At 64.7% G+C, this 55717-nt stretch carries 54 protein-coding genes, 1 tRNA gene, 2 pseudogenes and 1 riboswitch (2 of these 58 cut by a window edge); of the genes and pseudogenes, 34 read left to right on the top strand and 23 right to left on the bottom strand.

Features of this window, described 5'->3' with window-relative positions:
* From ACVIGB_RS11430 to ACVIGB_RS11385, 10 genes and pseudogenes are all read left to right on the top strand, one after another.
* Window positions 1-835, top strand: the end of a protein-coding gene (locus ACVIGB_RS11430) for an indolepyruvate ferredoxin oxidoreductase family protein (protein ID WP_456722599.1). 2660 nt of this gene lie to the left of the window's left edge; 835 of the gene's 3495 nt are visible here — the last part of the coding sequence; its start codon lies off the left edge, out of view; the stop codon is at window positions 833-835.
* 274 nt (window positions 836-1109) lie between these two features.
* Window positions 1110-2267, top strand: a complete 1158-nt coding sequence (locus ACVIGB_RS11425; RefSeq protein WP_456722600.1) for a thiolase domain-containing protein — start codon at window positions 1110-1112, stop codon at window positions 2265-2267.
* A complete protein-coding gene (locus ACVIGB_RS11420) occupies window positions 2267-2656 on the top strand; it encodes a Zn-ribbon domain-containing OB-fold protein (RefSeq protein ID WP_456722601.1) in 390 nt (129 codons plus the stop codon). The genes ACVIGB_RS11425 and ACVIGB_RS11420 overlap by 1 nt, the downstream gene beginning before the upstream one ends.
* A gap of 209 nt (window positions 2657-2865) precedes the next feature.
* Entirely contained in the window at window positions 2866-3726 is an 861-nt protein-coding gene (locus tag ACVIGB_RS11415; protein ID WP_456722602.1) for a MaoC/PaaZ C-terminal domain-containing protein, read from the top strand.
* A 192-nt stretch (window positions 3727-3918) separates the two neighbouring features.
* Window positions 3919-4800, top strand: coding sequence for an SDR family oxidoreductase (locus ACVIGB_RS11410; protein ID WP_456722603.1), 882 nt, complete (start codon window positions 3919-3921; stop codon window positions 4798-4800).
* A 135-nt stretch (window positions 4801-4935) separates the two neighbouring features.
* Window positions 4936-5895 (top strand): dihydrodipicolinate synthase family protein, encoded by a 960-nt coding sequence (locus tag ACVIGB_RS11405; RefSeq protein WP_456722604.1) that lies wholly within the window; start codon window positions 4936-4938, stop codon window positions 5893-5895.
* Window positions 5895-6693 (top strand): annotated as a pseudogene (locus tag ACVIGB_RS11400) (NUDIX hydrolase). Before ACVIGB_RS11405 ends, ACVIGB_RS11400 begins: the two are co-directional and overlap by 1 nt.
* Window positions 6694-6810: 117 nt before the next feature.
* Window positions 6811-7755 carry an alpha/beta hydrolase gene (locus tag ACVIGB_RS11395; RefSeq protein WP_456722606.1) on the top strand — a complete coding sequence of 315 codons (945 nt, stop codon included), beginning with the start codon at window positions 6811-6813 and terminating at the stop codon, window positions 7753-7755.
* Between the two features lie 35 nt (window positions 7756-7790).
* Window positions 7791-8672 (top strand): DMT family transporter, encoded by an 882-nt coding sequence (locus tag ACVIGB_RS11390; RefSeq protein ID WP_456749372.1) that lies wholly within the window; start codon window positions 7791-7793, stop codon window positions 8670-8672.
* A 273-nt stretch (window positions 8673-8945) separates the two neighbouring features.
* On the top strand, window positions 8946-11627 hold the full coding sequence (locus tag ACVIGB_RS11385; RefSeq protein ID WP_456722607.1) for a PAS domain S-box protein: 2682 nt from the start codon (window positions 8946-8948) through the stop codon (window positions 11625-11627).
* Window positions 11628-11780: 153 nt separating this feature from the next.
* Here ACVIGB_RS11385 and ACVIGB_RS11380 read toward each other — a convergent pair whose 3' ends face one another.
* Window positions 11781-12713 carry an IS110 family transposase gene (locus ACVIGB_RS11380; protein ID WP_456718658.1) on the bottom strand — a complete coding sequence of 311 codons (933 nt, stop codon included), beginning with the start codon at window positions 12711-12713 and terminating at the stop codon, window positions 11781-11783.
* Window positions 12714-13051: 338 nt separating this feature from the next.
* On the opposite strand from ACVIGB_RS11380, the gene ACVIGB_RS11375 reads away from it, so the two are divergent.
* Window positions 13052-14137 carry an SMP-30/gluconolactonase/LRE family protein gene (locus ACVIGB_RS11375; protein WP_456722608.1) on the top strand — a complete coding sequence of 362 codons (1086 nt, stop codon included), beginning with the start codon at window positions 13052-13054 and terminating at the stop codon, window positions 14135-14137.
* A 183-nt stretch (window positions 14138-14320) separates the two neighbouring features.
* Here the strand turns inward: ACVIGB_RS11375 and ACVIGB_RS11370 are convergent, their stop codons facing one another.
* Window positions 14321-14671: a GrlR family regulatory protein gene (locus ACVIGB_RS11370; protein ID WP_456722609.1), complete on the bottom strand. Its 351-nt coding sequence runs from the start codon at window positions 14669-14671 to the stop codon at window positions 14321-14323.
* Between the two features lie 238 nt (window positions 14672-14909).
* Here ACVIGB_RS11370 and ACVIGB_RS11365 point away from each other — a divergent pair, with 238 nt between their 5' ends.
* A complete protein-coding gene (locus ACVIGB_RS11365) occupies window positions 14910-15341 on the top strand; it encodes a hypothetical protein (protein ID WP_375789532.1) in 432 nt (143 codons plus the stop codon).
* A 15-nt stretch (window positions 15342-15356) separates the two neighbouring features.
* Here the strand turns inward: ACVIGB_RS11365 and ACVIGB_RS11360 are convergent, their stop codons facing one another.
* Entirely contained in the window at window positions 15357-15740 is a 384-nt protein-coding gene (locus tag ACVIGB_RS11360; RefSeq protein ID WP_092114932.1) for a VOC family protein, read from the bottom strand.
* A gap of 268 nt (window positions 15741-16008) precedes the next feature.
* Here ACVIGB_RS11360 and ACVIGB_RS11355 point away from each other — a divergent pair, with 268 nt between their 5' ends.
* The gene (locus ACVIGB_RS11355) at window positions 16009-16647 is read left to right on the top strand and encodes a hypothetical protein (protein ID WP_456722610.1); all 639 of its coding nucleotides are present in this window, start codon (window positions 16009-16011) and stop codon (window positions 16645-16647) included.
* A gap of 216 nt (window positions 16648-16863) precedes the next feature.
* Entirely contained in the window at window positions 16864-17385 is a 522-nt protein-coding gene (locus ACVIGB_RS11350; RefSeq protein WP_143046621.1) for a hypothetical protein, read from the top strand.
* Window positions 17386-17506: 121 nt separating this feature from the next.
* On the opposite strand, the gene ACVIGB_RS11345 is transcribed toward ACVIGB_RS11350, so the two are convergent.
* Window positions 17507-17920: a hypothetical protein gene (locus ACVIGB_RS11345; protein WP_092114929.1), complete on the bottom strand. Its 414-nt coding sequence runs from the start codon at window positions 17918-17920 to the stop codon at window positions 17507-17509.
* A gap of 216 nt (window positions 17921-18136) precedes the next feature.
* A riboswitch (ZMP/ZTP riboswitch) is annotated at window positions 18137-18216 on the top strand.
* 15 nt (window positions 18217-18231) lie between these two features.
* Between ACVIGB_RS11345 and ACVIGB_RS11340 the strand changes: the two genes are divergently transcribed.
* Window positions 18232-19095 (top strand): bifunctional 5,10-methylenetetrahydrofolate dehydrogenase/5,10-methenyltetrahydrofolate cyclohydrolase, encoded by an 864-nt coding sequence (locus ACVIGB_RS11340; protein ID WP_456722611.1) that lies wholly within the window; start codon window positions 18232-18234, stop codon window positions 19093-19095.
* A gap of 151 nt (window positions 19096-19246) precedes the next feature.
* Window positions 19247-19699, top strand: coding sequence for a MaoC/PaaZ C-terminal domain-containing protein (locus ACVIGB_RS11335; protein ID WP_456722612.1), 453 nt, complete (start codon window positions 19247-19249; stop codon window positions 19697-19699).
* Between the two features lie 63 nt (window positions 19700-19762).
* Here the strand turns inward: ACVIGB_RS11335 and ACVIGB_RS11330 are convergent, their stop codons facing one another.
* Window positions 19763-20881: an AbrB family transcriptional regulator gene (locus ACVIGB_RS11330; RefSeq protein ID WP_456722613.1), complete on the bottom strand. Its 1119-nt coding sequence runs from the start codon at window positions 20879-20881 to the stop codon at window positions 19763-19765.
* Entirely contained in the window at window positions 20878-21447 is a 570-nt protein-coding gene (locus tag ACVIGB_RS11325) for a hydrolase (protein ID WP_456722614.1), read from the bottom strand. The genes ACVIGB_RS11330 and ACVIGB_RS11325 overlap by 4 nt, the downstream gene beginning before the upstream one ends.
* Window positions 21448-21619: 172 nt before the next feature.
* Here ACVIGB_RS11325 and ACVIGB_RS11320 point away from each other — a divergent pair, with 172 nt between their 5' ends.
* The 5 genes from ACVIGB_RS11320 to ACVIGB_RS11300 all read left to right on the top strand — a co-directional run bounded on the left by ACVIGB_RS11320 (window position 21620) and on the right by ACVIGB_RS11300 (window position 24671).
* Window positions 21620-22207, top strand: a complete 588-nt coding sequence (locus ACVIGB_RS11320; protein WP_456722615.1) for a helix-turn-helix domain-containing protein — start codon at window positions 21620-21622, stop codon at window positions 22205-22207.
* Between the two features lie 102 nt (window positions 22208-22309).
* Window positions 22310-22732 (top strand): zinc-ribbon domain containing protein, encoded by a 423-nt coding sequence (locus tag ACVIGB_RS11315; protein ID WP_456722616.1) that lies wholly within the window; start codon window positions 22310-22312, stop codon window positions 22730-22732.
* A 204-nt stretch (window positions 22733-22936) separates the two neighbouring features.
* Complete coding sequence (locus tag ACVIGB_RS11310) at window positions 22937-23230, top strand: hypothetical protein (protein ID WP_092125707.1); 294 nt, start codon at window positions 22937-22939, stop codon at window positions 23228-23230.
* Between the two features lie 136 nt (window positions 23231-23366).
* Window positions 23367-23738 carry a hypothetical protein gene (locus ACVIGB_RS11305; RefSeq protein WP_456722617.1) on the top strand — a complete coding sequence of 124 codons (372 nt, stop codon included), beginning with the start codon at window positions 23367-23369 and terminating at the stop codon, window positions 23736-23738.
* 156 nt (window positions 23739-23894) lie between these two features.
* Window positions 23895-24671 carry a hypothetical protein gene (locus tag ACVIGB_RS11300; RefSeq protein ID WP_456722618.1) on the top strand — a complete coding sequence of 259 codons (777 nt, stop codon included), beginning with the start codon at window positions 23895-23897 and terminating at the stop codon, window positions 24669-24671.
* A gap of 9 nt (window positions 24672-24680) precedes the next feature.
* Here ACVIGB_RS11300 and ACVIGB_RS11295 read toward each other — a convergent pair whose 3' ends face one another.
* Window positions 24681-25073 carry a winged helix-turn-helix transcriptional regulator gene (locus tag ACVIGB_RS11295; RefSeq protein ID WP_456722619.1) on the bottom strand — a complete coding sequence of 131 codons (393 nt, stop codon included), beginning with the start codon at window positions 25071-25073 and terminating at the stop codon, window positions 24681-24683.
* A 150-nt stretch (window positions 25074-25223) separates the two neighbouring features.
* Between ACVIGB_RS11295 and ACVIGB_RS11290 the strand changes: the two genes are divergently transcribed.
* A complete protein-coding gene (locus ACVIGB_RS11290) occupies window positions 25224-26342 on the top strand; it encodes an L-dopachrome tautomerase-related protein (RefSeq protein ID WP_456722620.1) in 1119 nt (372 codons plus the stop codon).
* 63 nt (window positions 26343-26405) lie between these two features.
* Here the strand turns inward: ACVIGB_RS11290 and ACVIGB_RS11285 are convergent, their stop codons facing one another.
* A complete protein-coding gene (locus ACVIGB_RS11285) occupies window positions 26406-27551 on the bottom strand; it encodes an alkane 1-monooxygenase (RefSeq protein WP_456722621.1) in 1146 nt (381 codons plus the stop codon).
* A 174-nt stretch (window positions 27552-27725) separates the two neighbouring features.
* Here ACVIGB_RS11285 and ACVIGB_RS11280 point away from each other — a divergent pair, with 174 nt between their 5' ends.
* Window positions 27726-28736 carry a helix-turn-helix domain-containing protein gene (locus tag ACVIGB_RS11280; RefSeq protein WP_456722622.1) on the top strand — a complete coding sequence of 337 codons (1011 nt, stop codon included), beginning with the start codon at window positions 27726-27728 and terminating at the stop codon, window positions 28734-28736.
* Here ACVIGB_RS11280 and ACVIGB_RS11275 read toward each other — a convergent pair.
* Window positions 28733-29587 carry a sterol desaturase family protein gene (locus ACVIGB_RS11275; RefSeq protein WP_456722623.1) on the bottom strand — a complete coding sequence of 285 codons (855 nt, stop codon included), beginning with the start codon at window positions 29585-29587 and terminating at the stop codon, window positions 28733-28735. The genes ACVIGB_RS11280 and ACVIGB_RS11275 overlap by 4 nt on opposite strands.
* 649 nt (window positions 29588-30236) lie before the next feature.
* Here ACVIGB_RS11275 and ACVIGB_RS11270 point away from each other — a divergent pair.
* The gene (locus ACVIGB_RS11270) at window positions 30237-30572 is read left to right on the top strand and encodes a VanZ family protein (RefSeq protein ID WP_456722624.1); all 336 of its coding nucleotides are present in this window, start codon (window positions 30237-30239) and stop codon (window positions 30570-30572) included.
* A gap of 1962 nt (window positions 30573-32534) precedes the next feature.
* Here ACVIGB_RS11270 and ACVIGB_RS11265 read toward each other — a convergent pair.
* A tRNA-Arg gene (locus ACVIGB_RS11265) sits at window positions 32535-32611 on the bottom strand.
* Window positions 32612-32696: 85 nt separating this feature from the next.
* Window positions 32697-32984, bottom strand: coding sequence for a hypothetical protein (locus ACVIGB_RS11260; RefSeq protein WP_456722626.1), 288 nt, complete (start codon window positions 32982-32984; stop codon window positions 32697-32699).
* A gap of 220 nt (window positions 32985-33204) precedes the next feature.
* Here ACVIGB_RS11260 and ACVIGB_RS11255 point away from each other — a divergent pair, with 220 nt between their 5' ends.
* Window positions 33205-33651 carry a hypothetical protein gene (locus ACVIGB_RS11255; RefSeq protein WP_092114913.1) on the top strand — a complete coding sequence of 149 codons (447 nt, stop codon included), beginning with the start codon at window positions 33205-33207 and terminating at the stop codon, window positions 33649-33651.
* A gap of 241 nt (window positions 33652-33892) precedes the next feature.
* Window positions 33893-34015 carry a hypothetical protein gene (locus ACVIGB_RS11250; RefSeq protein WP_256459054.1) on the top strand — a complete coding sequence of 41 codons (123 nt, stop codon included), beginning with the start codon at window positions 33893-33895 and terminating at the stop codon, window positions 34013-34015.
* Between the two features lie 26 nt (window positions 34016-34041).
* Here ACVIGB_RS11250 and ACVIGB_RS11245 read toward each other — a convergent pair whose 3' ends face one another.
* A complete protein-coding gene (locus ACVIGB_RS11245; protein ID WP_456722627.1) occupies window positions 34042-34173 on the bottom strand; it encodes a hypothetical protein in 132 nt (43 codons plus the stop codon).
* 165 nt (window positions 34174-34338) lie between these two features.
* On the bottom strand, window positions 34339-35148 hold the full coding sequence (locus ACVIGB_RS11240; protein ID WP_229166850.1) for an AraC family transcriptional regulator: 810 nt from the start codon (window positions 35146-35148) through the stop codon (window positions 34339-34341).
* Window positions 35149-35264: 116 nt separating this feature from the next.
* Between ACVIGB_RS11240 and ACVIGB_RS11235 the strand changes: the two genes are divergently transcribed.
* Window positions 35265-36449 (top strand): MFS transporter, encoded by a 1185-nt coding sequence (locus ACVIGB_RS11235; protein WP_456722628.1) that lies wholly within the window; start codon window positions 35265-35267, stop codon window positions 36447-36449.
* A 152-nt stretch (window positions 36450-36601) separates the two neighbouring features.
* Entirely contained in the window at window positions 36602-36949 is a 348-nt protein-coding gene (locus ACVIGB_RS11230; protein WP_456722629.1) for a hypothetical protein, read from the top strand.
* A gap of 41 nt (window positions 36950-36990) precedes the next feature.
* Here ACVIGB_RS11230 and ACVIGB_RS11225 read toward each other — a convergent pair whose 3' ends face one another.
* Window positions 36991-37893, bottom strand: a complete 903-nt coding sequence (locus ACVIGB_RS11225; protein ID WP_456722630.1) for a GNAT family N-acetyltransferase — start codon at window positions 37891-37893, stop codon at window positions 36991-36993.
* A gap of 29 nt (window positions 37894-37922) precedes the next feature.
* Complete coding sequence (locus tag ACVIGB_RS11220; protein WP_456722631.1) at window positions 37923-39131, bottom strand: acyl-CoA dehydrogenase family protein; 1209 nt, start codon at window positions 39129-39131, stop codon at window positions 37923-37925.
* Window positions 39132-39234: 103 nt separating this feature from the next.
* On the opposite strand from ACVIGB_RS11220, the gene ACVIGB_RS11215 reads away from it, so the two are divergent.
* Window positions 39235-40800, top strand: a complete 1566-nt coding sequence (locus ACVIGB_RS11215; protein WP_456722632.1) for a winged helix-turn-helix domain-containing tetratricopeptide repeat protein — start codon at window positions 39235-39237, stop codon at window positions 40798-40800.
* A 58-nt stretch (window positions 40801-40858) separates the two neighbouring features.
* Here ACVIGB_RS11215 and ACVIGB_RS11210 read toward each other — a convergent pair.
* Window positions 40859-41685: pseudogene (locus ACVIGB_RS11210) on the bottom strand (YkgJ family cysteine cluster protein).
* Window positions 41686-42187: 502 nt separating this feature from the next.
* Here ACVIGB_RS11210 and ACVIGB_RS11205 point away from each other — a divergent pair.
* A complete protein-coding gene (locus ACVIGB_RS11205) occupies window positions 42188-43228 on the top strand; it encodes an IS110 family RNA-guided transposase (protein WP_456721091.1) in 1041 nt (346 codons plus the stop codon).
* 366 nt (window positions 43229-43594) lie between these two features.
* Window positions 43595-44467, top strand: coding sequence for a DMT family transporter (locus ACVIGB_RS11200; protein WP_456722633.1), 873 nt, complete (start codon window positions 43595-43597; stop codon window positions 44465-44467).
* A gap of 8 nt (window positions 44468-44475) precedes the next feature.
* On the opposite strand, the gene ACVIGB_RS11195 is transcribed toward ACVIGB_RS11200, so the two are convergent.
* Both ACVIGB_RS11195 and ACVIGB_RS11190 read right to left on the bottom strand, forming a co-directional pair.
* Window positions 44476-45939 carry a cryptochrome/photolyase family protein gene (locus ACVIGB_RS11195; protein ID WP_456722634.1) on the bottom strand — a complete coding sequence of 488 codons (1464 nt, stop codon included), beginning with the start codon at window positions 45937-45939 and terminating at the stop codon, window positions 44476-44478.
* A 21-nt stretch (window positions 45940-45960) separates the two neighbouring features.
* Window positions 45961-46620, bottom strand: a complete 660-nt coding sequence (locus ACVIGB_RS11190) for a peroxiredoxin (RefSeq protein ID WP_092114903.1) — start codon at window positions 46618-46620, stop codon at window positions 45961-45963.
* Between the two features lie 388 nt (window positions 46621-47008).
* Between ACVIGB_RS11190 and ACVIGB_RS11185 the strand changes: the two genes are divergently transcribed.
* Window positions 47009-47590, top strand: coding sequence for a hypothetical protein (locus ACVIGB_RS11185; protein ID WP_092114902.1), 582 nt, complete (start codon window positions 47009-47011; stop codon window positions 47588-47590).
* A gap of 62 nt (window positions 47591-47652) precedes the next feature.
* On the opposite strand, the gene ACVIGB_RS11180 is transcribed toward ACVIGB_RS11185, so the two are convergent.
* The 5 genes from ACVIGB_RS11180 to ACVIGB_RS11160 form a co-directional block, all read right to left on the bottom strand.
* Entirely contained in the window at window positions 47653-49494 is a 1842-nt protein-coding gene (locus ACVIGB_RS11180; RefSeq protein ID WP_456722635.1) for an alkaline phosphatase family protein, read from the bottom strand.
* Window positions 49495-49633: 139 nt separating this feature from the next.
* Window positions 49634-52858, bottom strand: coding sequence for an efflux RND transporter permease subunit (locus tag ACVIGB_RS11175; protein WP_456722636.1), 3225 nt, complete (start codon window positions 52856-52858; stop codon window positions 49634-49636).
* Window positions 52851-54074, bottom strand: a complete 1224-nt coding sequence (locus ACVIGB_RS11170) for an efflux RND transporter periplasmic adaptor subunit (RefSeq protein WP_456722637.1) — start codon at window positions 54072-54074, stop codon at window positions 52851-52853. Before ACVIGB_RS11170 ends, ACVIGB_RS11175 begins: the two co-directional genes overlap by 8 nt.
* 113 nt (window positions 54075-54187) lie before the next feature.
* On the bottom strand, window positions 54188-54538 hold the full coding sequence (locus ACVIGB_RS11165) for a hypothetical protein (RefSeq protein WP_456722638.1): 351 nt from the start codon (window positions 54536-54538) through the stop codon (window positions 54188-54190).
* Window positions 54539-54630: 92 nt separating this feature from the next.
* A complete protein-coding gene (locus ACVIGB_RS11160; RefSeq protein ID WP_092114898.1) occupies window positions 54631-54858 on the bottom strand; it encodes a hypothetical protein in 228 nt (75 codons plus the stop codon).
* A gap of 94 nt (window positions 54859-54952) precedes the next feature.
* Here ACVIGB_RS11160 and ACVIGB_RS11155 point away from each other — a divergent pair, with 94 nt between their 5' ends.
* Both ACVIGB_RS11155 and ACVIGB_RS11150 read left to right on the top strand, forming a co-directional pair.
* Window positions 54953-55447 (top strand): ArsI/CadI family heavy metal resistance metalloenzyme, encoded by a 495-nt coding sequence (locus tag ACVIGB_RS11155; RefSeq protein WP_173642412.1) that lies wholly within the window; start codon window positions 54953-54955, stop codon window positions 55445-55447.
* Window positions 55448-55591: 144 nt separating this feature from the next.
* On the top strand, window positions 55592-55717 hold the 5' portion of the coding sequence (locus ACVIGB_RS11150; RefSeq protein ID WP_456722639.1) for a hypothetical protein. The gene runs 393 nt beyond the window's last position; the window shows 126 of its 519 coding nt (coding positions 1-126); the start codon lies at window positions 55592-55594; its stop codon lies off the right edge, out of view.

The following is a 55717-nucleotide window of genomic DNA, read 5'->3' as shown; positions in this document are numbered from 1 at the left end:
GCTGTCGGCGGAATCGATCCAGCAGGCGATCGAGGTCAACGGCGTCTCGATCAAGATGAACACGCAGGCGTTCCAGCTCGGACGTCTGGCCGCGGCCGATCCGGCGCGGCTCGCCGCGATGATGAAGGGGCAGGATGACGACGTCGCGCCGGCAAGGTCGCTGGATGCGATGTCGCTCGACGAGATCATCACCCACCGCATGGCGCTTCTGACCGGCTACCAGAACGCGCGTTTGGCAAAACGCTACCGCAAGCTGGTCGATCAGGTCCGTGACACCGCCACCAAGGGCGGCTATGGCGAGGCGCTGCCGCGCGCGGTCGCGATCAACTACGCCAAGCTGCTCGCCTACAAGGACGAGTATGAGGTGGCGCGGCTGTTCACCGACGGCCGCTTCGAGAAGCAGCTGCGCGACCAGTTCGAGGGCGACTTCAAGTTCAACTTCAATCTCGCTCCGCCGATCCTCGGCGGCGGGCTCGATGCGCAGGGCCGTCCGAAGAAGCGTGCCTTCGGGCCGTGGATGATGTCGGCCTTCAAGGTGATGGCGCGATTCCGCTTCCTGCGCGGCACGCCGCTCGACATCTTCGGCTACAACGCCGACCGCAAGCTCGAGCGCGATCTGATCGCGGGCTACGAGAAGGATGTCGCGACGGTGCTGACCCTGCTGTCGCCGCTCAACCACGACATCGCGGTCGAATTGCTGTCGCTGCCCGACCGCATCCGCGGCTATGGCCCTGTGAAGGACAAGGCGATCAAGGAGGCGAAGGTTCGCTACGCGCAACTCGCCGCCGACCTCGCCAACCCGCCGCCCGCGCCGCGGCAGATGGCGGCGGAGTAGGTGCCACATATTCAACGTCGTCCCGGGCAAGCGGAGCGCGACCCGGGACCCATAACCACTACAGTTCATTGTTGCGCGATGCTGGGGCCACAGCCTTATCTCGCAACGCAGCCCTGTGGCTATGGGTCCCGGCCTTCGCCGGGACGACATCCGTTTTGGGGCGCGCATAGTGTGCGCTCTCGCAGTCTCGCCTGACGGAATATTTCCGCGCTTGCCAAGGTCGCGCCGTCGGTTCAGAAAAACGCTGGAGCGAGAAACGCCAGCGGAGAGCGATTTGACCATCAAGGGCAAGGCCTACATTGCCGGGATCTACGAGCATCCCACCCGGCATGCACCCGATAAATCAACAGCACAGCTGCACGCCGAGGTCGCCAAGGGTGCGATTGAGGATGCCGGGCTCACCAAGGACGACATCGACGGCTATTTCTGCGCCGGCGACGCACCGGGCGGGTTGTGGCCGATGGTCGATTATCTCGGTCTCAACACCAAGAAGCTGCGTCACGTCGATTCCACCGAGACCGGTGGCTGTTCCTATCTGATCCATCTCGGTCACGCCGCCGAGGCGATCGCCGCGGGCAAGTGTTCGGTCGCGCTGGTTACGCTCGCAGGCAAGCCGCGCACCGGCCCGATGCCGCCGCGCGCCTCCGGCGCCGAGGCGGACTTCGAATTGGCTTACGGGGCTACCACGCACAATGCCTATGGCATGTGTGCCATGCGCCATATGCACGACTACGGCACCACCTCCGAGCAGCTCGCCTGGATCAAGGTCGCGGCCTCGCATCACGCGCAATACAATCCGCACGCGATGCTGAAGGAGGTCGTGACCGTCGAGGACGTCTTGAACTCGCCGATGATCTCGGACCCGCTGCACCGGATGGATTGCTGCGTCGTCACCGATGGCGGCGGCGCGATGATCGTGACCACGCCCGAGATCGCGAAGAGCCTGAAGAAGCCGCTGGTGCGCCTGATCGGCCATGGCGAGGCGGCGAAGGGCCCGCGCGGCGGCAAGGATCTCGATCTGACGTATTCCGCCGGCGTGTGGTCCGGCCCGCGCGCCTTCGAAGAAGCGGGCGTGACGCCGAAGGACATCAAATACGCCTCGATCTATGACAGCTTCACCATCACCGTGCTGATGCAGCTCGAGGATCTCGGCTTCTGCAAGAAGGGCGAGGGCGGCAGGTTCGTCGCCGACGGCAATTTGATCTCGGGCGTCGGCAAGCTGCCGTTCAACACCGATGGCGGCGGCCTGTGCAGCAATCATCCCGTCAATCGCGGCGGCATGACGAAGATCCTCGAGGCGGTGCGCCAGTTGCGCGGCGAGGCGCATCCGAAGGTGCAGGTCAAAAACTGCGACCTCGCGATCGCCCACGGCACCGGCGGTCTGCTCGGCGTTCGCCACGCCGCCTCAACCTGCATTCTGGAGCGTGCGTGATGTCTGAAGCCAAGAAGTACAATGCCCCGGTCACCAATCCGGAGACCGCGCCGTTCTGGGAAGCGGCGAAGGCAGGCAAGTTCATGATCAAGCGCTGCACGACCTGCGGCGAAGCGCACTACTTCCCGCGCGCGATCTGCCCGTTCTGCTTCTCCGACAAGACGGTGTGGGAAGAGTCGAGCGGCGAGGCCACGGTCTACACCTACAGCCTGATGCGGAAGGCGCCGACCGGTCCGTATGCGATCGCGTATGTGACGCTGAAGGAAGGTCCGTCGCTGCAGACCAACATCGTCGATTGCGATCTGGAGAAGGTGAAGATCGGCCAGAAGGTGAAGGTGGTGTGGAAGCCGACCGACGGCGCGCCGCTGCCGTTCTTCACGCCGGCCTGATTTTACCCTCTCCCCGTGTGGGAGAGGGTGCCTTCGCTGAAGGCGAAGGCGGGTGAGGGGTCTCTCTCCGCGCAATGAGTCTCTCTGCGGCGCGAACCCCTTACCGAAGCGAGTTTGTGACGACTGCCGGTCCAGCCCTCTCCCATAAGGGGAGAGGGCACATCAATTGGCAGCGCAAAGCGACAAAAGAGTTCGGGGAGAAAACAACAATGCCAATCGTGTACGAACAGCTGATGGCCCTGAAGAACCTCGGCCAGAAATACAGCTACAGCGATCGCGACGTGATGCTCTATGCCTATGGCATCGGGCTCGGCGCCGATCCGATGGACGAGAACGAGCTCGCTTTCGTCAATGAGGGCGTGCTGACGCCGCGTCCGCTCAAGGTGGTGCCGACGTTCGCGTCGGTCGCGGCCTGGGGCGCCGGCCCCGGCGAGATGAATCTCAACCGCGTGATGGTGGTCGACGGCGAGCGCGACATTACCTTCCACAAGCCGTTCGCGACCGCGGCCCACATCACGGCCGACTCGACCGTGCTCGACGTGTTCGACAAGGGCAAGGACAAGGGCGCGGTGATCCGTCACCAGACCGTGCTGAAGGACGAGAAGGGCGACAAGCTTGCCACCCTCGTCGCCTCGCGCTTCGCCCGCGGCGACGGCGGCTTCGGCGGCCCGTCGGACGGGCAGCCCGAACCGCACAAGGTGCCAGAGCGCGCGCCCGACAAGGTGGTCGACATCACGACGCGGCCCGACCAGGCGCTGATCTACCGGCTCTGCGGCGACCGCAACCCGCTGCACTCCGATCCCGCGTTCGCCCAGAAGGCTGGCTTCCCGCGGCCGATCCTGCACGGCATGTGCACCTACGGCATCACCTGCCGCGGCGTGCTGCAGACCTATGCCGATTACGATCCGTCCGCCTTCAAGCAGCACGCGGCGCGGTTCTCCTCGCCGGTGTTTCCCGGCGAGACCGTGACGATGGAGCTGTGGAAGGACGGCAACGTGGTGTCGTTCGAAGCCAAGGTGAAGTCGCGCGGCGTCACCGTGATCAAGAGCGGCAAGACGGTGCTGGCGTAGCAACACGGTGCGGCCGTCGGCTCCCTCGCCCCGCTCTTGCGGGGATAGGGTGGGGTGAGGGGCTTTCTCCGCAACGGTGGTCTGCGGACAGACCTGTACCCGCTCACCCGGATCGCATCTAGCGATGCGATCCGACCTCTCCCCGCAAGCGGGGCGAGGTAAGGAAGAGCAACAAGAAAGGGAGAAACGACCATGGGATTACTCGACGGCAAGGTGGCGCTGATCACGGGCGCCGGCGGCGGACTTGGTGAAGCCTACGCGAAGCTGTTTGCGCGCGAGGGCGCGGCGGTGGTGGTCAACGATCTCGGCGGCCCGCGCGACGGCTCGGGCTCGGACAAGTCGATGGCCGACAGAGTGGTCGATGCGATCAAGGCCGAGGGCGGTCGCGCGGTCGCCAACGGCGCCGACATCTCGACCTTGGCCGGCGGCCAGTCGGTGTTCGACGACGCCATCAAGCATTTCGGCCGCGCCGACATCCTGGTCAACAACGCCGGCATCCTGCTCGACGAGACCTTCCACAAGGCCAAGGAAGCGAACTGGGACAGGGTGATGAAGGTGCATCTGAAGGGCACCTTCTGCTGCACCCAGCCGGTGTTCAAATGGATGCGCGACAATGGCGGCGGCGTCATCGTCAACACGTCCTCGACCTCGGGCCTGATCGGCAATTTCGGCCAGACCAATTACGGCGCCGCCAAGGGCGGCATCTGGGGCCTCTCCAACGTGCTGGCGATCGAGGGCCGCAAGTACAACATCCGGATCTGGACGCTGGCGCCCGGCGCCCTGACCCGCATGACCGCGGACCTGCCGCGCTACAAGGAGAACCCGGGTGCAGCGCTCGGCCCGGACGGCATCGCACCGGCCGTGCTCTACATGGTCAGCGATTTGTCGGGCGACCAGACCGGCAAGGTTCTCGGCGTCTCGGGCCCGCGCGGCGTCCGCGAAATGCGGATGATGGAAATGGAGGGCTGGACGCCGCCGTTCACGGGATGGAAGGCCGAGGATATCGTCACCCACGCCAAGGAGATCTTCTTCTCCGAGGAGGACATCAAGAAGTCGGCGCGGCGGTTCAAGTAGACAAGGTGTCTTTCCGGCCCGACGCGCGGCGTCGGACCGGAATCCATAACCCTCGCCCGGAATGGGGCTTCCGCGGTGCGCAATGGCGCATCGGGGAATGAGGCTGTATAGAGGGCGGAAACAGACGAGGCATCCATGACAAAACTCACCGCCCAGGCCGCAGGAACCTTTGCGATCGCGCCGACCCCGTTCCACGACGACGGCCGCATCGACGAGGCGTCGATCGACCGGCTGACCGATTTCTACACCGAGGTCGGCTGCGACGGCGTCACGGTGCTGGGCATTCTGGGCGAGGCGCCGAAGCTCGATGCCGTCGAGGCGGAGCAGGTCGCGCTGCGCTTCGTCAAGCGCGCCAAGAAGCTTCAGGTGATCGTCGGAGTCTCGGCGCCCGGCTTTGCCACGATGCGCTCGCTGGCGAAGAAATCGATGGACGCGGGCGCCGCCGGCGTCATGATCGCGCCGCCGCCGCATCTGCGTACCGACGACCAGATCATCGGGTACTTCAAGCAGGCGCAGGAGGCGATCGGCGACGATATTCCCTGGGTGCTGCAGGACTATCCGCTGACGCTCACGGTCGTGTTTACGCCCGCGGTGATCCGCAAGATCGTGATGGATTCGCCGTCCTGCGTGATGCTCAAGCACGAGGACTGGCCGGGCCTCGAGAAGATCTCGACCCTGCGCAACTTCCAGAAGGACGGCTCGCTGCGGCCGCTGTCGATCCTGGTCGGCAATGGCGGCCTGTTCCTCGATTTCGAGATGGAGCGCGGCGCCGACGGCGCGATGACCGGCTATGCCTTCCCCGAGCTCCTGATCGATGTCGTCAATTTGTCGAAGGCCGGAAAACGCGATGCCGCGCATGATCTGTTCGACGCGCATCTGCCGCTGATCCGCTACGAGCAGCAGCCCGGCGTTGGGCTGACCGTGCGAAAATACGTGCTGCAGAAGCGCGGCATCATTTCCTCCAGCGCGCAGCGCAAGCCGGGTGCGGTCATCACGCCGCAGGCGAGGGCGGAGGTCGACTATCTGCTCTCCCGCGTGGCGCGCGTCGACCGTCGCGCCAATCTGCAACCGCAATCCAGCGCAGCAGGCCAGTAATGACCGAGATCGTCGCCCCGCGCCTTGCTTCGACCGTGCTGCTGCTGCGTGACGGAACGTCGTCCGAAATTGAAGTCTTCATGATGGTCCGCCATCACCAGATCGAGTTCAACTCGGGTGCGCTGGTGTTTCCGGGCGGCAGCGTCGACAAGAACGACAAGGAGATCGCTGCCGATCCCGCGCTCTATTCGGGCGGGGAAGGGCTCGACGGCGACGCGCTCGGTTTCCGCATCGCCGCGATCCGCGAAACCTTCGAGGAGAGCGGCATCCTGCTGGCGCGGCCGCGGGGGTCGAAGGATCTGGTCGACGCCGGGCGTGCGAACGACATCGCGACCGCGCATCGTGCGGCGTTGAACGAAGGCAAGATCAGCTTCCTCAAGGTGCTGTCAGACAACGGCATGGTGCTCGCGCTCGACGAGCTCGTGCCGTATGCGCACTGGATCACGCCCGAAGGCATGCCGAAGCGCTTCGACACCTGGTTCTTCCCTCGCCGCAGCGCCGCCTGAGCAGCTCGGTGCCCATGACGGCAAGGAATCGACCGACTCGATCTGGGTGTCGACGCGGGAGGCGCTGGAGGGCGGCGTGACCGGCCGCTTCAAGCTGCCGTTCCCGACCACGCGCAACCTGATCAGGCTCGGCAAGCAGCCGAACGTCGGTGCCGCGCTCGCCGACAGCAAGGGCAAGCCGATCGTCGCCGTGATGCCCGTGATGACCAAGACCGCCACCGGCCGCCAGCTCCGGATCCCCAAGGAAGCGGGCTACGACGGCGAGGTGTTCGACGTTGGCGCGCTGGGCTGAGCTCCCGCGGACCAGAGCCGCGATACTTCGGCGAGCATCGAAGTATAGCCTCCAGAAGCTCGCTATAACCACGTCAATCACCGCGCTGGGCCAACAGCCCGGCGCAAAGGAACTGACGTGGCAACATCTCTCGACGCGGCAATATCTCTCGAAGCCCACCTGACGCTGCCCGGCAGCGATGACACGCTGCTGCTGCGGCACTGGCCGGGCGCGGGCGATCCCGTGCTTTACGTTCACGGCGCGACGTTTCCCTCTGCGCTGTCGGTCGGCTATCGCTTTGGCGGGCGGTCCTGGGCGGACGATCTCAATGCCGCGAGCTTCGACGTCTGGGGTTTCGATTTCACAGGCTTCGGCGGCTCGAGCAGGCCGCGGCAGATGTCGATGCCCGCAAGCGGGGTCGCGCCGCTCGGCCGAGCGCCGGAAGCCGCCGTTCAGGTCAATGCGGTCGTCGATCACATCCGCAAGGTGCGCGCGGGTGCGCCGGTTCATATCGTCGCGCATTCATGGGGCACGATGGCGGCCGGCCGTTTTGCAGCCGATCGTCCGGATGCCGTCGGCCGCCTCGTGCTGTTCGGGCCGATCGTCCGGCGGGAGCTGGAGGGGCTGCCACTCCCCGAGAGCGTCGGCGCATGGCGCGAGGTCACCATCGCGGATCAATTGAAGCGATTTGTCGAGGACGTCCCACCGTCGCATTCGCCGGTGCTGATCGAGCCTGACCTCGCCGAGTGGGGGCCGGCCTATCTGGCAAGCGATGCCGGTGCGGCCGAACGCAATCCGCCGGCCGTCCGGATTCCGAACGGGCCCCAGGCCGACATCATCGCCGCGATGTCGGGGCAGCTCCCTTACGACCCGCGCTGCGTCCAGGCTCCCACGCTGATTGTCCGCGGTGAATGGGACAACCTTTGCCAGGATGCCGACGCAGCCTGGCTGACACGTGCGCTGGGCGCCTCGCAGAAGGCCGATGTCGTCGTGCCGAGGGCAACGCATTTGATGCATCTTGAACACGGACGCGAAGGTCTGTTTGCGGCGACCGCCGCTTGGCTCGCAAGGAGCGCGTCGTGAGCGGCCCCGCGACTGGCGACGCGCGCCAGCCCCCTATGGGCTTCGAGCTGGCGCTGCTGCTCGCGCTCGCCACCCTCTGGGGCGGCTCCTACACCTTCATCAAGCTCGGCGTCGCGACCATTCCGCCGATCACGCTGATCGCGGCGCGGACCGCAATCGCGGGGCTCTTGCTGCTCGTCATCATGCGGATGCGCGGCGTGACCATGCCGACGGACGGCGCGACCTGGCGCCGCTTCATCTTCCAGGCCTGCCTCAACAGCGTGATCCCGTGGACACTGATCGCCTGGGGCGAACGCTTCGTCGATGCCGGGCTCGCCACCATCCTGAATTCGGCCTCGCCGATCTTCACCTTCCTGTTCACGGCGGCGATCACCCGCCACGAGGCCGCGAGCCCACGCAAGCTGTTCGGGGTGATTGCCGGCATGGCCGGCATCTGCCTGATCGTCGGCGTCGATGCATTCCGCGATCTCGGGGAGGGCATCGTGGCCGAGGTCGCGATCGTCGCCGCCACCATCTGCTACGCCTGCGCCGCGATCTTCAGCCGCGGCTTCAAGGGGCTCGATCCGATGGCGCCGGCCGCGGGCTCCCTGATCGCGGGCGCGGCGGTGCTGATTCCGCTCAGCCTCGCCGTCGAACGGCCCTGGACGTTGACGCCATCGACCAGCTCGCTGCTCGCCTTGCTGGCGCTTGCGGTGTTCTCGACCGCGATCGCCTTCGTGATCTACTTCCGCCTGATCCAGACCTTGGGCTCGGTCGGCACCACCGCGCAGGCCTATCTGCGGGTGCCGATCGGAGTTGGGCTCAGCGTCGTTTTTCTGGGCGAACGGCTGAGCCCGACGACGTGGCTCGGGCTCGCCTGCGTCGTGATCGGCGTCGCCGCGATGACGATTCCTGCGCGAAGGATCACCACGGCTTGAGGTCATCGCCGCGATGGCGATCCCGGCGCCGAAGGCTGCCGGCACCTGATGTCCTGTCTCCCGAAACCGGCTGCCGGCTGGATGTCCCCGGATGCGTTACGGAGGCCGGCATCCCGCCGGACGAGGCCTGATGCTGCCCTGTGTCGGAATCGGCCACCGGCGGCCCCCGGGTGACACGGGTCACACCGCCGGCCGGCGAGGGGCTTCAGCATGTTTCCCCAAAGCCCGTAATTTCCCGTATATTGGGGCGCATTGGACCCCGGCCTTGATGACATGACCGCTGAATTGCCGCCGAATTCGCAAGCGCCGCGTGCGTTCTCCCTCTCCATTGGCCAGCTCACGTTCGGCAGCTTCCTGCTGGTGCTGGCTGTGATCATCATCACGTCCACGGCCAGCGTGATCGCGATCCGGCACATCGATACGACCTTCGCCGAGCTGCAGCGGCTGCAAAGCGTCGGCGACATCGCCGAGGACATCGATCGTCGCACCAACGAGTTGCGGCTGGCGGCGCGGGACTTCGTCACCGAGCCCGGAAACCAGTCGGCCCAGGTCGCAGAGGCGGCCCAGTCGCTGAGCGAGATCCTGAAGAAGACCCGGATCGAGCTGGCGCCCGAGCAGCAGGACATGATCGACGGCGTCACCCAGCGGCTGGCGACCTATCGCAGCGGGATCGAGCGCATCTCGGCGCTGCTCAGCCGCCGCGCCGAGATCGTCGCCGGGCTGCCGCCGCTGCGCGACGCGTTCGACAAGGCGGTCGCCGCGAGCAATGATGCGGTGCTGGCCAACACGCTGTCGCAGGCGCAGAGCCGCATTGCCACCGCGCTCCTGGCGCACAACACGTCGGCCGCCGAGCAGGCCGCGCAAAGCATGCGGGCGATGACCATCGCTGAACCCGCCCTGCGCGGCGCGGTCGACAATTATGCCGAGGCGATCAGCGCGATTTCAGTGCGCGAGGGCCAGATCGCCGACATCGACCGCGAGGTGCTCGGCGCCGAAGGCCGCCTGATCCAGAAGGTCACCGAGCTGCTGCGCGAGCTCAGCTCGCGCCGCGGCCATGTGCTGTCGCGCGATTTCGCCCGCACGCTGGCTGAGGCCAAATGGCAGAGCATCGTGCTCGGCACGGCGGGGGTGCTGATCGGCCTGTTCGCTTCGGTGCTGGTGGTTCGCCGCACCGTTCGCCCGCTCGCCAGGATCGCCGGATCGATCCGCAAGGTCGCGGGCGGCGAGAAGAGCGCGTTCATTCCCGGCGCCGACCTCGACAACGAGATCGGCGACATCGCGCGCGCCGCCGAAGTGTTCCGCCAGACCCTGGTCGACGCCGACAGCGCGCGCGAGGCCGCACTGCGCGCGCTCGCCGAGCAGCGGCTCGCCGAGGAGAGCTATCACAAGCTGTTCGAGGCATCCGTCGACGGCATCTATGTCACGACGCCGGGCGGCGCGCTGCTCAACGCCAATCCGGCGCTGGCGCGGATGATGGGCTATGCCACGCCGCAGGACCTGATCAACGGCATCGGAGACATCGCCTCCACCGTCTATGTCGATCCGGCGGCACGGGAGCAGTACCAGCAGCTGATGCGGCGCGACGGCACGGTGCGCGACTACGAGTATCAGGTGCGCTCGCGCGACGGCACCGTGCTGTGGCTGTCCGATTCCGCGACCGTCGTACGCAACGACGAGGGCGAGGTGATCCGCTACGAGGGCACGGTGCGCGACATCACCGACCAGAAGCGCGCCGAAGATGCCATCGCCGAAGGCCGCCGGCTGTTGCAGATGGTCATCGACACGGTGCCCGCCGTCATCAACGTCAAGGAACGCAACCTGCGCTACGTGCTGATGAACCGCTACATGGCGGGCATCTTCGGCATCGAGCCGCAGGACGCGATCGGCCAGACCACCGCCGAGCTGATGTCGCGTTACGGCGCAGCCAAGACCGACGAGAACGACAAGCGCGTCCTGTCGGCGCGCCGCGAGCTTGGTTTCTATGAAGAGGAGTACAAGGACGCAGCCGGCAACATGCGGCAATGGCTCGTCAACAAGCTGCCGATCCTCGATGCCCAGGGCGACATCGAGAACATCGTCACGGTCGCTCTCGACATCGGCGAGCGCAAGCGCTCCGAACAGGAGATGCGCAAGGCGAGGGATTCCGCGGAGGCTGCGCTGCGCAATCTGCGGGAAACCCAGAATTCGCTGATCGAGGCCGAGAAGCTCGCCGCGCTCGGCCGCCTGGTCGCCGGCGTCGCCCATGAGGTCAACAATCCCGTCGGCATCAGCCTCACGGTGGCCTCCGCGCTGGAACGCAAGACCGCGAACTTCGCGATCCAGGTCGAGCGCGGCGACCTGCGCCGCTCGAGCCTCAACGACTTCCTGAACACCGCGCGGGATGCCTCGTCGCAGCTGGTCGCCAATCTGAACCGCGCCGCGGAGCTGATCCAGTCGTTCAAGCAGGTCGCCGCCGACCGCAACTATTCGGACCAGCGTACCTTCGATCTCGGCGATCTCACCGAGCAGGTGGTGATGAGTCTGCGGCCCGGCCTGCGCAAGCACAATCTGACGCTCAACGTCGATTGCGAGCCGAACCTGATCATGAATTCCTATCCGGGACCGTATGGCCAGGTGCTGACCAACCTGTTCCTCAACGCGGTCGCGCATGCGTTCCCGGACGGCAAGGCCGGCGAGGTCGAGATCCAGGTGCACGCCTCCGGCAACGACTATGTCGAGGTGATCTTCGCCGACAATGGCTGCGGCATGAGCCTCGACGTGCGCCGCCGCGCCTTCGATCCGTTCTTCACGACGCGGCGCGACCAGGGCGGCACCGGGCTCGGGCTGCACATCGTCTACAGCGTCGTCACCACGCGCCTCGGCGGCCGGCTCTCGCTCGATTCCGCACCGGGCAACGGCACCCGCATCCAGATGATCCTGCCGCGCGTCGCGCCGCTGGAGCAGGCGGCGGAGTAGGCCTAAGGCGCGGTGGCTTGATCGGCTCGTGCTCTAGTTCCGTCATCCTGAGGCGCGAGCGGAGCGAGCCTCGAAGGATCGACGGCCACCAGCCGGGCCGTGCACCCTTCGAGACGCGCGCAAGAGCGCGCTCCTCAGCGACTGTGTTCTTCGTCAAGCGGGTTGCCATAGTTTTTGGTCCCTGAGCATGGCGTTGAGGATGGTGAGGACTTTGCGAGCGACGGCGATGAGGGCGACCATCTTCGGCTTTCCGGCTGCCAACAGGCGTCGATAGAAGACCTTGAGTTGGGGGTGATATCGGCTTGCCGAGAGGGCGGCCATGTAGAGGCCGGCGCGCAGTGCAGCTCGCCCGCCGCCGATCATGCTCTTGCCCTTCCAGCGGCCGGACTGGCGGGTGAACGGAGCAAGGCCGGCGAGGCTTGCGATCTGGCGCCGATTGAGGGTGCCGAGTTCAGGCACCTCGGCCAGGAACGTGCGGGCAAGCGTGTTGCTCACCCCCGGAAAGCTGACCAGCAGTTCCTCCTTGGCCCGCCAGATCGGCGAACCGCGCACCAGCGTGTCGATGTCGTTGTCGATCTCCAGCAGTTCTTTCTCGAGGACCTTGATGTGGCGGGCAAGGCTCTTGCGAACGCGCACATTCTCGGCCCGCTTCTCGCGCTGTCGCTCGGCAACGATCATCTCGATGATCTGCCGCCGGCGGCTGACAAGTTCGGCCAGAAGCCGGGCTTCCTGATCCGGCATCGCACGCGGCGTTGGCTTCACCGCCTCGACAAACCGCGCGATGATCGCCGCATCGATCGGATCGGTCTTGGCGCGCTGGCCAACCGCCTGCGCGAAGTGCCGGATCTGGGCCGGATTGACCACCACCAGCGGCAACTGGGCGCCGGCCAGCGCCGCGGCGACAATGGTCTCGAAGCCGCCTGTCGCTTCCACCGCTACCAGCGTCGGCGAGCAAGTCTGAAGACGGGCAACAAGTTCTTCCAGGCCTTTGCCGTCACGCGCCACGGCAAAGGCTTCCCCGCTCGGATGCAAATGCACATCCAGCCGGTCTTTCGATACATCAATGCCAACATAGATCGCGTCCATCTGCACCCATCCTTGCGCAACCGGGCTCGCCAGGCGGCCCTCGCGACTGTTCGGGTTCAATGGAACAACGGACGGGGCGCCGCGCTGAGGCACGGGCTTCAAAGCCCTGGGGTGAAGCGGTCTCCCGTCCGTTACCGCACCGGACACTCTATTCGATCCAGCGCCTCCTGACTTACAAGGGTGACGGGGCGGGGCGCGCGCGACTGCGATGGCGCGAAGACCAATATTCGATCGGCATTGATCGATGCCCGAACGGCAATGGACCGTCGGCGACAACGCTCCTACGGCTCGCTCAGCCGACCCGGGGATCAATGGATGGTACGGGCAGGGAGGACAACATGATTTCACGGCGCAATCTGATGGCCGGCATCGGCGCGGGCATGGCGAGCGCAGCGGCCAGCCGCGCCATGGCGCAGTCGTTCCCGTTCAAGCCCAATCAGCGCTATCCGGATCCGGCGGTCGAAATCCTCGACCCAGCTTTTGCCAAGTACCGGCTCTACAGCAGCACGCTGGAGCAGGTTGCGACCGGCATGCGCTGGGCGGAAGGGCCGGCCTATTTCCCCGAAGGCGGCTATCTGCTGTTCAGCGACATCCCCAACAACCGCATCATGAAGTACAGCGAGAAGGACGGCAGCCTCAGCGTCTTCCGCAGTCCCGCCAATTTCGCCAACGGCAACACCCGCGACCGTCAGGGGCGGCTCGTCACCTGCGAGCATTCGGTGACGCGGCGGATCACGCGCACCGAGAAGAACGGCAAGATCACCGTGCTGGCCGACAGTTTCGAAGGCAAGCGCCTCAATGCGCCGAACGACATCGTGGTGAAGTCCGACGACACGATCTGGTTCACCGATCCGGTGTTCGGCATCGCCGGCGAGTGGGAGGGCTCCAAGGCCAAGCGCGAGCAGGACAACACCAACGTGTTCCGGATCGGCACCGACGGAAAGCTGACCGCCGTCATCACCGATTTGGTCAATCCGAACGGACTCGCGTTCTCGCCGGACGAGAAGAAGCTCTACGTCGTCGAGTGGAAGGGCACGCCGAACCGCAGCATCTGGAGCTATGACGTCAATCCCGACGGCACGGTCGGCAACAAGACCAAGCTGATCGACGCAGCTGACCAGGGATCGCTCGACGGCTTCCGCGTCGACCGCGACGGCAACCTGTGGTGCGGCTGGGGCAGCAACGGCGCGCTGCAGTCGGAGCCGACCGAGACGGGCGGCCGCAAGGTGTATCAGCTCAAGGGCAGGCCTGAGGATCTCGACGGCGTCATGGTGTTCAGCCCGCAGGGCAAGCCGCTCGGCTTCATCCGCCTGCCGGAGCGCTGCGAGAACCTGACCTTCGGCGGACCCAAGAACAACCGCCTTTACATGGCGTCATGCCATTCGATCTACGCACTCTATGTCGAGGCGCACGGCGCGACGTGAGACGCCGCGAGACAGAGCGAGTGTAGAACTCCAAGCGTGTGCCAACTCCGTCACCGTCATCCTGAGGTGCGAGCGGAGCGAGCCTCGAAGGATGCACGGCCCGGCTGGTGGCCGTCGACCCTTCGAGACGCGCGCAAGGGCGCGCTCCTCAGGGTGACGGATCTAGCAGCGAGTCTCGAAGAGCTAATTGATATCCGCGAGCTTGTGCAGCGTCGCGCCGAAGATCAGGCTCGCCTTGCCGACCAGCGCGGTTCCACTCATGGTGCCGCGGGTGTCGGTGAAGGTGCCGGAGACGCCGATGCCGACCGGCGCGGGCCCGCCGAACAGCGGGTTGTCGGTCTCGCGCGGCGTGGTGTGGCGTTGCACGAGGACCTCGCCCTTGAACGCGTCACCCTTCACCGTGTAGCTGCCGGTGTAATAGAGATAGGCATCGCCGCCGAGAATTTGCCCGTCGCGGAAAAGAATCACTCCGCTGCCCTTGCCGACGCGTCCGTCCAGCTGGGTGACATGGATTGAGTACAGCCCGTTCTTCATAACGTCCCATGTACCGGCTGCCGCGCCCGCAGCAATCCGGATTGGTTTTTTATGCCAAAGCGAGCAACCTCGTGCAATGCGGCAGGTTGATTCCGGGGGTATCCGGACTGACCGTGAACCCTCGGTTCCTGCCAGGCGGTGTGACGGCGCGATGACAGCGGACCGTGCGCGCGAATCGAACTGGCCCGCGAAATGCATAGCTCTGGTTGCACTGGCCGGTGAGTGCTGGAGCGAACACATGTCGGACTGGATTGAATCGGGCGGCCGTTTGGCACGCCCTCGCAATGCCAATGGAACTTGGGCCCGTCGTGCGGGCCGTGTGATGGTGTCTCTCGGGCTGATGATGCTGGTGTTGGCGGCGGCCGTACAAATCGCGCGGGCGCGCGATCCCGACGGCCGCTACGCCAATTCGCCGCTCAAGGAATGGTTCGACGGTCTGCGCAGCGGCAAGGGACCGTGCTGCTCGGATGCCGACGGCAGCGCGGTCAGCGACGTCGATTGGGAATCGAAGGACGGGCATTACCGCGTGCGTCTCGACGGAGCCTGGGTCGACGTCCCCGACGAGGCTGTGGTCACCGAGCCCAACCGGGTCGGCCGCGCGATGGTCTGGCCGATCAAGAGCTACATGGGCGTAACGATCCGCTGCTTCATGCCCGGCAGCATGACGTAGCGGACCGGTTTTCGCTCACACGTATTTCTGGTCGCGCTCGAGCAGCTCGATCGAGATGCCCTGCGGGCCGCGGATGAAGCAGATCCGCACGCCGGGGCGGATCGTGGTCGGCTCCTTGGTGAACTCGACGCCCTTGGACTTGATCTCGGCCGCGACCGCGTCGATGTCCTTCACGGTCAGGCCGAAATGATCGAGCCCCTGATACGGCGTCACCGGCGGGGCGTTGACGCCGTCGCCTTGCGTCACCTCCGCGATGAACACTTTGGCGCCGCCGAGCTGGACGTCGATGCGGCCGGGCCCGCGGATGATCTCGCCGCCGAGAATGTCGCGCAGCCAGGTCGCGGTGGCCTCGGGATCGGGACTGCGCAGATGGACGTGGTCCCAGGTGACGACAGGCATTGCGGTCTCCTTGTTGTTCTCGCGCGCGCTTGGGTGCGCGGCACTCGCTCTCGGGCGGCGCAAATCTAGCGAGCGGTCCGTTGGGATACCATCCCTCCGTGATGCCAGCCGCAAGATTGTCGTCCCGGAATGAAACCATTCCGGCGGTCGGTGATTGATTTTGCGTGGCCGCTCGACCTGCGGCCGTCCTGGATGCCGCACGCTGCGATGCCTGCGGCTTCTGTGCTGGGTGGCGGCTTGATCGGGCGTCGAGGGTGAGGGCACGACGATGCGGATCGGCTTGGCGTCGTTTCGAAGGTTTGGCGCCGGACGTCTCGGTGAGGGCGGCCTTTACGCCAGCCTGCTGCTGTCGGTGATCGCGGTCGCCGGGATTGCGGCGTGGTTCATGCTGCCCGAGCCGAGCGATGCTGGAGACCAGGATGTCAGGCCGGTGCCTTCCGCCGTCATCCGCACCGCGCAGGATGCATCGCGGGGGGCGCAGCCTGCCCAAATCACAAATCAAGCCGCAAAGGATGCCCCGGCCGCACCGGCAGGTGAACCGGCCACGGTCGGCGTGGCCACCGCCGCGCAGCCGGCCGAGGCGGCCAAAGCGTCCGAGCCCGGTACCGAAAGATCGCCACTGGACAGGCTGCGGATCGCCTCGCAATCCTGGCGGCGCGGCGGGCTGGGTTCGAAGGTGCTGGTCACCCTGACGCTGCGCAATGCCAATGATTTCGCGGTGAAGGATATCGAGATCGCCTGCGCCTTCATCCGCAGCGACGGCAGCCCCGTGACCGAGCGCAAGCGGCTGATCCCGGACACCATCGCCATGAAGAGCCGCAAGACCTACCCGCAGATGCTGATCGGGTTCGTAAACGTTAACGCAAACAAGGCCAAATGCACGGTTGCGACCGCCAGCCGCGCCTGAACCCTGCATCCCGAAAAAGTGACCAGGAATTGACTTGCCGGGTGAACCGCAATGGCCAGGCAGGAACTAACTAATAAGCCGACCGTTAGAGAACGACCCGGGAGCGCGGATAGCGTCTGCCCGGGTGATCATGCGCAGACGATAAATTCGTTGCGCGATGCCAGATGTCGTCGCGTCGAGTTGAACCGCGCCCGTAGCGCGGGGGGAGCTACCAAAATGCCTGTGGCGCGTTATTTCCTGTTCGTTGGTGGCGTGCTGCTCGCGCTGCTCTTCGTCGTCAATGCCATCGTACCGCAGGAGGCTGTGGTCGCCAGCCAGGGCCTGTCGTCGCCCGGCGTCGACAACAAGACCATGGTACGCATCAAGTCGACCCAGAAACTGCCGGAGCGGGTGGTGTACGACACCAACCTGCCGACCATCGTTCCGTCGCAGGTGAACGCGGTTGCCGCAGCGACCCCGGCGGGTGCCAGCGATGCGTCGGCGCAGGCCCGCGTCCGTGACACGTTCGCCCAGTTCATTCCGCCGGAGAAGGCTGACGCGCGCAAGGGGCCGGTCGTGGCCGAGGCGAAGCCGGCGGAGCAGCCGGTGCAGGCGTCGAAGAAGCGCAAGATCGCGCGCAGCCATACCCATTCCCAGCAGCCGATGCGGCTGGCCCAGCCCGGCATGTATCAGCCCTACCGTGTCGCGCAGCAGCAGCAGCCGCGCATGGGCTTCTTCGGCGGCTTCGGCACCTGGTAGACAAGGACACGCCGCAATCGGCAATCGATACGCCGCCGCAAACACTTGCGGCGGCATTTTCATGTCCGCGAGATTAGGCGGGTAACCGGTTGCTGGAAGGCGGCCGGGTGACCAGAACCGGTTAGCGCGGCAGGCGCGGAATCTTGTCGGCGAAGCCGTTGTAGCAGGTCAGCCGCTCGTCCTCTTCCTTGACGAACCGGCATTCGGCAACGCCCTTGGCAGGGGCGGCCTTCGGCTTGGGCTGCGGCTTGAAGATCTCGTCGTAGCACATCAGCCGCTCCTTGGTGGCGTCGTCGATGTCCTGGCAGGCCTGGAGCTTCTGCGCGACCGATTGCGGCTTACCCGGTGCAGCCTTCTCGCCCTTCTTGGCCGCCGATTTCTTGCCGACCTGGACCAGCGGCTTGTCGCCGACCATCGGCTGCGGGGCCGCCGCCGGCTTGTCGGCGGCGGGAGGTGGGGTGGTGGCTGGAGCGGTGCCTTGAGCAAGCGCGGCAGCCGGGCAGAGGAGCGCCAGCGCGAGGATGATATGTCTCATGATGAAAATATCCGAAGTGGCGTGATGACCGGAAGGATGGCGCCGGGGATCGGAAAAGCCCGGCAAGCGCCGAGGCTTATCGCAAGTTCTGCCCGAATCCTACCCCCGGAGGGGCCCCGCCCGGCACCGATCCACCGGCAAAACAGGGGCAATTCGTCGCCGGTTCGGCGGCAAGGGAGCGTGAGTTGCGTTTGCCGGGCCGGGCGGCTATAACGGCGCCATCTGCGCGACTGGCGCTTGGATGGACCACCATCGGGGAGCGCAGAGACTGAACGCCGCGCGCCTGGGCACCGCTTCGAAACGGAGGTGCCATGACGGCGAACATTCTTGATGGGCATGCACATGCCCAAATTGTCATCGACAAGGTTGCGAGCGAACTGGACCGGCTGCCCCGCGCGCCCGGGCTCACGGTCGTGCTGGTTGGCTGTGACCCGGCGAGCCAGATTTATGTACAGAGCAAGGTCAGGATGGCCGAGCGGCTTGGCCTGCGCGGCGAGGTCGAACGCCTGCCGGATGACGCCAGCGAGGCCGAGCTGCTCGCCAGGATCGACGCGCTCAACGCGCGCGACGATATCGACGGCATCCTGATCCAACTGCCGCTGCCGGCGCATATCGACGCCTTGCGCGTGATGGCGGCGGTCGATCCCGCGAAGGACGTCGACGGCCTGCACGCGCTGAACGCAGGCCGGCTGTTTCACGGCGACGATGCGCTGGTGCCGTGCACGCCGCTCGGCTGCCTCAGGCTGATCAAGTCGATCCGGCCAGATCTCACCGGCGCTCATGCCGTGGTGATCGGCAGCTCCAATATCGTGGGCAAGCCGATGGCCGCGCTGCTGCTGCAGGAGCAGGCGACCGTGACGCAGACCCACATCCACACCCGCGGCATCAGCAAGATCTGCCGTCAGGCCGATATCCTGGTCAGCGCGGTGGGCAAGGCGGGCCTTGTGCGCGGCGACTGGATCAAGCCGCAGGCCATCGTCATCGACGTCGGCACCACGCGCGTCGAGAAGCCGGAAGGCGGCTACGCGGTGTGCGGCGACGTCTTCTTCGACGAAGCGGTGCAGGTCGCCGGCGCGATCACGCCGGTGCCGCGCGGCGTCGGCCCGATGACGATCGCCTGCCTGATGGAGACCACGGTGAAGGCCGCGAAGGCGAGGGCGGCGCGGCTGCAATAGCCGCGCGGCGGGCTTGCAGCGAGACGGGAGCGGCCGGCGCCGCGCGCGTCTCTGCTTTGCAGCGCAGTCCGGTGCGCCAAGAACATGACCCCGGAGGTCATGGCAAGCCCGCAGCATTGGTCTATCGTCGCGCGACAGACGGAGGCGCGCGATGCTGTATGCAGAAGATCTCACCGAGGGCCAGACATTCCAGCTCGGCACCTACACGATCGGCGAAGCCGAGATCCTGGAATTCGCCGGCAAATATGATCCGGTGCCGATCCATACCGATCCCGTCGCGGCTGCGGCGGGCCCGTTCGGCGGCCTGATCGCAAGCGGCTTCAACACCATTGCGATCTATCAGCGGCTCGTCGTGGAGGCGATCTGGACCAAGGTGGCGGGCATCGTCGGGCGGAGCTTCGAGATCCGCTTGCCGAGCCCGGTTCGCCCGGGCGCCACGCTCACCGGCCAATCCCAGATCCAGAAAATCACCATCAGGCCGGAGCGGCGTGACGCCGTCGTGATCTTCAAGACCGAGCTCGTCAACAACGAGCAGCGTCCCGTGCTTGTCTTGGTTCTCGATGCGCTGATCCACATGCGGCCGGCGGATCAGGGGCGGACGTAATCGAGGCTGGTGTATTCCCGGCGCTCCGCCGTGTGGTCGCGCAATGCTGCGGCGCTGAGTCCTTCACTGGGGGGGCGACGAGGTCGGCTCGTCTGCGGTCCGCTGCTTCGTATCGAGCGTGCCCGTCACCCAGCGCGCGACCCGCGGACCGATGACCAGCAGCACAACGATGCGCAATACCTGCAGCGCCATCACGAACGACATGTCGACCTTGGTCCCGGCGGCGATGATCGCTGCGGCGTCCACGCCGCCTGGGCTCGTGGCGAGGTAGGCCGTCAGCGGATCGATGTGCAGGGCGATGACCAGGAACCAGGCCAGCGCGCCGCAGGCTGCCATCAGGAGCAGGATGGCCCCGAGACATTGGGGCAAGGCGCGCATCGCGGTGGCCAGGATCTCGCGCGTGAAGCCGAGACCCGTGCTCCAGCCGATCAATGCATAGCTTGCGATGAGGACAAGCGGTGGCAGCTCGATCCTGATCCAGCCCTGGATGACGAGCGTTGCGCCGATCGCAAGTGGACCAAGGAGGACGCCGGCCGGAATGCGCATGGCCAGTCCGAGCCATCCACCGACCACGGCCACAACCACGGTGGCAGCGAAGTCCTTCCAGTCGACCGGTGACAGCAGGCCGGCTGCGACGGGGCTGCCGCCGCCGTGAACGAACATCACCGCCACGACGGAGGCCGCGGCCGCGACCATCACGACCCGCAGGTACTGCATGAATGCGACGAGCCTGAAGTCGGCGCCATGCGCCTCCGCCATCACCATCATGACGGTGGCTCCGCCCGGCAGCATTCCCCATACCGCGGTGCTGCCGGGGATGATGCGGAAGAAGCTGATCGCCCAGCCGATCAAGGCGCTGGCCGATACCGACAACAGGATCACGCTCACGAACAGGAGCCAGTGATGCGAGAAGCCCGCAAGGATCGCGGGCGTCATCGCTCGTGCGACGAGGCAGCCAATGACAGCCTGCGCCGCCAGCATCGCGATCCTCGGAACTCTGACCGGCGCTCCCGCGGTCTGCATCAGCACGGCCGCCACAAGCGGGCCGAGCAGCAGCGCTGCGGGAAGTCTCATCTGTTCGAGCAGGCCGCCGAGGACGAGCGAGGCAAGCACCAGAACGGCCCAGCGGGTGGCGGGCTCCAGGCGGCCAAGCGCCCCGTCTTGAGGCTGGATCGAATTCACCGCGTGAGCTCGACGTCATCGGCCTTCGTCACGCGTCCGAGCCGCGGCATGATATGGGTGAACGCGAAGTCGTGCATGGCCGCCGACTGCCCGGCGCAGGCGTCCTCGACCACGACGACGGCATAGCCGTGCTCGTGCGCCGCGCGGGCGGTCGACTCGACGCCGATATTGGTCGCAACGCCGCCGATGACGACCGTGTTCACGCCACGGCGGCGTAGCTGCAGGTCAAGCTCCGTGCCGTAGAAGGCGCCCCACTGACGCTTGGTGATGCGGATGTCGGCGGGGCCAGCCAGGCCATCGATGATATCCGACCAGCCTTTGGGGAAGCCCTCGGTTGGGAGTTGCCAGGACTGATCGACCGGCGTCTTCAAGGCGTCCGCGTAGCCGGGCGAGAAGTCGACATTGACCAGCACCACAGGCGCGGAGGCGTCGCGGAAGCGGCCGGCGAGCGTCCTGGCCACCGACACGACCGCCTCGCCGGAATGCGGCTCAACGGGCATGCCGATGATGCCGTTCTGAAGGTCCACGAAGATAAGCGCGGTCGAGGATGCGGGGAGCGTTATCATGGTGCTTTCCTGAACGAGCGCGCACGACACCGTCCGTTGCCAAGGTGGCTTCGGCGCGCTACATGTTTGAGGATTAACTCAACTAGAGCCCCATTATTTGAGTATGTCCTCAACTTCGTCAAGCCCCCCTCGTCAAACGCTCGTGCCACAGCGCGAGGGCGGCCGTCAGCGCGTGGCCGAGCTGATGGATGCGGCCGCCGAGGTGATTCAGGAACGAGGATACGAGGCCGCGACCATGGCGGAGATCGCTTCTCGCGCGAACGCGAGGATCGGGTCGCTGTATCGTTTTTTCCCGAACAAGGAGGCAATCGGCGATGCGCTGATCGACGGCTACGCCGCCGTCCTGTCCGAGGAATATGCCGGGATGCGCGAGCGCGCTCTCCGCTCGGCCCCCGAAGAACTGGCGGACCTGCTGATCGACCTGCTCGTCCGGGTTTATCCCCAGACCAGGGCGATGACGGCGCTGCTGGATTCCCGCACAGACTGGACCGAGATACGGTTGCGCTTTCGAAGCCAGGCGATGGCGGAGATCGGCGCGGCGCTGAGGGCCTGCGCGCCAAATCTCGATGATCGCGAGATCGAGGACATCGTCCCTGTCGTCCTCAACAACATGAAGACCATGGTTGGCATGGTGAAGAAGGAGGCGCCCACCAGCGCCGGCGCGCCGGATGAACTGCGGCTGATGAATCGTCTGTACCTCGCAGCGAGGCTCGCTCCCGCTCAAGGTGCCATCAGGGGACAGTCTCCGCGCCGCAAATGACGGGTTTGGATGTTGTGGCCCGGCTCGGGGCTTCCGCGCTGTTGGGTCGCTGTTAGAGTATCAGCGGACATCACGCGCGTAGTTGTGACGGGCCCTCTTGATATGAAGCGCAGCAAGCAGACGCACGGCGAGATCGAAGCCAAACAGCGCAAGGCTGAGGAATGGCATCGCACGCTGGCACAACGCGCCGCCGAACGGCAACGCCTGCGCGACTACAAGATCGCGCTGGCGCGCGACGAGGTTGCGGTGGTCACGAGCCAACTCGCGCCCACGAACAGCTATTCGACTCCAGATTTCGTCGAACGCGGAACCTATCGGCCCGAGCCTTTCGTCTGCAAGGATTGCGGCGTTGCCGAGGTCTGGACGCCATTGCAGCAGAAATGGTGGTACGAGGCCGCCAAGGGCGACGTGTTCACCAAGGCCGTGCGCTGCCGGGCCTGCCGCACCAGGGCGCGCGCACGCAAATCCGCCGCGCGCCGCGTTCATCTGGAAGGCCTCGCCAGGAAGAATCCTTCCGCCTCGTAGAGAGCAGCAGCACCACACTTCACACAGCGATGGATGTGGAACCCCGCGCGCACGCGGTCAATGCGTCGCGCGTGCGGAACGTTTCGTTGCTTGATCGGTTCGAGACTTCGAAGCCCGCGGCGACGGGCGCGGGCGGGGAGGAACCAGCCAAGGAAACCATTGAAGGAAACCACTCAGGCCGGAACCAACAAGAAGGAGCAGCGGATGAAGCTTAATTCCACGCAAGTCAAACAGACCATGACGCAACTGAACGCGCAGGTGCTTCCGGATGATCATCCGGCGGTGGCGCAACTGAACAGCGTGTTCGGCGAGCACACATTCTTCGTCGACACCACCGGGCTCAAGGTGCTCGAACCCGCCCAGAGCTCCGACATGCCGGGGCAGACCGGCGAGGTGGTGAGCCTAGCCGACTGGAGCGATCCGGAGCTGACGTCGCTGCGGCCGCATGAGCCCGAACCGACCGGCGTGCTCATCACGCTTGAACCCAGCAAGCACTAGGAGCGTTTTCGAAATCGGCCTTCTTGATGGCGACAGTCTCCAACGTCACATCAAGAGGTGCCGAAAGTCACATGGCAAATCAGCGCCGCCTGCGTATGCATCGGTTCGAGATGGGTATCCAGGCGGTGAGGGCCAGATGGGGATCGTGCGGCGCTGGAGCTCTGACGAGGACGAGAAACTCAGAGAACTCGCCAGGGCCGGCAAGAACGCTCTCGAGATCAGCAACGAACTGACCCGCAGCGCGTCGGCCGTGCGCCGGCGCGCCGAGGTGCTGTCGGTCCTCATCATGGCCAAGGCGTTTCGCGCGCGCCCCTCGCATGTCGCCACCCATCTCGAACGGGTCGCGATCGACGCGATCCGACATCGCCGGCCGTTTCCCGCGGGGGTCGGCCCGAGCACCATTGCCGGAATGATCGAGAAGGGCTGGATCCTGCCGGAGACGGGGCGGAAATATCGCGTCACCGATGCCGGCGTGGAGGCCGTGCGCCGGAAGATCCCGAGCGGATGAGAACGGGCGGCCGCAAGACGTGCCGCGGGCGGGGGGCGCGATCAGCGGCGGGATGCGAGATTCTCCGCCCGGGAAGGGCGCTCGCGCCGTTGAAGGAGGATGAGACTGACCGCCAGCAGTCTCCCGTCCGTCCAACCCTCCGGCCCGATCGCACCGATGCTCAACGTCCAGCAAGCGCCAGAAGACCGATACCAGCGTTTCGCCGATCTCGCGCCGTTCGTCCGTGAAGCGATCAGCACCATCGCGGCATTGAGCCCGGCGCAGCGGCTGGATGTGGAATTCCTCGAACGCGAATTCATTCCCGCGCTGGGGCTCAATGACGAACTGCTTCACGAGCAGCCGCCGGAGCTCGCACCGAGCTTCGGCAAGGGCCTCCACCTCTGGCAGTATCCGAACCAGCTCGCGCCCTATCTCGCCTGGCTCGCGCGCAACGCGTCCGGCATTTCCTCCTATATGGAAATCGGCTGCCGCTGGGGCGGCATGTTCATCCTGGTTGCGGAGTGGCTGAAGCACAGCGGCGCCGATCTCAAGACCGTGATCGCACTCGATCCGATCGCGCCGACGCCTTTCATCGCGACCTATTTCGAACTGCTGCAGGAGCAGGCTTCTATCGAGCCGATCTATCTCCAGGCCTATTCGACTTCACCGCTGGTGGGTGCACATGTCGACCGGCTGAAGCCCGACTTCGTCTTCATCGACGGCGATCACAGCCTGCGTGGCGCGCTGCAGGATCACCTGCTGGTGCGCTCCCACGCCAGCATCATCGTACATCACGACATCCACTCCCAGGCCTGTCCGGATACGACGCTGCTCTGGAAAGCGCTGAAAGAATTCGAAGCACCTGGCTTCGATGCGTTCGAATTCACCAGCCAGTATCCGTCCGTCAACGGCTCGTTCCTCGGCATCGGCGCGATGAAGCGGCGGCAAGCCTGAGCTGTTGCCCTAACCGGCGCGCGGCGCCGAAGCTGACGCACCGTTGACCGCACGCGGCGAGGGGCGGCGCGTCTCCAGGTACGAATTACCCCAGACCCACAGCGACCGGATGACGGGGTCGAGCGAGCGTCCGAGCGGCGTCAGCGAATATTCGACACGCAGCGGCACCTCCGGATAGATCTCGCGGTGGATCAGGCCCGCGGTCTCGAGCTCGCGAAGTTGCCGCGTCAGCATGCGCTGCGAAATCCGCGACAGCCGTCGCCCGAGTTCGTTGAAGCGGATGGTGTCGCCGAGCAGGTGATAGAGGATCACGGCTTTCCACTTGCCGTCGATCAGATCGAGCGTCGCCTCGACGGGGCAGCCGGCCGCACAGTCATAGCTCTTCGCATCAAGCTCTTTCATGGTTCACTCCCTGATACTACCGGACATTCCTGTGCGTAATTGTCAGCGCCCAAATTAGCGCGCAACGTCGATCCCGCAAAGCCGAACCTTGCCGATGATGGCCGGTTCGGTACGCAACGACACATCAACGATAACAGGGAGGGGACCCGCGTGAAGCGAGGGATTTTGTTGATCGCCGCGATGACGGCGAACGCAATGCTATCGAGCGCGCGTGCGGATGAACCGGCTCGTGCCGAGATCGTGGCGCGGTTGCCGGAGTCGGTCGGCAACATCGCGATCACGCCGGACAACCAGCTCATCTTCAGCCATCATCCGTTCTTCAGTCCCGAGATCAGGGTCGCCAAGCTGACGTCGCCGACGACGTCGCAGCCATTTCCAAGCGCGGAGTGGAATACGCCGCGGAAAGGCACCGACCAGTATCTCGACAACGTGCTCGGGCTTCGATCGGACGAGAATGGGGTGGTGTGGATCATCGACATGGGATTCCGCACCAACATCACGCCCAAGCTGGTCGGATGGAACACGCGCAGCGACCGGCTCGAGCGCATCTATTACATGCCCGATCCGGTCACGCGGCCGGGCTCGCAGCCGCAGGACATCGTCATCGATCAGAAGCATCGCAAGTTCTATATCGCCGACGAGAACATCGGCCCAGGCGGCGACGGATCGCATGCCGCGATCATCGTCATCGACATGGATACCGGGCGCGCCAGACGCGTGCTTGACGGTGACCGCTCCACGATTCCCGAGGACCTGCCGATTACGGTGGACAGCAAGGATCTCACCGTGTCGGGCAAGGACGGCAAGCCGTCCATCATCAAGGTCGGCTGTGACGGCATCACCATGGATGTCAGGTCGGAATGGGTCTATTTCGCGCCGCTCAGCGGCCGCTCGATCTACCGCGTGCGTGTTGCCGATCTGAATGACGAGAAGCTGACGCCGGCCGAGCTCAGCGCCAAGGTCGAGCGCTATTCAGACAAGCCGAACAATGGCGGGCTCTCGATCGATTATGCCGGCAATCTCTATCTCACCGCGGTCGAGAGCAAGTCGGTGGGCGTCGTCGGAGCCGATCGCAAGTATCGCACCTATCTGAGCGATGCGGAGATGGTGTGGCCGGACGGGATCACCGCCTCTTCGGATGGCTACATGTACGTATCGGCGTCGCAAATCTCTGCGGCCGCGATGTTCCACGGCGGCAAGGGCGAGAACAAGGCCCCGTATCTGATCTATCGCTTCAAGCCGCTTGCTGCGGGCTACGTCTCGCGTTGACCGCGCATCGCGCGTGCTGACGACGATCGCCCGGCCTGCTTGCGGGCCGGGCGAGACCTGCAATCATGCATTCGCCGGTCGCTCGCCCAGATTAAGCTTGCTCTTGTCGCCGCCGGCCCAGGCCAGTGTCTTCGGGTCCATCACGCGGAACCAGAGCGGCGGGATCGCAGCAAGACCGAACATGCCGGTGTAGCCGTTCGGCAGCCGCGGGATGTCGTCGAAATCGCGCAGCGACTGGTAGGGGCGCATCGGGTTGGCGTGGTGATCGGAATGACGTTGCAGATGGAACGTCATCAGGTTCGAGACGATGTGGTTGGTGTTCCAGGAGTGGCGTGGCTCGACCGCCTGGTAGCGGCCGTTCGGCAGCTTCTCGCGCAGCAGCCCGTAGTGTTCGACGTAGTTGGCCTGGGTCAGCGCATACCAGCCGAGGAAATGGTGCGCGACGATGAACGGCGCGACCTTCCAGCCGAACAGCCCAATCAGAATGGCCGCGACGACGAGCGTCAGCGCAAAGCCCTGCAGGATCTCGTTGTTGACCGACCAGACCGGCTCGCCGCGCCGGGTCAGCCGCTCGGCCTCATTGCGCCAGCCGCGCCTGAACGCGCCCGGCAGCTCACGCGTCGCGAAGACATAGATCGATTCACCGAACCGCGCGCTGGCGGGATCTTCCGGCGTTGCGACCCAGGTGTGATGGCCGCGATTGTGCTCGACGCGGAAATGGGCGTAACCCACCGCGCAGTTGGCGAGCATACCGAAGAAGATGTTGAGCCGGTCGGCCTTGTGGCCGAGCTCGTGCCCGATCAGGAGCGCGCCGCCATTGATGGTGCCGACGCCGAGTAGCAAAGCGACATAGGACCACCACGGCAGCTCCTGCGTGCCGAAGAAGGCGATCAGGGCAACGTAGTTGATCCAGGGAAACACCACGGTGATGCGCGCCAGCCGCAGATAATACGGATCGGCCTCCATCGCGGCGACCACTTCCGCCGGCGGATTGTGGATGTCTTCGCCGAACAGGACATCGAGCAGCGGGATCAGGATGAAGATGAAGACGAACGGAATCAGCGTCACCAGCGGATTATGCGTCCGCAGGAAGAGCCAGTAGGACAACAGCGGGATCAGCGGCGGGATGAACGAGAGCATCCACAGATAGCGCTTGCCGTCCCGGTAGGTGATGGTGTCGCCAGCGGCATTGGTGCCCGTGAAGATCATCGCATTCCCTCCAGCATCTCTTGTCGAGGCGGCGCTCGCCGTTGTTGCAGAGAGGATGCCGCGAGGCGGGCCTGCGCCGCCAGTTCCCAACAGGCCAATTTTGTGGCATTTTGCGCCAGGCCTGTTCCATCAGGTCCGTTCGGCTGGACGCTCGCGAGGGAGGGCGCCAAGGCAATGCAGGGATCGGAGGCCGATGCCCTTCGCACGCCGGTGTCCGTGAGCTATGCGCGGGCACTGGTGCGGGCGTTTGGCAAGACGCGGGGCGAACGCGACGAGTTGCTGCAGGGCACTGCAATCCAGCAGGACGTGCTCGACCAGCCCGGCGCTCATATGCCGGTGTCGTCGCTGGTGATCCTCGCCGCCAACATCACCCGCCGGCATGGCGAGCTGTGGCCGCTGTCGGCCGCGGCGGTCTGGTCGACATCGCTGCAGGGGGCGCTCGACGTTGCGACCAGGACGGCGCCGACCATCGCGGATGCGCTCAACACCGGCGCGCGCTTCGGGTCGACCCGCGCGCCCTTTATCCGCAACCGACTGCGCACAACGCCGCGCTCGATCCAGATTGAAATCTCTCCTGCGGTCGCCATGGACGGCGCGCTGTGGCGCGCCGTGGCGCTGGCGGTCAGCCTCAACGTGCATGCGGTCTATGTGCAGCTGCTCGAGGATGCGATCGACCAGGCGACCTTGCAGTTTCCCTGGCCGCCGCCTGCGGGCGTGGAGCGGCTCATGCCGCATTATTCCTGCGCCGTGAAGTTCAACACCGCCGCCTTCATCTTCGACGTGCCCAAGCAGCTATGCGCGCGGCCTTCGCCGTTTGCCGATCCGGAATTGCACGCCAAGGCCATCGAAGCGCTCGAGGAGATCGAGAAGCCGCGCTCGGACACCGCGGCGCTGGCGCGGATCGTCGAGAGCCTGATTGCGGCGCGGCTGCCGCAGCGGCTCGGCGAGGAGGAAGCCGCGCGCCTCGTCGGCACCTCGCGGCGGACGCTGGTGCGGCGGCTGGCGGAAGCGGGCTGCGCCTACCGGCCGCTGCTCGACGGCGTGCTGCGCGAGCGCGCCCGGACAATGCTCGCGGCGGAAACGCAATCGCGCGACGAGATGGCGGCCGCGCTCGGCTACACCGACGCAACGAGCTTCAGCCGCGCCTGCCGGCGCTGGTTCGGCGACAGGAGCCTGCGGAGCTAGCTCAGCGGCGCGCCTTGGCGCGGCTGCGCAGGCTCTCCACCTTGCGACAGAGGTTGGATGGCCGACGGATCGTCGCGCTTGCGCTTGGAGGTCCACGCGACAAACGGGTAGGCCAGAAGCGCCAGATAGCTGGAGGGCATTGGATGATCGACGCCGAATGCCTTCGGATCCTGCCCCTTCGGAAGGTAGGCGCTCCCGAACAGCACATCGTAGAACGAGAACAGCCCGGCGAAGTTCTTGTCCCTGGCTGCCGTCTCGCTGCTGTGGTGCCAGTGATGAAATTCCGGCGACACCAGGACGTGGCGCAGCGGTCCATAGTTCAGGCGGACATTGGCGTGAACCAGCCAGGCCTGCCAGTAGTAGACGAGCAGGTAGGTCCCGATCGCTTCGGTGGAGAAACCGAGCGCGTAAAGCGGAAACAGCGCGCCGGCCTTCATGAAGATCACGTCGAGCGGATGCTGGTGAATCGCGGCGAGCCAATCCAGTTCCTCGACCGCGTGATGAACGGAATGGATCTGCCACATGGCGGGCACGACGTGCAGGATGCGGTGCGTCCAGTAGACGCCGAGGTCGGCGATCAGGATCACAAGGGGCACTTGAACCAGATACGGAAGATCGCCGATCGCCTGCGTCGCTGCCGCAGGCAGGATCGATTGATTGACCAGAATGGCCGCCGTCATGATGGCGATCACGCCGGCCAGAACCAGCCCGGCGTTGATGAACAGGAAGGCCATGTCGGTCAGCAGGCCACGCCTGAAAATCCTCTGAGGCCTTGCGGCGAACAGTCGCTCGAAAGGCACGAAGATCAAAACCGCCAGCAAAAGCTGCGTCAGTCCAAATAAATCACGCATTCAAATGACCGCCTGAAATGGCGGTAGCCTATCACCTCGGCTCCCAACAGCGTCAATAGGAAGGAAAGCCCAAGCCCAAGGAGCGTTAATCGGGAGCGTTAATCGGCCCGGTTCGCATCAACTCAAAAAGTCGTTTGACCTCGCTCAACCGCAACTTGGTGCCGGCCTGCATGTCGGCCGCAAACTGGCGGGCGACCTCCCGCCGGATTTCGATCGGCTTTCGGAGCTTTCGTCGATAGTTGCGGGTGAGCGGTGAAAGTTGTTGTGGCTCGCCACAAGACCAGCCGTGCCAGACCTATCTGCCGGTCAGTGCATGAAAGCCACGATCAGCGCAATCGTGACCAAGACGTATGTGCTGGTAACGGTAATGCCCAGGTATAAGCGCTCCATAACGGCCTCGCTGCTTTCAAGGTGAGGTGCCGCCCCCTCGTTGTTCATCGTAACGCTTGTCGCGCACCGAGAAGTTGGAATTTCGACTTACGGGGGCTCTACGGGAAAGCCATCGGGATTAGTCCTTGCGGGCGACCCGGTTTTGCGTCGATCGCGCCTGTCGCTGACACGCGCGATGGGCTAATTCAGCGACGGTGCATCCAGGGCACCGCGACTTGGAAATTGTTGCTTGCTTGAATCAAGGATCAGGACGTTCGGAATGGTCATTGGCTGGCTAACGCTGGCCTTTATTGCGTTCGCCACACTGTCCCCGATCCAGGACCGCCCCTCGTTTGCTGCTGATCCGCACGTCGAGCATTTCGCCGCGTTCGCGGTGATGGCATTGGCCTTTGCGGTCGGCCATCCCCGGCGCGCCGTGCTGGTCGTGCTCTTAGTCGTTTTCAGTGCGTTCACGCTCGAAGCAATGCAATTGCTAACCCCTGACCGGCACGGCCACCTGGCCGACGCATTCTTCAAGGTTGCAGGAGGCCTCGCCGGCATCGGAGCGGGCCGGCTTCTACTGCTGCTCGTTCTGCGCAACCAGTCCCGCCGGTGACTTCAACCGTTGAACTTCGCGAACGGCCAAGCAGCATCTCCAGGGGTCGAGAAAAGGCGCCTTGCTGAAGCGAGCATGACGGCCAGACGCTGACGGCCTCCGTTCAAATGAGGCATTCGTTCGGAGTTTGATGCCGCGTCTAGGCTCTTCCTAGCTTCGTTTCAGACGAGCGATCCTTTTGTAGTCGATCCACAACTCGACGAATTCGTGCTCGTCCAAAAAACCCTCAGCTCGGCGCTTTGCCTCTTCGTCGTCATTGCAACGAAGTTCATACGTTGCGCGTGCGACGCCGGCCGGGTCTACTCCAAATGCCACGTAAGGTTTGCGTTCTTCAATCATCTTGTCCCCATGACCTAATGGCAGTCCGATTGACGCAGATTGGCGTCGGAAGATGTCATTGCAATCGATGAATCTCAAATAACGAAAGAGGCCGCTGGCCGCTGAACAGCGGCCTCCTGGACCCCGATTTCAAATGGACGTCTTGGAAATAAAATCGCCGCCGAAGGTCCGTTATTAGTAGAGGGCAAATGCGCAACGCAGTGAAGTCCAAACACGCTCATCCACACAGGGAACTGTTGTGACGTTGCGAGCGCGACACACTTCTGTGACCTGGGAGCGATCTACATCGCTCGCGAATCTTGGTCAGAGCCCGGACGGATTATCGATTCCGTGCGCGCCAGTACGATCATTACGCCGACAGGAGATCGCAAGAGCTTTTGCCGGCAATTTGGAATTGCGTTCGCAATCAAATCTATCAGGATTTCGAATGGCTCGTGCACGACGGTAGTCCGAACCGCGGAACCTCGTTCGATGCAATCGGTGATCCGCGGGCCCGATATTTTCACGAGCCTGCGCCGATGACGATTGGAGCGAAGCGGAGCGCACGAGGCGTTCGGCGTGTGTGTGCAAGTTCACAAAAGCATCGAATGCCAAGTGCTATACTTAAGAAGATATTACGTCGTTCATATTGCTGAGGGAGTTTGCGGTGAATTACACGGCACCGATACAGCCAAGGTTCCTCGTTCGAAAGGGAAGCACTGACTGGATGGTTTACGATCGACAACGCAAGGGGGCGGCCCAATTGAACGATTACAGTTTGGCTGAGAAACTGACGAAGGAGCAGGCCGAGCAGATTAAGCAGAGGCTGGCAACTTGGACCTTTCAGCCTACTTGGGCTGGCCCGAAACGCCCATCGCGAAGTTGATGACCTCGTCCCCGTCCAGCCGAGTATCGACCCACCGAACCTTGTCGCGAAGCGTTTTTCGATGCCCATGAGGACGGGGACGAGCGGCCCGAATATCTAGCGCCTGAGACACAGCGCTACGGCCATCTAGCAGCGCTTGCCACGGTGCCGGCGGCCGGCCCCGCCGGGCTTCTCGCAAAGCGAGGGCCCTGCAGGTCCAGAGCTTGCTCGCCGATGTTGACCACTTCGAGAACATCGCGTCCTCGCTCGCTGGGAAGAAATGATTTGTCCCGGCGGCGCCTGTTATTCCCAGCGCTGGAGCCCTGACATTCCCAGTGCCGTCAATCCAGCAAATGCGAGGGCAAATGACTGTTGCAGTGCATACACAAATTGTATGAAAGAGGAGCCGGCGCCAGGGCCCGTACGCCAGCTCCTCCGAAACGGAGACCGTAAGACGTTCCCCAAACCGGTCCCGTCCCTCTGAGAAGCCTGCGCCGACCTGCTTGCTGATTTGCTAACGGCCTCGCTCGGCTAGCTCTCGACCAGCGGCGAATGGATATCGTTTTCCGGCAGGCTGGGCGGGAGTAACCCTTAATGGCGTTGCTTAGGGGCGGGAACGAGCGGCGGTATCAGAGGTAGTCTGTCGGCTCCCGACCCTTACACCCCACCCGGTCGGGAGTTGACAGAATGGCGACCTCGGCGCGCCGTCCGCGTCGGGGTCGTGTTCCTCATTGTGCACATCGCATTTCAGAACAAACGCCAAGCCGCGCCCTTGTTGCTGGCGCGCTCGGAGAGATTCGAACTCCCGACCCTCGGAATCGAAATCCGATGCTCTATCCAGCTGAGCTACGAGCGCGTTGCGGGTCGATTATCAGACTTGGGCTGCGGGGGCCAGCAGGGAGGGCACGGCGTCCGCGCCTCCCGCCGGCCTTGCTTTGAGCTCAGAAGCAGGGATGCCGGCGACGATCCTGGCCGACATAGGCGGCCGAGCCCTGGTAGCACTTGTTGGTCGACGGGCCGTCATAATAGGCGAAGCTGCCGGCGGCCGGGCCCGGGCCGTAATTGTGCAGATAGCTGATGTGGTAGGGCAGGCCCCAACGAGCGTGGTGGTGGTGATGCCGGTGGTGGCGCGGGGTGGCCGAGAGGTCGGCGGCTGCAGCCGGGGTGAGGGCCGGGATGGCCAGGGAAACGGTCACGGCGAGGGCGGCGAAAAGCTTGCTCTTGGTCATTGGCGGCCTCCTGGCATTCAAGCTGGAATCGGCTTGCGCAGCCGGTCCAAGGTCCTCTGGCTTCATTTAACCCGGAATCCGGCCAAAAGCTGCGGGAAATCAGCCACAGCGCGCCAAATTTTGCCTTTTTGGGGATGCTTAACGGATTGCCAACACAGTCCGGCCAGAGTCTTGCGGTCAGGTCCGCCCGGGCCGCCTTTCCCTCGGTTTCGAACATTCCATGCGCATCACGCCCCTTGTCGCTTTGCTGCTCTCGGTTCTGGCGGTCACGCCAGCGCGGGCCGTTCTGCACATCACGCGCGACCATGGCGGCTATGTCGAGGAGTACAAGGCCAAGTACAAGCAGATCCGCGACCGCCGCGAGCGCGTCGTGATCGACGGCATCTGCAATTCGGCCTGCACGCTGGTGTTCGGCATCGTGCCGCTGAACAAGATCTGCGTGACGCCGAAGGCCAGCATCGGCTTCCACCAGGCCTATTACGACAAGGCCTTCACCTTCGGCATCAAGGTCACCAGCCTCGAGGGCACCTCCGACCTGATGTCCTATTACCCCGATGCGGTGAAGGACTGGATCCGCCGCAATGGCGGGCTCACCACCGAGATGAAGAAGATCAAGAACGGCGTCGATCTCTGGAAGATCGTCGATCCCTGTCCGGAAGAGTGGTAGGCGCGGACGCTCGCGCACACTCGACCTTCTTCCAGCGCGGCTTTGCCCGCTTGCCGCGTGCGGCCAACGCCCGCGATCCGAAAGGCGATCCACCCGCAGTCAAAATTTGGAACCAGCAACACGAGCCATTCGTTTTGCTCATGATGCGTTCATCCTCATGATGCGATTGTGGTCCGAGCAGCGAGAGCGAGCCTCACCGCCGGAACGGACCGGCCTCAGGTCGCACGCGCAGGAGGTTGTGATGGCAACCAGGTCCAATCTTTCGAAGGCCGAACTCGCCCGCGGCGTTGCCGGCGCCGCCTCAGCACTGGTGCTGAGCGCGCTCGTCCTGTTCGTCGCCGCACATCATCTGAGCGGTGGGTAGACCGGGCGGCGGGTCCACCAAGCCAGTTACGAAAACAGGAAGGTCCCGATCAGGAGGCCGGCCGCAAATGCCCAGAGTCCGAGGGTGCAGGCCGAGATGACCCGAACGAGATTGCGCAGATCCACGTCCTGCCAGCTGCTATGGGATCGATACGTCAATTGCAGGCCTCCCCTGCGGCGGCCGCCTTTGCTCTCGGCTGGGGAACCCTGTTCCTCATAGATGCCCAAATGAAGGCAACGGTCAGTTGCGCCAATCACGCGTTTGCGATCTCCAGGCACCGGTCGGGGGCCTTCCTTGCCAGCCGGGACCGAAGCCGGAGCCCATCACGCCGCAAAGGCCGAACCGCCGCCTTGCACGATGTCGCTGAGATACTTCGCCGGCGGCTTGCCGAGCGCCTTCTTGAACATGGTGATGAACGCCGTGACGGATTCATAACCGAGCGCGGTCGAGACCTGCTGAACGCTTGCGCCGGCCGACAGCTCGCGCAACGCGACGATCAAATGCAGCTGCTGGCGCCAGCGGCCGAACGTCAGGCCGGTTTCGCTCAGGACGAGACGCGCAAGGCTGCTTTCGCTCATTGCCACACGGTCGGCCCATTCGGCCATCGTGCTGCGATCAGAGGGATCGTCGGCGAGATCAGCCGCGATCCGTCGCAGGCGCGGTTCGCCTGAGATCGGCAGATGCAGCTGCTGGACCGGCATTTGCGGCAGTTCGTTCAGCAGCAATTGCGCGACGAGCGTCGCATCGCCGACGTCATGCTGCATGCGATCTGAAAGCGCGACGATAAGCTCGCGGAGGAGCGGCGAGATCGACAGTGTGCAGCAGCGATCGGGCAGGTCGGCGGCCCCGGGCTCGATGAAGACGAAGAAGATCCGCGCATTGGCGGTTGCGATATTGGTGTGGCGGGTGCCGCCGGGGAGCCAGACGCCGCAATGCGGCGGCACCATCCACAGTCCGTTCGGAACGCGGCACATCACGCCGCCGCCGAGCGCAAACACCAGCTGTCCCTTGCGGTGCGCATGCTCGGCCGCCTCGACCTTGTTCGCGGTGATGTCGAGGCGCACGGCGAGGGCCGGGGCCGCGACGTCATCCGGATCGAGGTCCGGCCAGGGATAGCGAAGCTCAAAACCCATAGCGGAGGTAAAAGCCCATGACGTGACCGAATTTAGCGATCAATAGAGCAGATATGTAAATTCTTCCGGGCGCCAAGTCGATAGTTTCCGCGCATGCAGATAGCCGGGAGCATGCGATGACGATGATTGCGCCGATGCGGACGTTGGGCGGGCAGGGGCTCCTGGTCGCGGGGATCCTGCTGATCGCCTCGGCGCTCCGTGCGCCCATCACCGGCGTGGCGCCGATGCTCGGCCTGATCCGCGAGAGCAGCGGGGTCAGCGCGGCAGAGGCGGGGATCCTGACGACGCTGCCCTTGCTTGCGTTCGCCGCGATCTCACCGGTTGCAGCCATCGTCGGGCGCAGATGCGGCATGGAGCGGTCGCTGTTCGGCGCGCTGCTGGTCATTGCGGCCGGGATCGCGCTGCGCTCGTCCGGTCCGGTCTGGGCGCTGTTCGCCGGCACTGCCACCCTTGGCGCCGGGATCGCTGTCGCAAATGTCCTGCTGCCGAGCCTGCTCAAGCGCGACTTCCCGACCCGCATCGCCAGCCTGACGGGCGCCTACGCGATCACGTCCGCATTGGCGCAGGCGCTCGCCTCTGTTGTGGCGATCCCGTTCGCCCTGTTGCCCGGATCGAACTGGCACCTTTCGCTTGCGAGCACACTGATCTTTCCGCTGGTGGCGCTGATGGTCTGGGCTCCGCAACTGGGGATGCACCCGGCTCCGGCGATCGAGCCTGGTTCGTCGTCGCATCGCGGGCGCATCTGGCACTCGCCGCTCGCCTGGCAGGTCACCGGCTTTCTCGGCCTGACCTCGCTGGTGTTCTACATCATCGTCGGATGGCTGCCCGCCATTCTCGTGCAGGCAGGTTATTCAGCGGCGGCGGCGGGCACGTTGCACGGTGTGTCGCAATTGGCGACGGCGGTTCCCGGCTTGATCCTCGGTCCGATAGTCCGCCGCATGAAGGATCAGCGCGGCATCGCGATCGCGGTATCGCTCGCGACCTGCGTCTCGCTGGTGGGATTGTGGCAGCTTCCGTCGCTCGCGATGGTGTGGGTCGCGCTGTTCGGCTTCGGAGCCGGAGCTGCCTTCATCCTCGGTCTGACATTCGTCAGCTTGCGAACTGCGCACAGCCATCAGGCGGCCGCGCTGTCAGGCATGGCGCAATGCCTCGGCTACACGCTCGCGGCTGCAGGCCCGCCGCTTGCCGGACTTGCCCGCGATGCGACCGGAGGCTGGGAGGTTGCGCTCGTCTGCTGTGCCGTTGCGACCGCGCTGATGGCGGTCCTTGGCAACTTCGCCGGACGTGCGACAACGATCTGACGCTGTATGCGGACATGCGGCCGGTCAAGACCGCATACAGGGGACGGCGGATGCCCGTCGGTTGTATGCTATGAAGTCGCGCGCTACAGAGACGCGTGGCAAGCAAGAGCCCGGGGAAAGTGCCGTTGAGGATATCCGCCAATACGCGCATCGTGATCGGATCGACGCTTTTTGCGCTGGCGTCGAGTGCATTGCTTTATCTGGTTCCGGCGAGCCCGATCGACCGACAACTGCTGCGCGGCACCTTTCACTTTTATCAGGGGCACGCGTTTCTCGTCCCCGTCAAATACGTGGATGGCGAGATCAAGACTGCCCGGCTGTATGAAGACGACAGGCTGCTCGGCCCGGCGAATACCACCCAGCAAGAGATCATCGACAAGGGCGCCGGCCGATTTGGACTTTACCGGGATCGCTGGGGCTATTTCGGACCGGCCTTGATGTTCTCGACAAGCGACAATAGCGACCCGAACACCAACGGCAGGAAGTATCACCTCAGATGACGATCGGCGCTATGCGACGGTCGAATCGAGACCCGCGCGGGTCACATGAAACCCGGATTGCGCGGCAGATACTGAGCCCAATTGCCGAATTCTCGCGACGACATCAGCAGCATCGGACACTTGATCCGCATTCCGTGCGTCATTGCGGTATCGAGCGCCGCCTTGCTCGCACCAGGCAGGAATGCCGATATCTGTGACGCGCCGCTCCCGGCCGCCAGGTACAGCGCTGTTCTCAAAGCGGGAGCGACCGCGTGCGGCTCCATGACTGCGAGCGGTCCGATATGGCCACCGGCGTCCACATAGGCGTAGCCGATCCAGTCGTTTCCGTCGTGGAGATTGAACCCGGTCGCCGCGCCGTCATTGATCAGATAGCGATGATGCTTTTCGCGCGAGACGCCAAGCATCCGCTCGTCCGCTTGCGCGAGGCGGCGCAGGGTCGGGGCCTCTGGCTCGAGCGGCGTGACGTCGTATCGTGGACCGTGCAAATGACCGATCAACCGCTCGCGCGATGCACTGACACTGTAGATCGGAAATCGCGGAAGCAGTCCGTGACGGATGTAGAGCCCCTGCGATACAGTGTTGAAGCTGAATGTGATGAGCACCCTGTTGGATGCGCCCGATTTCTCCGCATGCGCGACGGTCCGCTTGATCAGTTCGTTGCCGATGCTCCGCCCTTGCTGATCGGGCGAGACGAACAGCTGCGCCAGAAACCACATGTCTCCGCAGACCCAGCTCCAGGCGAAGCCGAGGATCCGCTCGTTCTCCTCCGCCACCCAGAGACCATCGGGATCGTCCCTCATGCAAAACAACTGGAAATTGGGTGGAGACGATACCGCCATCGGGCCGAAGCCGTGCCGTTCCGTGAGATCGTTGATGCTGGAGACGACGAGGGCGTCGGCGAATTCCAGATCCTGCGCACGTGCCGGCCGGCAAACCACTGACATGGGCAACTCCGTTGGTGGCCGGATGATGGTCAAAACCTCGCCGTGCCGGCATCGAGTCCAAGCGCCAGCCGTCCGGCGGTGACGTAATTATTCGGACTCATCGCGATATGCTTCGCCGCGGCGCGGACATCGCCGACCGCACGCTCCAGCGCGCAGGTCTCGAAGATGGCGACGGCACCCGCGCTGGCGGCCAGCATCTCGGTGACGGATGTCGCAGTCTCCGCCGCATGGGCGTTGGCGATCCGAATGTCCGCGCGTGCCTCAACCAGCCGTTGGCCGCCGGTGTCTGTTGCGGCCATCAATTCGGTCATGGCATCGACCAGAAGCGCACGGGCGGCGCGAAGCATCGCTCTGGTCCGCCCGACCGTCGCCTGAACGGTCTCGCGATCGCGGAGCGCGGCTCGGTTTCCGGAGCGGCCTTTTGCGAGCTCCGTGAACGAGGTCATGGCGCCGGACGCGATGCCGAGCGGCACCCCGCAGATGCTCCACGCGAACACCGATGACGGCGGCATGCGATAGAGCAGTCCGGGCTGGGTCGGTTGCAGCCCGAGAAAGGGATGGGCGTGAGCGGCTGGCACGAAGATATCCCGCGCCTCGAAATCGCAACTGCCAGTGCCGCGCAGTCCGGATACATGCCAGTTGTCGAGGATGGTCACATCCGCCCGCCCGAGATAGCAGCAGAGAAGCGGCGAAGCCGGATCGTCGGGCCTGACGCTGGCCAGCCCCATGAAGCGCGTCGCGTGATGCGCGCCGCTGCCGAACGGCCAGCGCCCGGATAGGCGATAGCCGCCTGCGACGGCGCTCGCCGTGCCGACCGCACCGGTCGCGCTTGCGACAAAGGCGCGCGGGTCGGCATACCACTCGCGTGCGACGGCCTCATCGAGGTAGCCGCCGATCCGGCTCATGCCGGCGCCATTGCCGACCAGCCAGCCGATGGAGCCATCGAGTGCCGAGGCGGCTTCGACGACCCGCATGAACGCGAAGGGAGACAGTTCGGGTCCGCCGAGCGCTTGCGGCAGCCACAGGCGGAACAGGCCGGCATCCGCCAGCGCGGCGAAAACCGCGGCCGGCAGCCGCCGCCCGCTGTCGAACGCGTTGCGCTGCGCAGCGATGAGCGGAGCCAACGCCTGGACGGCCTCGAGCACGCGGCAAACGTGGGCCGGGTCACCGTCATTCACTTCCGGACCGGGGCGGGCCATCGGACCGTCCGTTTTCGCCGTATGGCCTGGATCGCGCATCGGGTTCTCCTCGAGGTTCGGCACCGCTGCAGCCTGATCGTCCGCTTCCCCGAGGTCCTGAATCCGTTCCGAAAAAGTTGCAAAAAATGTAGTCTCCGGAGCCATGGCGACGATCCACGAATTCGGTCCCTTCCGCCTCGACGCCGGGGCCGAGATGCTGTTCCGGGAGTCCGAACCGGTCGCGCTCGGGCGGCGCGCGGTGGTGCTGCTTCGGCTGCTTGTCGAGCGGGCCGGATCGCTGGTTTCCAAGGGTGCGCTGATGGAGGCGGCCTGGCCGGGGCTTGCGATCGAGGAGAGCAACCTGACCGTGCAGATCGCCGCCTTGCGGAGGGCATTTGCCGACATCGACGGAGGCCCGACCTGGATCGAGACGCTGCCCCGTCGCGGCTATCGCTATGTTGGCCCCCCGGTTGCGACCGTGCTCGAACCGAGCGCTGCCGCATCACCGGCGCAGGGGCTGTCCGACAAGCCGTCGCTCGCGGTGCTTCCGTTGTCGAATCTGAGTGACGATCCCGCGCAGGACTATTTTTCCGACGGGATCACGGGAGACATCATCGCCGAACTGTCGCGGTTCAGGTCACTATTCGTCGTCGCCCGTCACTCCAGCTTCGCCTACAAAGGCAAGACACCCGAGATCAAACGGGTTGGCCGCGAGCTCGGCGTCCGCTACGTGGCCGAAGGCAGTGTGCGCAAGATCGGCAGCCGTGTGCGGGTGACCATCCAGCTGCTCGATGCTGCGAGCGGCTACAATCTCTGGACCGAGCGCTACGACCGCGATCTCGATGACATCTTCGCTCTGCAGGACGAGATTGTACGGGCGATCGTCGCGGCCCTGCCGGGCCGGATGGAGGACGCCGGCCGGGAGGTCGCCAGACGCAAGCCGACCTCCAGCATTACCGCCTATGATCTGGTCCTGCTCGGAAACGAGCGATGGCGTCAGCTGACCGTGAATGCCATGGCGCAGGCCCGAGAATATTTTCGAGGCGCCGTCGCGCTTGACCCGCAATATGCCCGCGCCCACGTCAACATCGCCTGGACCATCGTCTGTGACGTGTTTCTCGAATCACCCACCACCGCGACTCTGGACGAGGCGCGGAGCGAGATCGAGAATGCGCTTGACATCGAGGACGGCGACGCCTGGTCTCATGGCGTCTTCGCTCAGCTGCTGTTCCTGCTGAAAGATGACGCCAAGGCCGAAATCCATTTCAGCCGCGCACTCGCGCTCAATCCAAATGATGCCGATGTCGCCGCCGTTTTCGCCAACACCCTGGTCTACTGGGGACGGTGGCGCGAGGCACTGATGTGGATCGGGACAGCCAAGCGGCTCAATCCGTTTCCGCCCAACCTGTACCACTGGTATCACGCGCTTGCCCTCTATTCAGGGCGCGAGTACGAGCAGGCGGTCAAGGCGGTAATGGAGGCGCGGTCGTTCGACAGGTGGTCGCACGGCCTCCTAGCAGCCTGCTATGCGCAGATGGGACGACTCGGCGAGGCGCAGGCCGAGGCTGACGCGTTCGTCAGCCAACGGTGTCGCGAACTGAATGCGAGTGGCAACGCCGCGCCCGCGAGAACTCTCGACCTCGCCCAGGCCAGAGCCGAACGGTATCGCGATCCCTCCGACCGCGAACATTTCCTCGATGGATTGCGCAAGGCGGGTCTCACGGGTTGACGCTCACAGCCGCTTGTTTCTCGAACGAGCGAGTTGACGTGCGCTGTCTCGGGTGCCGTCACGTCGTGCGTATCACGCCCAGTTCCTTCGACCGCTGGAGAAGAGCTGGCCGGTAAGGCGGGGAGGGGTCGTCGTCATCAGGGATGGCGCAATAGCCGAACTCCTGCTGGATGCGCTGGATTTCCATGACGCGATCGTTCAACCGCTGCAGATGCTCGAGCGATCTGGCCTTCCAGTAGCGGAAGGTATCGTGAGTGATCGGCACGAAGGCGGTGCCGAACAGCGTTGGATCGGGTACGATGGTCCGCCCGAGCAGCAGGTAGCGGCCGTCACCGACGATGACGAGGGTGGCATAGGGCCGCCCTTCACTCACCCTGAGGCCCTTCAGCGATAGTTCGCACAGCTTGTTGAAATAGGGTTCCTCGCGCCAGCGGTCGGGATCATCGAGGTCAACCTGCACATTCAATGCGTCGAGCCCGAAATGCGGCACCATGCCCGCGGTCTCGGGATACCAGTCGTCATCGAGATGGCCTTGCAGCCAGGCGCAGCTGAATGACCGGCACTGCCGGGGCGCTCGTTGTAGATGTCGCATCCGCCGCCCGCCCGAATGTGGTTGCAGACGGTGTTCACCAGTTTGCCGAGATCGGTCACCTCAAGCACCTTGCAGCAGAGGGTGCATGATCCGCACTGCCGGACCGTCGGCGCGACTGGAATACCGAGGGCCCATGAGCCTTGTCGTTCGCGGAAGAGCAGCTTCTGCTTCTCCAGCGCGCCCAGTGCACGCTCGACCTTGAGGCGGGACAATCCGGTTGCGCCAATAATATCTTTTGTCGTCGTCGCGCCGCTCTCGACCGCCCGAACGACGACCAATGCCACTTGGTCCATTGTTCTTCTTGTCCGGCTCGTGGCCGGTTCTTCTTGTGCAGTGTTCTTGGCCGCCGGTCTTCGGTGACGGCAGATCCCGGTGTTATCCGGAACGCTCCGCGACCGATGGCTGCGAGGTTGTTCAGAGAGCGTATCTGCGAGGACAGGGTGCCGCATCCGACAAACGCGCATGGCATCCCTGAGGACAAATGGTCGTGATTGCAGCGAACAGGCGCGACAGTCTGCAGGGTCAGAGCGGTCTCAGCCGACAAAGCAGAACGAGATGCAAAGCTCGGACAGATCACGTCGCGAGAATGCGAAGTGTGACTAACAGACGGTGCAACACGTTCGTGTCGTCCGTGCGAAAGCAGGGACCCATAACGACCGATGGTCATCGTTGAAGGTCGTTGGAACGACGCGTCCCTTTCACAACATCCGCCGCGGAGTTGATGGTGTGGACGGCCCCCTACGGCATCAGTATGCCAGAATGAGGTTGTCTAGATCTCATACATGGGAGCCGTCCGTGAACCAGATTATCCGCATTGGGATGGATACGTCGAAGCATATTTTTGTGCTGCATGGGGTTGATGCGTCCGAGCAGCCGGTCTTACGCAAGAAGCTTTCGCGCAAACTCGTGCTGGAGTTCTTCGCCAAATTGCCGCCGACGGTGATCGGGATGGAGGCATGCGGAGCTTCGCAATATTGGGCGCGAGAGCTTTCCAGGCTGGGCCATGAGGTGAAGCTGATGGCACCGCAATTGGTGAAGCCCTACGTGATGCGGAACAAGAATGACGGGCGAGACGCAGAAGGCCTGTGTGAGGCGATGAGCCGGCCGAGCATGCGCTTTGTGCCGGTGAAGAGCGCCGAGCAACAGGCTGCGCTGATGCTGACGGGTATCCGCGACGGACTGATCGCCCGGCGCACCCAATTGACCAACACGATCCGCGGCCATGCGGCGGAGTATGGCCTGATCGCGCCCAAGGGGCTGGAGGCGATCGAACCGCTGCTGGCGCGGATCGCGCAGGACGAGACGCTTCCCGCTCTGGCGCGCGAGCTGTTTGTCGTGCTGGGCCGGGAGTGCGTCAGGCTCGAGGGCGAGTTGGAGGTGGTTGAGGCCAAGCTGATGGCCTGGCACCGCGGCGATGCCACGGGCCGGCGCCTGGCGCAGATTCCGTCGATCGGTCCGATCATTGCAACGATGCTGGTGATGAAGACACCTGATCCGGGCGCGTTCCGCTCCGGTCGTCACTTTGCGGCTTGGCTCGGCCTCACGCCCAAGGACCATTCCACCGCAGGCAAGACCAGGCTCGGCAAGATTACCCGGGCGGGCGACCAGGACCTGCGCCGTCTGCTGGTCGTCGGGGCCACGGCGGTGATCCAGCAGGCCAAGCGGGGGCGCGGTCATCACTCGCGCTGGCTGCTGGCGCTGATCAAGCGTAAGCCGCCGAAGCTTGCGGCCGTGGCGCTCGCCAACAAGGTGGCGCGCATCGTCTGGAAGCTGATGGTGACGGGGGAGAGTTATGACGCCGCACGGCTGAATGCCGCGACGACGGGTACCGCTTAACAGATTGGCCGGCTGGCGGGCTCGCTCGTCAGCCGACCCGGAGCTGCAAGAGCGGATGGAGCGATCGATCGAGCAACGATGCGAGACAATCCGTGGGACCCATCGGCCGTCAACAGGTCGCGGAGTTGTTTGGAACTCGCATCGCGCAAACCATCTTGGCCAGCGATCTACTCGATCGCACCCAACAGGCCGGACATATGGATGCAAGCGATCCGATCTTGCCAAAAGGCTCTTGTGCCACGGGGGCCGTCCACATATGGGTCCCTGCGTTCGCAGGGACGACGGTGTGCCTGGGGCGCCAGTCCGGCTAACCCGCAAAAATTCGCGATTGCCGGCTGCCTCTTCTTCAGGCAATGACGGCCTGCAATGAACAAGAGCTTCGAGGAAACTGCCGCTCGTCTGGCGCCGGCGATTTTTGTCGTGCTGTGGAGCACGGGATTCATCGGCACCAAATACGTCATCAACAATGCGGAGCCGCTGACCTATCTGGCGATCCGAATGGCGTTCGTGGTGGTGGTGATGACGGTCGTCGCCGCGGTCGCACGGCCGAAATGGCCCGACCGGACAGGCGTTTTCCACAGTGCGGTGGCCGGCATCCTGGTGCACGGCTTCTATCTCGGCGGCACCGCGATTGCGATCGCGCATTCGATTCCCGCAGGCCTGTCCGCGTTGATCCCGGGCCTGCAGCCGATCCTGACCTCGACCATCGCCAACCGCTGGCTCGGCGAGCGCGTCACGCCGCTGCAATGGGGCGGGCTCGTGCTCGGCCTCGCCGGCGTCGTGCTGATCCTGCACAACCGGCCGATGACGGGCGATGCGGGGTGGGGCTGGCTTGCCTCCGGCGTCTCGCTGATCAGCATCACGCTTGGCACGCTGTACCAGCGCCGTTACTGCAATCAGATCGACTGGCGCGCCGGCAATCTGGTGCAGTACATCGCGGTGACGATCTTCTTCGGCATCGGCGCCTGGCTGTTCGAGACCAATGTCGTGCATTGGACCAGCGAGTTCGTGCTGGCGATCGCCTGGCTGGTGTTCGCGCTGTCGATCGGCTCGATCGGATTGCTGTATTGGCTGATCCGTCACCATGCTGCGACCTCGGTCGCGAGCCTGTTCTATCTGGTGCCGGCGGTGACCGCGCTGATGGCCTATGTGCTGTTCGGCGAGCGGCTCGATCCGGTGTCGATCGCCGGCATGGCGGCCTGCGCCGCCGCGGTGCTGGTGGTCAACCGCCGGTCCTGACCTTTGCTCTAATCCTTGCCGCGGATTTTCGCGTAGGCCGCGAGCGCGCGTTCACGGCCCTGCTTGTGATCGACAATCGGCGGCGGATAGGTCGTGCCGAGCTCGATGCCGGCGCTCGCAAGTTCGATCGGCGTCGCGCTCCAGGGCTGATGGATCACGTCGTTGGGGAGCTGCGCCAGCTCCGGCACCCAGCGCCGGACATAGGCGCCGTCAGGATCGAATTTCTCGCCCTGCAGGATCGGATTGAAGACGCGGAAATAGGGCGCGGCATCGGCGCCGGAGCCGGCGACCCATTGCCAGTTCGCCGGATTGGAGCCGGCATCGGCGTCAACCAGCGTGTCCCAGAACCATTGTTCGCCTGCGCGCCAGTCGATCAGCAGGTGCTTCACCAGGAATGAGGCGACCACCATCCGCACCCGGTTGTGCATCACGCCGCTGTGCCAGAGCTCGCGCATGCCGGCATCGACGATCGGATAGCCGGTCAGGCCGCGCTGCCAGGCTTTCAGCGCACGGGCGTCGCGCTTCCACGGAAACGCCTCGAACTGCGTCTGCAGGTTCCGATCCGCCATGTCGGGGACGTCGAACAGCAGATGGCGGCAGAACTCGCGCCAGCCGAGCTCGCTCAAGAATTTGTCGATGTCGCCGGCAAGGCGCGGGTGCTCGGCGGCGGCGAAGCGGGCGGCATACCAGACCTGGCGTGGGCTGATCTCGCCGAAGCGCAGATGCGGGGAGAGGCGCGAGGTGCCGTCGCGGTCGGGCCGGTCGCGGTCGTCGCTGTAGCCGCGAATATTCTCGTCGAGGAACGCCTTCAGCCGCGCCTGCGCCGCGGCTTCGCCGGGGGTCCAGGTCTCGCGCAGGCCGCCGGCCCAATCGGGCCGGGTCGGCTCGAGGCCCCAATGGTCGAGGGCTTCGCTCGCGACGCCGCTGACGGATGCGAGCTTCTTCGGCGCCGGCAACGGCTTCGGCGGATCGCCGAGCGCCTGCACGCGCCGCCAGAACGGCGTGAACACACCCAGGCCACGGTTATCCTTGTTGCGGATGGCGCTGGGGTCGACGAGCAGGTCGCCCGGGAAAATCTGCGAGTCTATTCCGTCGCTTGCGAGCGCGGATGCAACGTCTGCGGCAATCGCTTGATGCGGCGCCTGCGCGATGTCGTTCCAGAACACGGCGCCCGCATGGATGTCGCGCGCCAGCGTGGCGATCACGGAGGCGGCCGATCCGGTGCGCAGCACCAGCGTTCCGCCGATGGCCTCGCAGCTCGTGCGGAGCGCGCGCAGCGACTGCGCCAGCCACCAGCGCGTCGCGCCTCCGAGGGGGCGCGCGGCTGGAGGTTTCAGGGCACGACTTGCTTCGTCGTGGATAAAAAGGCCAACCACGGGCGCGCCGCGGCTTGCCGCTTCATGCAGGGCCGGGTGATCCGACAGCCGCAGATCGTCGCGAAACCAGACGATAACAGGCTGTACGCGGGCCACCCGGACGCTGCGTGCCGGCCGTTACTTCGGCTGCGGCACGATGCGGATGTAGGGCTTCGGTTCTTTCCAGCCCTGCGGATAGATCGTCTTGGCCTCGTCATTGGTGACCGAGCCCGCGATGATCACGTCCTCGCCCTGCTTCCAGTCGGCGGGGGTGGCGACGCGGTGCGTGGCGGTGAGTTGCAGCGAGTCGATGACGCGCAGTATCTCCTGGAAGTTCCGCCCCGTGGTCATCGGGTAGACCAGCACCAGCTTGATCTTCTTGTCGGGACCAATGATGAAGACGTTGCGGACCGTCTGATTGTCCGCCGGCGTGCGGGTGAGGGGATCGCCCGAGGTCGAGGCCGGCAGCATGTCGTAGAGCTTCGAGACGTTGAAATCGATGTCGCCGATCATCGGATAGTTCGGCGCCGCGCCCTGGGTTTCCTTGATGTCCTCGGACCATTTGGCGTGACGATCCACCGGATCGACCGACAGGCCCATCAGCTTGACGCCGCGCTTGTCGAATTCGGGCTTCAGGCGGGCGAGCGCGCCGAGCTCGGTGGTGCAGACCGGGGTGAAGTCCTTGGGATGGGAGAACAAAAGCACCCAGCTATTGCCGATCCAGTCGTGGAACTTGATCTTCCCTTCGGTGGTCTCGGCTTCGAAGTCGGGGGCGACGGCGCCAATCTGAAGTGCCATGATTTTACCTCATCTCTTTGAAGTTGCATCTAAATTTGTATTTGAGGTGGTCTGTTCCAGTATAGGACGCGGAAAGGCTTAAGTGAACGGCTTCTGAAAAAAGGTGAGACATTTCTCCTTGAGGGTGGAATTCCAAGCAATTTGTTTTGATCTGGACTCCTGCGACGAAATATCAGCGGCAGCACAAAAGCTTGGAAATGCCCAGATAAAGCCGCTTATCGCCGTCATCACGCCGGCCCCGGCTGCTATAGGACTGAACCGTGACAGCGTTTAAAGCGACCAAATAGCAACCATCTAAAAATCTCGGAACCGAAGTTCCGAATCATTAACCACTCGTTTACGCCCGCATGGAAAAGCTGGCCTCAGATAGGAATTGAAAGCTCCCACAATGTCTACCCCAAGTACCAAGACCGCTGAGGCTCTCAGCGGTGCGTTGCATCCATCCTGCCGCAAGACCGCCGCCCATGCGCTGACCATCGTCCGCGACGGCGTGATCACCGGCGAAGGCCCGACCACCAAGGGCCGTATCCATTTCTCCCGGTCACTCGATGCCGATGACGCTGCCTGGTGCGCGCGCATCCTGACGGCGGCCGCGGTCGAGCATCAGCCGGTCAGCCGGGCCGAGATCGAGGCGCTGTTCGCGATCAACGAGGCTGCTGCCGAGCGCAGCGATGGCGGCCGGTTCGACGACCTGCTCGCCAAGGCGATCGCCCATCATGCCGCGTCCGAGTCCGGTCTGCCGGTGCCGCCGCGCACGGTGGCGCTGTCGCCGGATACGAACATCGATCGCTGGGCGCCGACGCAGGGCACCAAGATGGACACCAAGGTTCTGGAATGGATCGCGGGCCGGATGCGCGGTCAGCGCCGCACCGGCCGTGCGCTCGCGGCGATGGTGGCGACGCTGGTCGGCGCGACTGCGCTGCCGCTCGCAGCCCAGCTGCCCAACGTGTTCGACATCGGGATGATGTGATCACTCGGGATGATGCCTGTGCATCATTCCGAACCAACGGCTTCAGGCGAGAGCGGCGGGGATCACTTCCCCGCCGTTTTCTGTTTGCCGCCGCTCTCCTCGAGCCCGAGCGTCCGCCCCGGGAACCCGGCGACGTCGAAATAGCGGGTCGAGAGCACGCGCTGGAATTTCAGCACGGTGCGCAGGCCATTGGCCGACGGCTTCTTCGACATGATGGTGCCCTCGGCCATCTTCGGCACGATGCCGTTCGGCAGCGCCTCCGACATCACCCGTCCGATCAGCCCGCCATTGTTCGGCGCGCGCAGGCCGAGCAGCTGGGCCGCGGTCATGCCGACATCGGCGTTGCTGACCGGCAGCGGATCGACATAGCCGGCCTTGAAGTCGGGGCCGATCGCCGCGGTGAAGTTGAAGGTGTCGCCGCGGCTGAAGCTGCCATGCATACCCTGGCCCTGGCGCAGCACGGTGTCGGCGATCTGCACCGAGCAGTTGGTCGGGATCTCGCAGCCGCTCGACCAGGAGCGGAAGTTGACCACGATCGACGGGTTCGGCGTCACCGCCTTGCCCTTCAAATTGAGGTTCGACATCGGCAGCGTTCCGGGGAACGTGCCGAGCTTGTCGTCGACGAACAGGCCGCTGACATAGTCCTGCTCGAGCAGCGCCTTGATCACGCGGTCAGCGAGCTTCTTGTCGCGGTTCGGCAGATAGATCAGGTCCGAGCCGCCATTGGTCGCGATCACGACGTCGGGCTTGGTCGGGTCCTGGCCGAGCACGCCGTTGCCGGCCTTCGGGTGGGCATTATCGGCGACCTTGGCGTTCTTGTCGTTGGGATCGAACAGCGGCAGGTTCAGCGCCTTGGCGAGATCGATCGCCAGAAAGCCCATCGGCAGGAAATCCTTCGGCGTGTCGTCATAGGCGATCTTGGCCGAGGGGCTGGTCTTGCTCTCCTTCGAGATCGTCGAGAAGCCGTGGTCGGAGGAGACCATGATGTTGGTGTTGGCGGAAAGCCCGAGCTCGTCGAGCGCCTTGCGAAGCTGGGCGAGGTTGTTGTCGGCATTCTTGATGCCGGCCATCGAGGTCGGGCCGTTGATGCCGGGCGTGATGGTGTTGAGGCTGTCGCCGGTGTTGTGCTGGCTGCCGTCCGGATCGCGCGACCAGAACACCAGCACGAACGGCTTGTTGCGCGCCTTGAACATCGGCAGCACGACCTTGGTCGCGACGTCGGCCATGTAGGCCTGCTGCGCGATGTTGGCGACCGTGGTACCGGGCGTCTTGGCATCGCCGGCCTTGGCATTGTCGCCGCGGCTCGGGGTGGCGAGCGGCAGGCCGGCTTTGGTCAGCGCATCCTTCATCTCGTCGGAGAGCGGCACGCCGGCCTTGCCGCCGGTGGAATCGTCGACCACGATCGTGTTCTTGCCGCGGTCGGTGTGGTCGAACAGCAGGGTCGGGCCGAGCTTGCCGATGGCTGCGGTGCTAAAACCCTGGCCGCGGGCCATCTTCAACAGCGTCTCCTCGTTGAGGTAGTCGCCATTGAAGTGATCGTCGATATCGGCGAGCACAGCGTCGTTCTCGATGAAGGGAACCACGGTGTCGCCGGCAGGCACCGAGGTGTAGCCGGTAAAGATCGTGTTGGAGAAGGTGCCGGTGTCGCCGAGATAGTGGCCGGTCGAGAGCGCCGAGCTGTTCGCCATCGTGAAGGTCGGGAACAGCGAATGCGAATTCTTGAAGTGAACGCCCTTCTCGCGAATCTCGGCCATCGCAGGCGCCGTCTGCGGCGTCACGATGCCACCGCGCAGGCCGTCGGGGACGAACAGGATCAGGTTGCGGGGCTTTGCATTTTGCGCCGAAGCGGCGCCGGCCGAGAGCGCGATCATGCTCGCGGACAGTAGTGTAATGGCATGGCGCATTTTGTTATTCCCCCTGATGAAGCCCCGCGGCAGTCCGCCGCAGCTTTCGTTTAGTTTTGCCACATGACAGAAATGTTACAGCGCCCGGTCGGCGCTGTAACTGCCGGATTTTTGTTGGCGACGGCCGGTCGACACACCGTCATTCCGCGGGCTGAACCGCGGTTCTCTCATTGCGCGCAGCGCTACCGGCATGCCCGTACCGTGCATAGAGCGCGGGCAGGACGGCAAGCGTGAGCAGGGTCGCGCTGATCAGGCCGCCGATCACGACGGTGGCGAGCGGCTTCTGCACCTCGGCGCCGGTGCCGGTCGCGAACGCCATCGGCACGAAACCGAGCGAGGCGACCAGCGCGGTCATCACCACGGGCCGGAAGCGGGTGAGGGCGCCTTGCTCGATGGCCTCCCGGATCGGCACGCCGCGCTCGCGCAATTGCCGGACGAAGCTCAGCATCACGAGCCCGTTCAGCACCGCAACGCCGGACAGCGCGATGAAGCCGACCGCCGCCGAGATCGAGAACGGCATGCCGCGCAGCCACAGCGCCGCGACGCCGCCGGTGAGCGCCAGCGGCACCGCGCTGAACACCAGCAGCGCATCGCGCGCCGAGCCCATCGCCGCCAGCAGCAACAGGAAGATCATCGCAAAACAGGCCGGCACCACGACGGCAAGGCGCTGGCGCGCCGCGGCGAGATTTTCCGATTGGCCGCCCCAGGTCATCCAGTAGCCGGGCGGCAGCTGCACCGATTGCGTGACCTTTGCCTGAGCTTCCTCGACCACCGAGCCGAGATCGCGGCCGCGGACATTGGCCGTCACCACGATGCGGCGCTTGCCGTTCTCGCGGCTGATCTGGTTCGGGCCCTCGGTGAAGGAGAACTGCGCGACGCGGTTGAGCGGCAGGCTCTGCACCGGCGAACTCGGCGTTGCCTTCGGCAAGGCGACCGGCAAATTACTCAACGCCTCGAGATCGGAGCGGACGCTCTCCGGCAATCGCACCACGATGTCGAAGCTGCGATCGCCCTCGTAGACGACGCCGGCATCCTGGCCGCCGACCGCGGCACCGATCACGTCCTGGACCTCGGAGACGCTCAGGCCTCGCCGGGCAATCGCCGCCTTGTCGACCTTGATCTCGAGCACGGGCAGGCCACCGGCCTGTTCGACCTTGACGTCGGTCGCGCCGCGCACGCCACGCAGCGCGGCGGCGATCTGGTTGGCGGCCTTCTGCATCGCCTCGAACTCGTCGCCGAACACCTTGACCGCGATGTCGCCGCGAACGCCGGCGAGCAGTTCGTTGAAGCGCATCTGGATCGGCTGGGTGAATTCATAGACGTTGCCAGGCAGCCGGCCGACCGCCTTCGAGATCTCCTCGATCAGCTGCTCCTTGGTCAGCGAGGGATCCGGCCACTCTGCGCGCGGCTTCAGGATGATGAAGGTGTCGGACGCGTTCGGCGGCATCGGGTCGCTCGCCACCTCCGCGGTGCCGGTCTTGGAGAACACGAACGACACCTGCGGGAAGCGGCTGACGGCCTTCTCGACCGAGAGCTGCATCGCCTGCGACTGCGACAGCGCCGTGCTCGGAATTCTGAGCGCGTGCATGGCGATGTTCTTCTCGTCGAGCGAGGGGATGAACTCCTGGCCGAGCCGGAAGAATCCGAACAGGGCGGTCGCGAACAACACGACCGCCACGGCGATGACGGGCAGGGGCGTTGCAACCGCGCGCCGCAGCAGCGGGCTGTACCCGCGCTTCAATGCGGCAACGAGCCAGTTCTCCTTCTCCTGCACGCGGCCGGTGATGCCGATCGCGATCAGCGCGGGAACGAGCGTCAGCGACAGCACGAAGGCGGCGGCGAGCGCCAGGATCACGGTCAGCGCCATCGGCTCGAACATCTTGCCTTCGACGCCGGTGAAGGTGAGAAGCGGCACATAGACCAGCAGGATGATGGCCTGGCCGTAAAGGCTCGGCTGCACCATTTCCACCGCGGACGCCCGTACCGTCGCCAGCCGTTCGTCGCGGGTTAGCACGCGGCCAAGCGCATGCTGCTTCTCGGCAAGATGACGCAGGCTGTTCTCCGTGATGATGACGGCGCCGTCGACGATCAGGCCGAAATCCAGCGCACCGAGGCTCATCAGATTGGCGCTGATGCGGCCCTGCCACATGCCGATCGCCGTCATCAGCATCGCGATCGGGATCACCAGTGCCGTGATCAATGCCGCGCGGAAATTGCCGAGCAGCACGAACAGCACCGCGATCACCAGCAGCGCGCCTTCGCTGAGATTGCGCGCGACGGTGCCGATGGTCGCATCGACCAGCTGGGTGCGATCGAGCACCGTCTCGACTGCGACGCCTGCCGGCAAGGACGGCGTGATCGCGCGCAACTTGGCGTCGACCGCGGCCGATACCGTGCGGCTGTTGGCGCCGATCAGCATCAGTGCGGTGCCGACCACGACTTCGCGGCCGTTCTCGCTGGCGCTGCCGGTGCGCGTCTCGCCGCCGATCGAGAGCGAGGCGAGGTCGCGAATCCGGACCGGGACGCCGCCGCGAGTGGTGACGACGACGGCGCCGAGTTCCTCGATGTTCTCGAGCCGGCCGCCGGACCGGACCACGAATCCTTCGCCGTTGCGCTCGATATAGCGCGCACCGCGGCTGACATTGTTGCTCTGGATCGCCTTGGCGACGTCGGCAAAGGTGAGGCCGAGCGCGATCAGCTTCGCCGCATCGGGATGGACCTGGTACTGCTTGAGGTAGCCGCCGATCGAATCGACGCCAGCGACACCCGGCACCATCTTGATCTGCGGCTTGATGATCCAGTCCTGCACCGTGCGCAGATAGGCGTCCTTCTCGACTTCGCTTTGCAGCACCTGGCCGTCCGCCGTGAGGAAGCGGCCGTCGCTCTGCAGGCCCGGCGCGCCGTCGCTCTGCACCTTCTGCCCGGAGTAATGGACGGTCCACATGTAGATTTCACCAAGACCGGTCGTGGTCGGGCCAATGCGCGGCTCGATGCCTTGCGGCAGGCGCGCGCGAACTTCGGTCAGGCGCTCGCCGACCTGCTGGCGGGCGAAATAGATATCGGTGGCTTCGCTGAACACCGCCGTGATCTGCGAGAAGCCGTTACGCGAGAGCGACCGCGTGCTCTCCAGCCTTGGCGCGCCCGCCAGGGCCGTTTCGATCGGGAAGGTGATCTGCTTCTCGATTTCCGCCGGCGACAACGCCGGTGCGACGGTGTTGATCTGGACCTGCTTGTTGGTGATGTCGGGCACTGCGTCGATCGGCAGCCTGGTCAATGCGAGGCCGCCGAGGAGCATCAGGACCGCTGCCAGTGTGACGACCACCCAGCGCCGCTGGATCGCAAGACCGATGATGCGCTCAATCATGGCCGTGCTCCGCTTCGTCCTTCTCGACCTCGGCCTTCAATGTGAAGGTGTTCTGCACAGCGATGGTCTCGCCGGCGGCAAGACCCGCGACGATCTCGATGTCGTCATCGTCCTCGCGACCGGTCCGCACCGACCTCGCCTCGAAGCCGTCGGCATCACGCACGAATACGGTCGGCGTCCCCTTGATGGTTTGAATCGCCTTCTTCGTCACCATCACGGTGGACGGCGCGCCTGACAGCGGCACCTCTGCGGTGACGAAGGTGCCCGGCTTCCAGCGGTGCTCCTTGTTGGGCAGGGTCGCGATCACGCGGGCATTGCGGGTCTCGCGGTCGAGCAGGGGGCTGACGAAGATCACGCCGGCACTGGCTTCATCCTCGGTGCCGATGGCGCGGATCTTGACCGACACGCCTTCGCGAACTGCGCTGATGTCCTCTGGCGAGACCGCCAGATCGACCCAGATGTCGTCGAGATTGACGATGACATAAAGCTCGCTTTCCTGGCCCTCGCGTCCGATCAGTCCGCCGAGGTCGACGCGCCGTTCGGACACCCGGCCTGAGATCGGCGCGCGCAGGAACTGCGTCCGCAAGCTTTCAGGCGGCTGGTTGGGCAGATCGGTGATCTCGCTTTCCGACAGGCCGAGCGCAAACAGCTTCTGCCGCGCGCCGTCGAGCTTGATCTGGGCGTCGTTCGCGGTCAGTCGCGTGCGCAGGAACTCGTTTTCCGAGACGATGCGGGTCTCGACCAGCGTCTTCTGTCTGGCATAGAGGGTCTGCTGCAGGTCGTTGGTGAGCCGTGCGGCGAGGTATTCGCTCTTGGCGTCGGCCACCTCACGGCTTTCGATCGCAGCGACGATCTCGCCTTTCTCGACCACGTCGCCGAGACGCTTGCGCAGTTCCGTGACTGTCGCGAGCACGCGGACCGAGACGCGGCCGATATGATCGGCGTCGGGGATCAGCGATCCCGGCGCGAGGAAATGTCGCTTCAGCATGCCGCCACTGGCTGGTGCGAGCGTGATGCCAGACTCACGAATCTGGTCTTCGCTGAGCTCGATATGTCCGGGGGCCTCATGCCTGGCCTCGGCCTTCGGTGAATCTGTGGCCGCAGTCTCCTGCGTCGTAGCCGGGAACTTGACCGGCCAGCCGATCCATCCGGCCGCCACAACGACCAATGCGATGCCGGCGGCCACGCCGGCGAAAAATAGAACAACCCGTTTCATATGCGCCTCTCCGCAGCGCATGCCGGTGGCCCTGCGCTGTCGCGACATTGATCTGTGCGGAAGCGTGCGCGCTACCGGATGGCAGCGGCGCACGGCCGGTCATGCCGACCGGATCAGGCGCGGGGTGGTTTGAAGGGGGAGAGGCGATCGGCCGACGCCGGCAGCCCGATGCTGCCGTCGCCATAGCTATGCGGCGCATAGGCGATCGGGAATGCCGTCTCCTGCGGTGCCACCGAGGCGACGTGGGTCAGGCAGTGATCGCCGTGCAGTGAGGCCGGATGCGCGGGAGCCTTGCCGCCGGTGTCGTTGATCGACTGTGCGATCGAGAATCCGGGAGCTGCATCGTCATCGCCGTCGAACGCCCAGCCGTGGAAGAACGACAGCACCAGCGCAAGCGAAATCAGCCCCGCAAGCAGGCTGCGCCAGCGGCGCGATCCTGTTGCATGAGCGGAAGACTGAATCATGGTGCGCGAAGCGTCCATGGGCCCTAATTAGCGCCGCGACCGCACGCATTCAAGTTCGACGCCGCGACAGAATTGCCGCGGATACTATAACGTTACACGCTCTCAGCGGTTCGGCGCATCAGCCAGCGGCGCGCGGCGACGACGGCCCAGATCGCTTCGACCAGTCCGAACGGCCAGGCGCCCTGCAGGAAGCCGTAGGCCGAGCCGAGCGCGCAGGAGACTGCGAAAGCCAGGATGAACCAGGGGCTCCGATCTTCGGCTGCGTAGCAGACGAGCATCATCGTCACGGCGAACAAACCAAACAGCGTGAGCACATCCATCCCGCAGCAGGACTCCCATTGTAACGCTGTTGATATCTGAGCATGCTTGGGCTGGAATATCCATCCAGCGTCGCCGCCCGAAAGGATTGCTCCCATGAAGCGCATGCATGTTCACGTCGCCGTCAAGGACATCCACCAATCGGTCGGCTTCTACTCGGCGTTGTTCGGCGCCGAACCGACGGTCGTGAAATCCGACTATGCCAAATGGATGCTCGACGATCCCCGCGTCAATTTCGCGATCTCGACCCGTGGCCGCGAGCCGGGGCTTGATCATCTCGGCATTCAGGTGGAAAGCGCCGAGGAGCTCGGCGAGGTCTATGGCCGGCTGCGCAAGGCGGGCGGCGAGGTGATCGAGCAGGGCCAGACGGTGTGCTGCTATGCCAAGTCCGAGAAGTCGTGGATCGACGATCCCGCGGGGATTGCGTGGGAGACCTTCCATACGACGGGTGAGAGCATCGTCTATGGCGACGGCAGCGGCGAGCGTACCGCGCGCGTCGCGCACGAGAAGCTGGACGGGCAGCAGAGTGCCTGTTGTGCGCCGCAGCCCCAGGCCGCGCCGCCAGAGGCTTCGGCCTGCTGCAGATCGTGAGCTCGGGCGGTCGCATACCGACGCCAAGACGTCGCCGGGCAGTCGTCATGTCGGCGCAGCCGGCTACCGCTGTAAGCAAAAGCTTAATGCCTGCGACATATTATCCCAGCGACGACTCCCCTCCGTGCTAACAGCCCCCTAACCATGCGGCTTTTGCCAATCAAGGATCCTGAGCGGTCCTGGCGTCATATCAAGACACAATGGAAGAAGGACGCTGAAGGCGTCGGGGAGGATTTTGCCACCTTTGGCGGCATCAGTGCCTTTGAAGCG

This window comes from Bradyrhizobium sp. USDA 4341, assembly GCF_054063755.1.
Note: the sequence above shows the minus strand (reverse complement) of the source record. Positions and strands in the feature narration are given on the sequence as shown.

Excerpts from the sequence above, each read along its gene's own strand:
- ACVIGB_RS11420 (WP_456722601.1), top strand. The coding sequence starts at position 2,267 with ATGTCTGAAGCCAAGAAGTACAATGCCCCGGTCACCAATCCGGAGACC.
- ACVIGB_RS11415 (WP_456722602.1), top strand. The coding sequence starts at position 2,866 with ATGCCAATCGTGTACGAACAGCTGATGGCCCTGAAGAACCTCGGCCAG.
- ACVIGB_RS11410 (WP_456722603.1), top strand. The coding sequence starts at position 3,919 with ATGGGATTACTCGACGGCAAGGTGGCGCTGATCACGGGCGCCGGCGGC.
- ACVIGB_RS11405 (WP_456722604.1), top strand. The coding sequence starts at position 4,936 with ATGACAAAACTCACCGCCCAGGCCGCAGGAACCTTTGCGATCGCGCCG.
- ACVIGB_RS11390 (WP_456749372.1), top strand. The coding sequence starts at position 7,791 with ATGGGCTTCGAGCTGGCGCTGCTGCTCGCGCTCGCCACCCTCTGGGGC.
- ACVIGB_RS11385 (WP_456722607.1), top strand. The coding sequence starts at position 8,946 with ATGACCGCTGAATTGCCGCCGAATTCGCAAGCGCCGCGTGCGTTCTCC.
- ACVIGB_RS11380 (WP_456718658.1), bottom strand. The coding sequence starts at position 12,713 with ATGGACGCGATCTATGTTGGCATTGATGTATCGAAAGACCGGCTGGAT.
- ACVIGB_RS11375 (WP_456722608.1), top strand. The coding sequence starts at position 13,052 with ATGATTTCACGGCGCAATCTGATGGCCGGCATCGGCGCGGGCATGGCG.
- ACVIGB_RS11370 (WP_456722609.1), bottom strand. The coding sequence starts at position 14,671 with ATGAAGAACGGGCTGTACTCAATCCATGTCACCCAGCTGGACGGACGC.
- ACVIGB_RS11365 (WP_375789532.1), top strand. The coding sequence starts at position 14,910 with ATGTCGGACTGGATTGAATCGGGCGGCCGTTTGGCACGCCCTCGCAAT.
- ACVIGB_RS11360 (WP_092114932.1), bottom strand. The coding sequence starts at position 15,740 with ATGCCTGTCGTCACCTGGGACCACGTCCATCTGCGCAGTCCCGATCCC.
- ACVIGB_RS11355 (WP_456722610.1), top strand. The coding sequence starts at position 16,009 with ATGCGGATCGGCTTGGCGTCGTTTCGAAGGTTTGGCGCCGGACGTCTC.
- ACVIGB_RS11350 (WP_143046621.1), top strand. The coding sequence starts at position 16,864 with ATGCCTGTGGCGCGTTATTTCCTGTTCGTTGGTGGCGTGCTGCTCGCG.
- ACVIGB_RS11345 (WP_092114929.1), bottom strand. The coding sequence starts at position 17,920 with ATGAGACATATCATCCTCGCGCTGGCGCTCCTCTGCCCGGCTGCCGCG.
- ACVIGB_RS11340 (WP_456722611.1), top strand. The coding sequence starts at position 18,232 with ATGACGGCGAACATTCTTGATGGGCATGCACATGCCCAAATTGTCATC.
- ACVIGB_RS11335 (WP_456722612.1), top strand. The coding sequence starts at position 19,247 with ATGCTGTATGCAGAAGATCTCACCGAGGGCCAGACATTCCAGCTCGGC.
- ACVIGB_RS11325 (WP_456722614.1), bottom strand. The coding sequence starts at position 21,447 with ATGATAACGCTCCCCGCATCCTCGACCGCGCTTATCTTCGTGGACCTT.
- ACVIGB_RS11315 (WP_456722616.1), top strand. The coding sequence starts at position 22,310 with ATGAAGCGCAGCAAGCAGACGCACGGCGAGATCGAAGCCAAACAGCGC.
- ACVIGB_RS11310 (WP_092125707.1), top strand. The coding sequence starts at position 22,937 with ATGAAGCTTAATTCCACGCAAGTCAAACAGACCATGACGCAACTGAAC.
- ACVIGB_RS11305 (WP_456722617.1), top strand. The coding sequence starts at position 23,367 with ATGGGGATCGTGCGGCGCTGGAGCTCTGACGAGGACGAGAAACTCAGA.
- ACVIGB_RS11300 (WP_456722618.1), top strand. The coding sequence starts at position 23,895 with ATGCTCAACGTCCAGCAAGCGCCAGAAGACCGATACCAGCGTTTCGCC.
- ACVIGB_RS11295 (WP_456722619.1), bottom strand. The coding sequence starts at position 25,073 with ATGAAAGAGCTTGATGCGAAGAGCTATGACTGTGCGGCCGGCTGCCCC.
- ACVIGB_RS11285 (WP_456722621.1), bottom strand. The coding sequence starts at position 27,551 with ATGATCTTCACGGGCACCAATGCCGCTGGCGACACCATCACCTACCGG.
- ACVIGB_RS11280 (WP_456722622.1), top strand. The coding sequence starts at position 27,726 with ATGCAGGGATCGGAGGCCGATGCCCTTCGCACGCCGGTGTCCGTGAGC.
- ACVIGB_RS11275 (WP_456722623.1), bottom strand. The coding sequence starts at position 29,587 with ATGCGTGATTTATTTGGACTGACGCAGCTTTTGCTGGCGGTTTTGATC.
- ACVIGB_RS11270 (WP_456722624.1), top strand. The coding sequence starts at position 30,237 with ATGGTCATTGGCTGGCTAACGCTGGCCTTTATTGCGTTCGCCACACTG.
- ACVIGB_RS11260 (WP_456722626.1), bottom strand. The coding sequence starts at position 32,984 with ATGACCAAGAGCAAGCTTTTCGCCGCCCTCGCCGTGACCGTTTCCCTG.
- ACVIGB_RS11255 (WP_092114913.1), top strand. The coding sequence starts at position 33,205 with ATGCGCATCACGCCCCTTGTCGCTTTGCTGCTCTCGGTTCTGGCGGTC.
- ACVIGB_RS11250 (WP_256459054.1), top strand. The coding sequence starts at position 33,893 with ATGGCAACCAGGTCCAATCTTTCGAAGGCCGAACTCGCCCGCGGCGTT.
- ACVIGB_RS11240 (WP_229166850.1), bottom strand. The coding sequence starts at position 35,148 with ATGGGTTTTGAGCTTCGCTATCCCTGGCCGGACCTCGATCCGGATGAC.
- ACVIGB_RS11235 (WP_456722628.1), top strand. The coding sequence starts at position 35,265 with ATGACGATGATTGCGCCGATGCGGACGTTGGGCGGGCAGGGGCTCCTG.
- ACVIGB_RS11225 (WP_456722630.1), bottom strand. The coding sequence starts at position 37,893 with ATGTCAGTGGTTTGCCGGCCGGCACGTGCGCAGGATCTGGAATTCGCC.
- ACVIGB_RS11220 (WP_456722631.1), bottom strand. The coding sequence starts at position 39,131 with ATGCGCGATCCAGGCCATACGGCGAAAACGGACGGTCCGATGGCCCGC.
- ACVIGB_RS11215 (WP_456722632.1), top strand. The coding sequence starts at position 39,235 with ATGGCGACGATCCACGAATTCGGTCCCTTCCGCCTCGACGCCGGGGCC.
- ACVIGB_RS11200 (WP_456722633.1), top strand. The coding sequence starts at position 43,595 with ATGAACAAGAGCTTCGAGGAAACTGCCGCTCGTCTGGCGCCGGCGATT.
- ACVIGB_RS11190 (WP_092114903.1), bottom strand. The coding sequence starts at position 46,620 with ATGGCACTTCAGATTGGCGCCGTCGCCCCCGACTTCGAAGCCGAGACC.
- ACVIGB_RS11185 (WP_092114902.1), top strand. The coding sequence starts at position 47,009 with ATGTCTACCCCAAGTACCAAGACCGCTGAGGCTCTCAGCGGTGCGTTG.
- ACVIGB_RS11180 (WP_456722635.1), bottom strand. The coding sequence starts at position 49,494 with ATGCGCCATGCCATTACACTACTGTCCGCGAGCATGATCGCGCTCTCG.
- ACVIGB_RS11175 (WP_456722636.1), bottom strand. The coding sequence starts at position 52,858 with ATGATTGAGCGCATCATCGGTCTTGCGATCCAGCGGCGCTGGGTGGTC.
- ACVIGB_RS11170 (WP_456722637.1), bottom strand. The coding sequence starts at position 54,074 with ATGAAACGGGTTGTTCTATTTTTCGCCGGCGTGGCCGCCGGCATCGCA.
- ACVIGB_RS11165 (WP_456722638.1), bottom strand. The coding sequence starts at position 54,538 with ATGATTCAGTCTTCCGCTCATGCAACAGGATCGCGCCGCTGGCGCAGC.
- ACVIGB_RS11160 (WP_092114898.1), bottom strand. The coding sequence starts at position 54,858 with ATGGATGTGCTCACGCTGTTTGGTTTGTTCGCCGTGACGATGATGCTC.
- ACVIGB_RS11155 (WP_173642412.1), top strand. The coding sequence starts at position 54,953 with ATGAAGCGCATGCATGTTCACGTCGCCGTCAAGGACATCCACCAATCG.